This is a genomic window from Amycolatopsis sp. 2-15 (assembly GCF_030285625.1).
Lineage (GTDB): Bacteria > Actinomycetota > Actinomycetes > Mycobacteriales > Pseudonocardiaceae > Amycolatopsis > Amycolatopsis carbonis.
In genome coordinates this window covers 8,202,547-8,256,796 of record NZ_CP127294.1, presented here as the reverse complement: position 1 = coordinate 8,256,796, position 54,250 = coordinate 8,202,547, and the positions used below count along the sequence as shown (strand labels likewise).

The 54,250-nt window shown below is 70.9% G+C and carries 58 protein-coding genes, 1 tRNA gene and 2 pseudogenes (2 of these 61 running past the window's edge); 26 read left to right on the top strand and 35 right to left on the bottom strand.

Translation table 11 applies throughout. The features are described 5' to 3' along the window. Both QRX50_RS40870 and QRX50_RS40865 read right to left on the bottom strand, forming a co-directional pair. Nucleotides 1-151, bottom strand: partial view of a MarR family winged helix-turn-helix transcriptional regulator gene (locus tag QRX50_RS40870; protein WP_285968434.1) — the start only. 401 nt of this gene lie to the left of the window's left edge; only the first 151 of its 552 coding nucleotides appear in the window; its start codon is at nt 149-151; the stop codon falls past the left edge of the window. Between the two features lie 68 nt (nt 152-219). Then, nucleotides 220-756, bottom strand: a complete 537-nt coding sequence (locus QRX50_RS40865) for a MarR family winged helix-turn-helix transcriptional regulator (protein ID WP_285968433.1) — start codon at nt 754-756, stop codon at nt 220-222. A gap of 147 nt (nt 757-903) precedes the next feature. Here QRX50_RS40865 and QRX50_RS40860 point away from each other — a divergent pair, with 147 nt between their 5' ends. From QRX50_RS40860 to QRX50_RS40850, 3 genes are all read left to right on the top strand, one after another. Then, nucleotides 904-1,467 carry a flavin reductase family protein gene (locus QRX50_RS40860; protein ID WP_285968432.1) on the top strand — a complete coding sequence of 188 codons (564 nt, stop codon included), beginning with the start codon at nt 904-906 and terminating at the stop codon, nt 1,465-1,467. Next, on the top strand, nt 1,464-2,942 hold the full coding sequence (locus QRX50_RS40855; protein WP_285968431.1) for a 4-hydroxyphenylacetate 3-hydroxylase family protein: 1,479 nt from the start codon (nt 1,464-1,466) through the stop codon (nt 2,940-2,942). The genes QRX50_RS40860 and QRX50_RS40855 overlap by 4 nt, the downstream gene beginning before the upstream one ends. Nucleotides 2,943-3,167: 225 nt before the next feature. Next, nucleotides 3,168-3,983, top strand: coding sequence for a class I SAM-dependent methyltransferase (locus QRX50_RS40850; protein WP_285968430.1), 816 nt, complete (start codon nt 3,168-3,170; stop codon nt 3,981-3,983). Nucleotides 3,984-4,129: 146 nt separating this feature from the next. Here the strand turns inward: QRX50_RS40850 and QRX50_RS40845 are convergent, their stop codons facing one another. The 5 genes from QRX50_RS40845 to QRX50_RS40825 are packed head-to-tail and all read right to left on the bottom strand — an operon-like array spanning nt 4,130 to nt 8,270. Continuing rightward, nucleotides 4,130-4,477, bottom strand: a complete 348-nt coding sequence (locus QRX50_RS40845; RefSeq protein WP_220239106.1) for a cupin domain-containing protein — start codon at nt 4,475-4,477, stop codon at nt 4,130-4,132. 28 nt (nt 4,478-4,505) lie between these two features. After that, nucleotides 4,506-5,144, bottom strand: a complete 639-nt coding sequence (locus QRX50_RS40840; protein WP_285968429.1) for a DUF2848 family protein — start codon at nt 5,142-5,144, stop codon at nt 4,506-4,508. Next, nucleotides 5,141-5,950, bottom strand: coding sequence for a carbon-nitrogen family hydrolase (locus QRX50_RS40835; RefSeq protein ID WP_285968428.1), 810 nt, complete (start codon nt 5,948-5,950; stop codon nt 5,141-5,143). Before QRX50_RS40835 ends, QRX50_RS40840 begins: the two co-directional genes overlap by 4 nt. Next, nucleotides 5,947-6,864 (bottom strand): ABC transporter substrate-binding protein, encoded by a 918-nt coding sequence (locus QRX50_RS40830; RefSeq protein WP_285968427.1) that lies wholly within the window; start codon nt 6,862-6,864, stop codon nt 5,947-5,949. The genes QRX50_RS40835 and QRX50_RS40830 overlap by 4 nt, the downstream gene beginning before the upstream one ends. A 47-nt stretch (nt 6,865-6,911) precedes the next feature. After that, nucleotides 6,912-8,270, bottom strand: a complete 1,359-nt coding sequence (locus QRX50_RS40825) for an MFS transporter (protein WP_285968426.1) — start codon at nt 8,268-8,270, stop codon at nt 6,912-6,914. 355 nt (nt 8,271-8,625) lie between these two features. On the opposite strand from QRX50_RS40825, the gene QRX50_RS40820 reads away from it, so the two are divergent. Beyond that, a complete protein-coding gene (locus QRX50_RS40820) occupies nt 8,626-10,167 on the top strand; it encodes a UbiD family decarboxylase (protein ID WP_285968425.1) in 1,542 nt (513 codons plus the stop codon). A gap of 39 nt (nt 10,168-10,206) precedes the next feature. Here the strand turns inward: QRX50_RS40820 and QRX50_RS40815 are convergent, their stop codons facing one another. After that, a complete protein-coding gene (locus tag QRX50_RS40815) occupies nt 10,207-10,500 on the bottom strand; it encodes a putative quinol monooxygenase (RefSeq protein ID WP_285968424.1) in 294 nt (97 codons plus the stop codon). Between the two features lie 153 nt (nt 10,501-10,653). Here QRX50_RS40815 and QRX50_RS40810 point away from each other — a divergent pair, with 153 nt between their 5' ends. Genes QRX50_RS40810 through QRX50_RS40800 form a run of 3 tightly spaced genes read left to right on the top strand, consistent with a single transcriptional unit; the run spans nt 10,654 to nt 12,448 of the window. Next, complete coding sequence (locus tag QRX50_RS40810) at nt 10,654-11,295, top strand: TetR/AcrR family transcriptional regulator (protein WP_285968423.1); 642 nt, start codon at nt 10,654-10,656, stop codon at nt 11,293-11,295. Next, a complete protein-coding gene (locus QRX50_RS40805; RefSeq protein WP_285968422.1) occupies nt 11,292-12,083 on the top strand; it encodes a HipA family kinase in 792 nt (263 codons plus the stop codon). The genes QRX50_RS40810 and QRX50_RS40805 overlap by 4 nt, the downstream gene beginning before the upstream one ends. Continuing rightward, complete coding sequence (locus QRX50_RS40800) at nt 12,080-12,448, top strand: DUF3037 domain-containing protein (RefSeq protein WP_285968421.1); 369 nt, start codon at nt 12,080-12,082, stop codon at nt 12,446-12,448. Before QRX50_RS40805 ends, QRX50_RS40800 begins: the two co-directional genes overlap by 4 nt. An 85-nt stretch (nt 12,449-12,533) precedes the next feature. Here the strand turns inward: QRX50_RS40800 and QRX50_RS40795 are convergent, their stop codons facing one another. Beyond that, nucleotides 12,534-13,256 (bottom strand): hypothetical protein, encoded by a 723-nt coding sequence (locus QRX50_RS40795; RefSeq protein WP_285968420.1) that lies wholly within the window; start codon nt 13,254-13,256, stop codon nt 12,534-12,536. 212 nt (nt 13,257-13,468) lie between these two features. Next, nucleotides 13,469-13,882, bottom strand: a complete 414-nt coding sequence (locus QRX50_RS40790; RefSeq protein ID WP_285968419.1) for a hypothetical protein — start codon at nt 13,880-13,882, stop codon at nt 13,469-13,471. Between QRX50_RS40790 and QRX50_RS40785 the strand changes: the two genes are divergently transcribed. Beyond that, a complete protein-coding gene (locus QRX50_RS40785; RefSeq protein WP_285968418.1) occupies nt 13,881-14,210 on the top strand; it encodes a hypothetical protein in 330 nt (109 codons plus the stop codon). The genes QRX50_RS40790 and QRX50_RS40785 overlap by 2 nt on opposite strands. Nucleotides 14,211-14,390: 180 nt before the next feature. Continuing rightward, the gene (locus tag QRX50_RS40780; RefSeq protein ID WP_285974684.1) at nt 14,391-17,678 is read left to right on the top strand and encodes an error-prone DNA polymerase; all 3,288 of its coding nucleotides are present in this window, start codon (nt 14,391-14,393) and stop codon (nt 17,676-17,678) included. Nucleotides 17,679-17,802: 124 nt separating this feature from the next. On the opposite strand, the pseudogene QRX50_RS40775 reads toward QRX50_RS40780, so the two are convergent. From QRX50_RS40775 to QRX50_RS40750, 6 genes and pseudogenes are all read right to left on the bottom strand, one after another. Continuing rightward, a pseudogene (locus QRX50_RS40775) lies at nt 17,803-18,392 on the bottom strand (DUF6333 family protein); the annotation flags it as partial. Between the two features lie 237 nt (nt 18,393-18,629). Then, on the bottom strand, nt 18,630-18,908 hold the full coding sequence (locus QRX50_RS40770) for a hypothetical protein (RefSeq protein WP_285968417.1): 279 nt from the start codon (nt 18,906-18,908) through the stop codon (nt 18,630-18,632). 32 nt (nt 18,909-18,940) lie between these two features. Then, a complete protein-coding gene (locus QRX50_RS40765; RefSeq protein ID WP_285968416.1) occupies nt 18,941-19,282 on the bottom strand; it encodes a hypothetical protein in 342 nt (113 codons plus the stop codon). A 192-nt stretch (nt 19,283-19,474) separates the two neighbouring features. After that, nucleotides 19,475-20,140, bottom strand: coding sequence for a nitroreductase (locus QRX50_RS40760; RefSeq protein WP_285968415.1), 666 nt, complete (start codon nt 20,138-20,140; stop codon nt 19,475-19,477). 100 nt (nt 20,141-20,240) lie between these two features. Then, a complete protein-coding gene (locus QRX50_RS40755; RefSeq protein WP_285968414.1) occupies nt 20,241-21,365 on the bottom strand; it encodes a cysteine desulfurase family protein in 1,125 nt (374 codons plus the stop codon). Between the two features lie 51 nt (nt 21,366-21,416). Beyond that, nucleotides 21,417-22,337 (bottom strand): MmgE/PrpD family protein, encoded by a 921-nt coding sequence (locus tag QRX50_RS40750; protein ID WP_285968413.1) that lies wholly within the window; start codon nt 22,335-22,337, stop codon nt 21,417-21,419. 94 nt (nt 22,338-22,431) lie between these two features. Here QRX50_RS40750 and QRX50_RS40745 point away from each other — a divergent pair, with 94 nt between their 5' ends. From QRX50_RS40745 to QRX50_RS40735, 3 genes are read left to right on the top strand one after another with little or no spacing between them, the layout of a single operon-like run. Further along, a complete protein-coding gene (locus tag QRX50_RS40745; protein WP_285968412.1) occupies nt 22,432-22,938 on the top strand; it encodes a hydantoinase/oxoprolinase family protein in 507 nt (168 codons plus the stop codon). Then, nucleotides 22,935-24,749 (top strand): hydantoinase B/oxoprolinase family protein, encoded by a 1,815-nt coding sequence (locus tag QRX50_RS40740; protein ID WP_285968411.1) that lies wholly within the window; start codon nt 22,935-22,937, stop codon nt 24,747-24,749. The genes QRX50_RS40745 and QRX50_RS40740 overlap by 4 nt, the downstream gene beginning before the upstream one ends. Next, nucleotides 24,746-25,915, top strand: a complete 1,170-nt coding sequence (locus QRX50_RS40735) for an amidase (protein WP_285968410.1) — start codon at nt 24,746-24,748, stop codon at nt 25,913-25,915. The genes QRX50_RS40740 and QRX50_RS40735 overlap by 4 nt, the downstream gene beginning before the upstream one ends. Before the next feature lie 174 nt (nt 25,916-26,089). On the opposite strand, the gene QRX50_RS40730 is transcribed toward QRX50_RS40735, so the two are convergent. Then, nucleotides 26,090-26,347, bottom strand: a complete 258-nt coding sequence (locus QRX50_RS40730) for a hypothetical protein (protein ID WP_285968409.1) — start codon at nt 26,345-26,347, stop codon at nt 26,090-26,092. 122 nt (nt 26,348-26,469) lie between these two features. Between QRX50_RS40730 and QRX50_RS40725 the strand changes: the two genes are divergently transcribed. Continuing rightward, nucleotides 26,470-26,865, top strand: coding sequence for a hypothetical protein (locus QRX50_RS40725; RefSeq protein WP_285968408.1), 396 nt, complete (start codon nt 26,470-26,472; stop codon nt 26,863-26,865). Nucleotides 26,866-27,211: 346 nt separating this feature from the next. Here the strand turns inward: QRX50_RS40725 and QRX50_RS40720 are convergent, their stop codons facing one another. The 3 genes from QRX50_RS40720 to QRX50_RS40710 form a co-directional block, all read right to left on the bottom strand. Next, nucleotides 27,212-28,831, bottom strand: coding sequence for an ABC-F family ATP-binding cassette domain-containing protein (locus QRX50_RS40720; RefSeq protein WP_285968407.1), 1,620 nt, complete (start codon nt 28,829-28,831; stop codon nt 27,212-27,214). 87 nt (nt 28,832-28,918) lie between these two features. Beyond that, a complete protein-coding gene (locus QRX50_RS40715; protein WP_285968406.1) occupies nt 28,919-30,436 on the bottom strand; it encodes a catalase in 1,518 nt (505 codons plus the stop codon). An 89-nt stretch (nt 30,437-30,525) separates the two neighbouring features. Then, complete coding sequence (locus QRX50_RS40710) at nt 30,526-31,188, bottom strand: FadR/GntR family transcriptional regulator (RefSeq protein ID WP_285968405.1); 663 nt, start codon at nt 31,186-31,188, stop codon at nt 30,526-30,528. Between the two features lie 148 nt (nt 31,189-31,336). Between QRX50_RS40710 and QRX50_RS40705 the strand changes: the two genes are divergently transcribed. The 3 genes from QRX50_RS40705 to QRX50_RS40695 all read left to right on the top strand — a co-directional run bounded on the left by QRX50_RS40705 (nt 31,337) and on the right by QRX50_RS40695 (nt 34,282). Further along, nucleotides 31,337-32,227: a fumarylacetoacetate hydrolase family protein gene (locus QRX50_RS40705; protein ID WP_285968404.1), complete on the top strand. Its 891-nt coding sequence runs from the start codon at nt 31,337-31,339 to the stop codon at nt 32,225-32,227. Nucleotides 32,228-32,251: 24 nt separating this feature from the next. After that, nucleotides 32,252-33,013, top strand: a complete 762-nt coding sequence (locus tag QRX50_RS40700; RefSeq protein ID WP_285968403.1) for an alpha/beta fold hydrolase — start codon at nt 32,252-32,254, stop codon at nt 33,011-33,013. A gap of 318 nt (nt 33,014-33,331) precedes the next feature. Further along, nucleotides 33,332-34,282, top strand: a complete 951-nt coding sequence (locus tag QRX50_RS40695; RefSeq protein ID WP_285974683.1) for a metal-dependent hydrolase family protein — start codon at nt 33,332-33,334, stop codon at nt 34,280-34,282. 49 nt (nt 34,283-34,331) lie between these two features. On the opposite strand, the gene QRX50_RS40690 is transcribed toward QRX50_RS40695, so the two are convergent. Both QRX50_RS40690 and QRX50_RS40685 read right to left on the bottom strand, forming a co-directional pair. Continuing rightward, nucleotides 34,332-35,369, bottom strand: a complete 1,038-nt coding sequence (locus tag QRX50_RS40690) for a phenylacetaldoxime dehydratase family protein (RefSeq protein ID WP_285968402.1) — start codon at nt 35,367-35,369, stop codon at nt 34,332-34,334. Nucleotides 35,370-35,626: 257 nt separating this feature from the next. Further along, nucleotides 35,627-36,334, bottom strand: coding sequence for an SDR family oxidoreductase (locus QRX50_RS40685; protein ID WP_285968401.1), 708 nt, complete (start codon nt 36,332-36,334; stop codon nt 35,627-35,629). Nucleotides 36,335-36,416: 82 nt separating this feature from the next. Here QRX50_RS40685 and QRX50_RS40680 point away from each other — a divergent pair, with 82 nt between their 5' ends. Further along, nucleotides 36,417-36,878 (top strand): winged helix-turn-helix transcriptional regulator, encoded by a 462-nt coding sequence (locus tag QRX50_RS40680; RefSeq protein WP_285968400.1) that lies wholly within the window; start codon nt 36,417-36,419, stop codon nt 36,876-36,878. A 4-nt stretch (nt 36,879-36,882) separates the two neighbouring features. Here the strand turns inward: QRX50_RS40680 and QRX50_RS40675 are convergent, their stop codons facing one another. From QRX50_RS40675 to QRX50_RS40660, 4 genes are all read right to left on the bottom strand, one after another. Next, nucleotides 36,883-37,761 (bottom strand): SDR family oxidoreductase, encoded by an 879-nt coding sequence (locus tag QRX50_RS40675; RefSeq protein WP_285968399.1) that lies wholly within the window; start codon nt 37,759-37,761, stop codon nt 36,883-36,885. Nucleotides 37,762-37,839: 78 nt separating this feature from the next. Beyond that, nucleotides 37,840-38,337, bottom strand: coding sequence for a hypothetical protein (locus QRX50_RS40670; RefSeq protein WP_285968398.1), 498 nt, complete (start codon nt 38,335-38,337; stop codon nt 37,840-37,842). Between the two features lie 96 nt (nt 38,338-38,433). Beyond that, the gene (locus QRX50_RS40665) at nt 38,434-39,648 is read right to left on the bottom strand and encodes an alginate lyase family protein (RefSeq protein ID WP_285968397.1); all 1,215 of its coding nucleotides are present in this window, start codon (nt 39,646-39,648) and stop codon (nt 38,434-38,436) included. Nucleotides 39,649-39,786: 138 nt separating this feature from the next. Beyond that, nucleotides 39,787-40,275 carry a MarR family winged helix-turn-helix transcriptional regulator gene (locus QRX50_RS40660; protein ID WP_285968396.1) on the bottom strand — a complete coding sequence of 163 codons (489 nt, stop codon included), beginning with the start codon at nt 40,273-40,275 and terminating at the stop codon, nt 39,787-39,789. Between the two features lie 120 nt (nt 40,276-40,395). Between QRX50_RS40660 and QRX50_RS40655 the strand changes: the two genes are divergently transcribed. Then, a complete protein-coding gene (locus QRX50_RS40655; RefSeq protein WP_285968395.1) occupies nt 40,396-41,136 on the top strand; it encodes an SDR family NAD(P)-dependent oxidoreductase in 741 nt (246 codons plus the stop codon). Continuing rightward, nucleotides 41,133-42,002 carry a TIGR03620 family F420-dependent LLM class oxidoreductase gene (locus QRX50_RS40650; protein ID WP_285968394.1) on the top strand — a complete coding sequence of 290 codons (870 nt, stop codon included), beginning with the start codon at nt 41,133-41,135 and terminating at the stop codon, nt 42,000-42,002. Before QRX50_RS40655 ends, QRX50_RS40650 begins: the two co-directional genes overlap by 4 nt. Here QRX50_RS40650 and QRX50_RS40645 read toward each other — a convergent pair. Beyond that, entirely contained in the window at nt 41,987-43,042 is a 1,056-nt protein-coding gene (locus tag QRX50_RS40645) for an alkene reductase (RefSeq protein WP_285968393.1), read from the bottom strand. The genes QRX50_RS40650 and QRX50_RS40645 overlap by 16 nt on opposite strands. A gap of 118 nt (nt 43,043-43,160) precedes the next feature. Here QRX50_RS40645 and QRX50_RS40640 point away from each other — a divergent pair, with 118 nt between their 5' ends. The 4 genes and pseudogenes from QRX50_RS40640 to QRX50_RS40625 all read left to right on the top strand — a co-directional run bounded on the left by QRX50_RS40640 (nt 43,161) and on the right by QRX50_RS40625 (nt 46,896). Beyond that, a complete protein-coding gene (locus tag QRX50_RS40640; protein ID WP_285968392.1) occupies nt 43,161-43,790 on the top strand; it encodes a helix-turn-helix transcriptional regulator in 630 nt (209 codons plus the stop codon). Beyond that, complete coding sequence (locus QRX50_RS40635) at nt 43,774-44,907, top strand: aminotransferase class I/II-fold pyridoxal phosphate-dependent enzyme (protein WP_285968391.1); 1,134 nt, start codon at nt 43,774-43,776, stop codon at nt 44,905-44,907. The genes QRX50_RS40640 and QRX50_RS40635 overlap by 17 nt, the downstream gene beginning before the upstream one ends. After that, nucleotides 44,904-45,836 (top strand): ornithine cyclodeaminase family protein, encoded by a 933-nt coding sequence (locus QRX50_RS40630; RefSeq protein ID WP_285968390.1) that lies wholly within the window; start codon nt 44,904-44,906, stop codon nt 45,834-45,836. The genes QRX50_RS40635 and QRX50_RS40630 overlap by 4 nt, the downstream gene beginning before the upstream one ends. A 49-nt stretch (nt 45,837-45,885) precedes the next feature. Next, nucleotides 45,886-46,896, top strand: a pseudogene (locus QRX50_RS40625) (alpha/beta hydrolase). 635 nt (nt 46,897-47,531) lie between these two features. Here the strand turns inward: QRX50_RS40625 and QRX50_RS40620 are convergent. The 5 genes from QRX50_RS40620 to QRX50_RS40600 form a co-directional block, all read right to left on the bottom strand. Continuing rightward, complete coding sequence (locus tag QRX50_RS40620) at nt 47,532-47,756, bottom strand: hypothetical protein (protein WP_285968389.1); 225 nt, start codon at nt 47,754-47,756, stop codon at nt 47,532-47,534. Between the two features lie 53 nt (nt 47,757-47,809). Beyond that, nucleotides 47,810-48,265, bottom strand: coding sequence for an HNH endonuclease (locus tag QRX50_RS40615; protein WP_285968388.1), 456 nt, complete (start codon nt 48,263-48,265; stop codon nt 47,810-47,812). Nucleotides 48,266-48,300: 35 nt separating this feature from the next. Further along, a tRNA-Cys gene (locus QRX50_RS40610) sits at nt 48,301-48,374 on the bottom strand. A 426-nt stretch (nt 48,375-48,800) separates the two neighbouring features. Further along, nucleotides 48,801-49,172, bottom strand: a complete 372-nt coding sequence (locus QRX50_RS40605; RefSeq protein WP_285968387.1) for a hypothetical protein — start codon at nt 49,170-49,172, stop codon at nt 48,801-48,803. A gap of 114 nt (nt 49,173-49,286) precedes the next feature. Beyond that, nucleotides 49,287-50,141: a LysR family transcriptional regulator gene (locus QRX50_RS40600; protein ID WP_285968386.1), complete on the bottom strand. Its 855-nt coding sequence runs from the start codon at nt 50,139-50,141 to the stop codon at nt 49,287-49,289. A 69-nt stretch (nt 50,142-50,210) separates the two neighbouring features. On the opposite strand from QRX50_RS40600, the gene QRX50_RS40595 reads away from it, so the two are divergent. Further along, the gene (locus QRX50_RS40595; protein ID WP_285968385.1) at nt 50,211-51,212 is read left to right on the top strand and encodes an EamA family transporter; all 1,002 of its coding nucleotides are present in this window, start codon (nt 50,211-50,213) and stop codon (nt 51,210-51,212) included. Further along, on the top strand, nt 51,181-52,107 hold the full coding sequence (locus tag QRX50_RS40590; protein WP_285968384.1) for a hypothetical protein: 927 nt from the start codon (nt 51,181-51,183) through the stop codon (nt 52,105-52,107). The genes QRX50_RS40595 and QRX50_RS40590 overlap by 32 nt, the downstream gene beginning before the upstream one ends. 11 nt (nt 52,108-52,118) lie before the next feature. Here the strand turns inward: QRX50_RS40590 and QRX50_RS40585 are convergent, their stop codons facing one another. The 3 genes from QRX50_RS40585 to QRX50_RS40575 form a co-directional block, all read right to left on the bottom strand. Then, the gene (locus QRX50_RS40585) at nt 52,119-52,535 is read right to left on the bottom strand and encodes a Fur family transcriptional regulator (protein WP_285968383.1); all 417 of its coding nucleotides are present in this window, start codon (nt 52,533-52,535) and stop codon (nt 52,119-52,121) included. Nucleotides 52,536-52,611: 76 nt separating this feature from the next. Further along, a complete protein-coding gene (locus QRX50_RS40580; protein WP_285968382.1) occupies nt 52,612-52,782 on the bottom strand; it encodes a hypothetical protein in 171 nt (56 codons plus the stop codon). Then, nucleotides 52,767-53,204, bottom strand: coding sequence for an IclR family transcriptional regulator domain-containing protein (locus QRX50_RS40575; RefSeq protein ID WP_285968381.1), 438 nt, complete (start codon nt 53,202-53,204; stop codon nt 52,767-52,769). Before QRX50_RS40575 ends, QRX50_RS40580 begins: the two co-directional genes overlap by 16 nt. A 287-nt stretch (nt 53,205-53,491) precedes the next feature. Between QRX50_RS40575 and QRX50_RS40570 the strand changes: the two genes are divergently transcribed. After that, nucleotides 53,492-54,250: the 5' portion of a hypothetical protein gene (locus QRX50_RS40570; RefSeq protein ID WP_285968380.1), read on the top strand. It continues 186 nt past the right edge of the window; only the first 759 of its 945 coding nucleotides appear in the window; the start codon lies at nt 53,492-53,494; its stop codon lies beyond the right edge, outside the window.

Genomic DNA, 54,250 nt, shown 5'->3' with positions numbered 1-54,250 from the left:
CGATGGCTTGCTCGTCGAGCAGCCGCAGGATCTTGCGCAGCACGAACCGCGCGTGGGCGATCGCCTTGACATGGTTGGCGAAGTCGAGGTCGCTCGACGCGACCGCGCCCTTGCCCCACAGGGCGAGTAGCTCCGCGGTCCCGTCCTCCACCGTGTTCCCCTCCCCGATTTAAAGCATCTTCAAGTCAATGACCTGAGGACACTATATCAGGGAAGGGCTCAGGAATCGGCGGCCGCGCGGATGGCTTCGGCGATGGCCGAGTCGGGGTCGAGGCCCACGTAGAACGCGAAGATCGACAGCGCCGACAGGCGTTCGTCCTCGGTCAGCTGGTGCTGCAGGAACGCGACGCTGTGGTGCACCTCGTCGTCGATCTCCGCGAGCTTCTCCGCGCCGGCGTCGGTGGCGACGACGTTGGTCGCGCGCCGGTCGCTCTCCGACGCCTCGCGCGTCACCAGGCCCAGTTCCTCCAGGCGGCGCACCATGCGCGACGCGAACGCGGCGGCCACGTCGAGCCTGGCCGCCAGTGTGCTCACCGTGATGCCGCGGGCCTCGTTGGACCCGTACACCTGCAGGAGTGCCTGGTGCAGCAGGGGTTCCAGGCCGTGGGTCTTCGCCTGCTCGTCGACGATCCGCAGCACGCGGCGGGTCACGTAGCGCGCGTCGGCGATGTTCTTGACGTACGCCTGGAACTCGCGGCTGCGCTTGGCGTCGCCGATGTCGGCCCACTTCGTGTAAGCGCGCATTGCGTCGTTCATGGGGCTGGGCTTCCCTTCGGACGAGCACGGCCTCTCGGACGAGCGCGGCGGCGAGCGAACCCGGCGATCATACGTCGCACCATTTTAGTTGACTAAAGTCAGGTATTCTTGTTAGCCTTCTGGCGTCACCCCCCAGGAGGTCACCCGATGGCTCTGCACCCCGCGGACAGTGATCCCAGCGGATTCAAGGCGGCGCTCGGCTCTTTCGCGGCCAGTGTCAACGTCATCACCCTCAGGGACGCGGCCGGTCGCCCGCTCGGCATGACCGCCACCGCGTTCTCGTCGGTGTCGGTCGATCCGCTCATGATCCTGGTCTGTGTCAACCGTTCCACCCGCACCTACGAGCGCATCGCCGAAACCCGCCGGTTCGGCGTGAACATCCTCGGCTCGCCCGCGCGCGAGATCTCGGACCACTGCGCCCGCCCGGGCGCGGACAAGGCCCTGCCCGAGGAATGGCTCACCCGCCGCGAAGGCTGGCACAGCCCGGCCCTTTCCGGCGCCCTCGCGTTCCTGGACTGCGAAATCGACCAGGACGTCCACGCGGGCACGCACGCCGTGCTCATCGCAAAGGTCGGCGGCATCGGGCTCAGCTCGGCGCTGCCGCACCACGAACCGCTCCTGCACTTCCGGGGCAGCTACCGGCAGTTGCAAGCAGGAGTCCACCACCCGCGGCCCCGGCCGCTACCGATCGCACTGGAGGAATCGGCGTGACGCGTTCCGGCAAGGACTACGTCGAAGGACTGCGCGACAACCGGCGGGTGTTCGTCGACGGCGAATACGTCTCCGACGTCGCCGCGCACCCCGCATTCAAGGGGGCCGTCGAGTCCATCGCGCGCGTGTACGACCTCGCGCACGACCCGGCCAACGCCGCGGAGATGACGTTCCCGTCCCCGACCACCGGCGCCCCGGTGAACCTGTCGTACCTCATCCCGCGCGGCGAGGACGACCTGCGCCGCCGCCGGGTCGCGCTGCGCAAGACGGCCGAGGCGACGTTCGGTCTCATGGGCCGCGGACCCGAGCACGTCGCGGGCTTCCTGGCCGGCTGGGCGGGCCGTTCCGACGTCTTCGCGGCGGGCGAGCAGCGCTTCGCCGACAACGTCACGAAGTTCTACGAGTACGTGCGCGACAACGACCTCTACTGCTCGTACGCGATCGTGCCGCCGCAGATCGACCGCAGCAAGCCCGCGCACCAGCAGGCCGACCCGCACCTGTACGCGGGCGTCAAGGAGGAGCGTGAGGACGGCATCGTCGTCGCCGGCGCGCAGATGCTCGGCACGGGCGCGGCGATCTCCGACTACCTCGTGCTCAGCTGCATCGTGCCGCTGCAACCGGGTGACGAGGACCAGGCGATCTCCGTCGCCGTCCCGATCGGCGCCGAGGGCCTGAAGATCTACTCGCGCCGCAGCTACGCCGAAGCCGCCACGAGCGTGTACGACTACCCGCTCGCCACGCGCTTCGACGAGACCGACTCGCTCATCGTGTTCGACGACGTCTTCGTGCCGTGGGACAAGGTCTTCGTGTTCCGCGACCGTCAGATCACCAGCGACCAGTGGAGCCGCACGCCGGCGCACCTGCTGGGCAACAACCAGGCCCAGATCCGCTTCTCCGTGAAGCTGGACCTGCTGGCGGGCCTCGCGCTGCGCGTGGCGCGCATGAACGGCTCGGACAAGTTCCCGCCGGTGCGCGGCGTGCTCGGCGAGCTGGCCGCCCACGCGGCCATGGTTTCCGGCCTCGTCTACGCGCAGGAACAGAACTGCGAGCTCGACGAGAAGGGCGTGGCCTGGCCGGGGCGCGAGGAGTGCTACGCGACTATGACGCTGCAGTCGGACTTCTACCCGAAGCTGCTGCACCTGGTCCGTGACCTCGTCGGCGGCGGCGTGATCCAGCTGCCGTCCTCGGCCGCCGACTTCGAGAACCCCGAGGCCCGCGCCGACTTCGAGCGGTACGTGCAGTCGCCGGGCCACCCGACGATCGAGCGCGTGAAGCTGCTCAAGCTCGTGTGGGACCTCGTCGGCTCGGAGTTCGCGAGCCGCCACCAGCAGTACGAGATGTTCTACGCCGGCGCGCCCTTCCTGGTGAAGTCGCGCATGAGCCAGATCTACGACTTCGCCCGCGCGGAGGCCCTCGTGGACGGCGCGCTGGCCGGTTACGACCTCGGTGGCCGCACGGAGACCGTGCAGGCGTAAGTGAGGCAGACAGACCGCGGGGCGCCCGGCCGAAGGTCGGGCGCCCCGTTTCCATCCCGGACGACCTCCACGCCGCCCTCGACGAAATCCACCGCCGGTCGGGTGCGTACCAGCCCGGGCCGACTCGGGCCGGCCCGCTCCTCGACGACGGGCACGGCGCACTCGAGCGCATTCGCAGCAGCAGGCACTAACCTGGGCCGAAGCCGACAGAAAGGGCCAGGCCCGGTGAGCAACGAGGCGAACTTCGCATCAGACCTCTACCAGGGCACCGCCGAGTACTACGACCGTTACCGGCTGCCGTATCCGACATCCCTGCTCACCCATCTGGTCGCCGGCACCCACCTCTCCGGGCGCGGACGCCTGCTGGATCTGGCCTGCGGGACCGGCCAACTCGCCTTCCCGCTCAGCCCACACTTCGCAGAAGTGTGGACCGTGGACCAGGAACGGGACATGATCGAAACCGTTCGCGTCAAGGCGGCTGAGACGCGCGTGAGGGATCTTCGCCCCATCGTCTCCAGCGCCGAGACGCTTGCTGCACAGCCGGACTACTTCGAGCTGGCCGTCGTCGGCAACGCCTTCCACCGGCTGGAGCGCGACCAGGTCGCCCGCCGGATACTCCACTGGCTCGTTCCCGGCGGGTACCTCGCATTGTGCTGGTCTTCCTCGCCCTGGGCGGGCGGGGAAGACTGGCAGCGATCACTCGCGGCCACCCTGAACCGATGGCAGCGGGAGCTCGGTGCCGAGCACAGGATTCCCGAAGACGCGGACCGGGCGCGCCGGCGCCGATCCGATCCCGATGTGCTGTCCGCAGCCGGGTTCGAGGTGCTCGGCCGCCATGCCCTCACGGCCGAGCACCATTGGAGCCTGGCAGAACTCACCGGCCACATTCGCTCCACCTCGTTCCTCCCGCCCGCGGTCATCGCCGACCGGGCCGCCGCATTCGATGCCGACCTCGCAGCCACCCTCCGCCCACACAACGACGGCGGTGTCTTCACCGAGACCGTGAGCTTCGCCTACGACCTCGCCCGCAAGCCCGTCTGAGTCCGTGAGCCAAGTCGGGGCGGGGCGCCCGGCCGAAGGTCGGGCGCCCCGTTTCCACATCCACGCAACGATGGCGTACCGCGCGCGCGAGAAAGGGCGCCCGGCGGGGACCGGGCGCCCTTTCTCGCGTGTCCGCTGTGGACGGTTCAGCTCGCGCGGTAGCGCACCTCGAACGTGAGGCAGCCTTCCTCGCTCGTCCACGGGCCGTGCTCCATGCCCGGCGGGCGGCAGGCGTAGTCGCCGGCGGAGAAGGTCTTGCCGAGGCGCGTGTCGTGGAACGAGCCTTCGAGGATGTAGACCTCTTCCCAGAAGTCGTGCACCTGCACGCCGTTCGGGGTGGTGTCCGTGCCGGGCTCGAAGCGCAGGATGCGCGTCGCCACGCCGCTGTCGCCGTCGGCGGCGAGGATGCGTTCGGTCAGCTGCGGCACGACGCCCGCGCAGGGCGTGAACTCCACCGTCTTGGCGGGGAAGAACTCGTGTTCCGGTTTGGCCATGGGGGTTTCTCTCTCCAGATGCGAGGGGTCAGGACACCGAGTAGGCGTGGGTGAGCTCGGGGCCGCCGGGCAGGGCCAGCGACAGCGTCCAGGCCTTCCCGGGCACGAACTTGCCGTCGAGCAGCGTCAGGGTGCCGCAGAACATCACCAGGTCGCGCTCGGCCGAGCCGCCGAGCAGGGCCAGCACGTCGGTGGGGATGCGCAGGGCGCTGAGCGGGCCGTGCTGGTAGCGCACGCCGTCCACAGTGGATTCGGCGACGATCGCGTCCCAGTCGGGGTTCTCGACCGGGATCACGGTGGTGCCAAGCGGCTTGGGGCAGGCCGCCTTCGAGTCCTTGACGCTGGAGGTCTCGATGTCGCGGTCGGTGTGGTCGGAGCCCACCGTGAGGTAGAGCTTGCCGCCCGCGCGCACGAGCACCGGCTCCACCTCGCCGGAGGTGTTGGTGCCGTCGACGGAAATGGCGGCGGCCTGCGTCGCCAGGGCCGCGTCGAGCTCGTAGAACGCCGGGACGGAGTCGGGCGGCGGCACGCCGATGGCGGCGAGTTCGTCGATGTGGTGCTTCACGGCGGCCTCGTCGCGGCCGGTGTAGCCCGCGACCACGAGGTCGAAGTCGGCGACCGCGACGGTTTCGCCCGTCCCGGCCACGGTGAACGTGAGTGCGGTCATGCGTGCGCTCCTCGGATGGTCAGTTCGCGGTAGCTGGGGAGCCGGTCGTCGAGCACGGGGAACTGCTCGCGCGTGGCGGGGACGACGCCGGGATCGACGTCGCACCAGGTGATCCCCTCTTCGGTGCCGGCCTCGGCGAGCACGGTGCCCCAGGGGTCGACGACGCGGCTGTGCCCGCCGAGCTCGACCCCGCCCTGGGTCCCGGTGGCGTTGCACGCCACCACCAGCACCTGGTCCTCCACCGCGCGGGCGGTGGTGAACAGGCGCCAGTGGGCGAGCCGCGCCGCGGGCCAGGCGGCCGGCACGATCACGATCTCCGCGCCGGCGTCGACGAGGCAGCGCCACAGCTCGGGGAAGCGCAGGTCGTAACACGTGGTGCCGGCGACGGCGCCGAACGGCGTCGCCACCGCGGACACGTGGTCACCGGGCTTGAGCAGCTGCGCTTCCTTCGACTGGTAGCCGAACACGTGCACCTTGCTGTAGCTGTGCACGAGCTCGCCGGTCGGGTCGAACAGCACGGCGGTGTTGCGCAGGGCGCCGTCGGGCAGGCGCTCGACGAAGCTGCCGCCGTGCAGGTACGCGCCGGTCTCGCGGGCCAGCTCGCCGAGCCGCGCCAGCGACGGTCCGTCGGCCGGTTCGGCGTCACGGGCGTAGTCGTCGAAGGCGAAGTACCCGGTGGCCCACAGCTCGGGCAGCACGATCAGGTCGGCCGAGGCCGCCGAGCGGACGAGCCCGGCCACCCGGTCGAACCGGGCGGCGACAGGCTCGTCCTCAGGGCTGCCGATCTGGACGAGGGCGATCTTCACGAGGCCTGCCACAGGTCGCGGGCGCCCGCGGCGACGATGTCGTCGTAGGTGAGCTCGCGGTCGGTGAGCCCGGTCGCGCGGGCGAACCCGGCGAGCCCGGCCACGGCCTCGGGGGAGATCGCCGGCTGGTAGAACGGCCCGTCCCGCTCGATCAGGCCGGCGATGAGACCGGCCTCCATCTCCGGGAACAGCGCGGTGCCGACCTTGGTGGCCAGCGACGGGTCCCGGCGCAGCTCGCGCTGGGCCCGCAGCACGCCGCGAGTGACGGCGGCCGCCTCGTCCGGGCGTTCCGCGGCCGTGCGGTCCGTGGTCATGAGCGCGGGGAACGTGTACAGCGAGTGGGCGGACCCGTCGCGGCGGGCGTCCACCACGACCTTGCCGACGCCGCGCTGCACGGCGACCTCCGTGCCCATGCCGTTGGCCCAGAAGGCGTCGATCCGGCCTTCTTCCAGGGCCCGGGCGGCCGTGACGCCGAAGGAGACGTCGCCGGCGACGCCCGCGACCGGGGCGATGGTGACGCCGGCCCCGGTCAGGTCCACGCCTTCGGCCTCGAGCAGCCGGCGCAGGCCGAGGTCTGGGCCGGGCGCGGCACCGATGCGGACGTCGTGGAGCTTGGCGAGCGTCTCGCGGGTGATGTCGAGGTCGGGCCGCACCACGAGGAACCAGTACATGTTCTGCGCGAGCGCGGCCAGCAGCTTCTGCTCGCCCCAGGTGGAGTCGGCGTAGAGCGGAGCGTGGGCGCACCCGGCGAGGTAGTCGATCCGCCCCTCGCGAAGGGCGATTGCTGCGTCGGTGACGGGGAACAGGAGTTCCCACTCCACGTCGAGACCCTCGTCGCGAAGGTACCCGAGCTCCACGGCCGCGATGGCGGGGAAATAGGAGTTCGAGACGAGGTCGGGCACGGCAAGGCGCATGGTGGCCTTCCTAGTCAAATTAACAGTACTCAAGTAATGTACTTAGCTTAGTATTTCGGGTCAAGCTGGCGCGCCAGGGGCGCCGGCTGCGGCGTCTTGACGGCCCGCAGGATCACCACGGTGATCGAACACAGCACCGCCGGCACCGCGAAGACCAGGAAGTACACCGGGAAGGGCAGCGAAGCGGCGAGCAGGTAGCCGCCGATGAGCGGGCCGAGCAGTCCGCCGAGGCGGCCGATGCCCAGTGCCCAGCCCAGGCCCGTCGCGCGGGCTTCCGGACCGTAGGTGGCCATCACCAGCGTATGCACCACGTTCTGGCCGCCGATGATGAACGCGCCGGCCAGCGCGTTGAGGATGTACAGCGCGATCACCGACGACGCGAACCCGAAGAGCACGAGGCACACGCCGCCCGCGGCGAACGCGATGGAGAGCGCCACGTACTGGTTCATACGGTCGAGCACCCAGCCGAGGATGAACCCGCCGATCGTGGCCGCGGCGGCCTGCTCGATCGCATACGAGTAGCTGCCGACCAGCGACAGGCCGTGCTTCACGAGCAGCGACACCATCCAGAAGTCGAGCGCGTAGACCACGAACTGCAGGAACAGGTAGAGCAGCGAGAGCGTGAGGGTGGAGTTGCGGTAGCGCGGCGCCCACAGCGTGCGCAGCTGGATCTTGCCGTTCTCGGTGCGCGGGCCGGTGAAGAACGTGGCCGGGTCGGCGGCCTGCGCCGTCGGCCAGATCGCCGGGAAGACCTTCTTCACGGTCGCGAGCGCTTCGTCGTACCGGCTGCGCGTCGCGAGGAACTGCGGCGTTTCGGGCACGAACCAGGCGATCAGCACCGCGACGATCAGCGCCGCGTAGGAGATGTGGAACAGCGGCCGCCAGCCGAAGTCGGGCACCAGCAGCGTGGCAGCGACGGCGGCGAGCACGAAGCCGAACGTGAAGCAGCCCGCCGACACGGCCGTCATCCGGCCGCGCCGGCGCAGGGGCACGTACTCGCCCAGCATGGCGATCGTCGCGGGCAGCACACCGCCCATGCCGATGGCGGCGCAGAACCGCAGGATCGCGAACTGCGTGTAGTCGCCGGCGAACCCGGCCGTGCCCATGAAAACGGCGAACACGGACACGCCGAGCACGAGCATGCGCTTGCGCCCGAAGCGGTCGCCGAGCGCGCCGAGGCCGACAGCCCCGAGGAACAGGCCGATGAAGGTGAACGACGCCAGCCACCCCGCCTGCACGGGCGAGATGTGCCACTCGGCGACGATCTTGGGGAGTGCGTAGGACAGGGACTGCAGGTCGTAGCCGTCGAAGATCACCGCGCTGCCGCCGATCGCGGCTATCGCGAGGACCCGGCGGGGCATCGGGGTTTCGGTGAGGATCTGGTCGAACGTGGCAGCGGGTCGCATCCGCGCTCCTCGGCCCGGGCGGCACCCAGCACCACGACACTCACCGGCGAGTGCGGGCGGGGGACGGGTGCCGCGGGTTGATGGGGGGATTTATTTAACTTTAGTACCTGACTTGACAGCCATAAATGATGCGGGAGACGATAGGTCGTGCCCAGGGATGTGTCAACGCCGAACGAGAGGGGTTCCGCGGACGATGTGGACTCTCACCGGCGCGGGAATCCTTCCTGGCAAGGAGAATCGTGATCGTGCCGTGTCCGGCCCCGTGCGGTTTCGTGGCGCGGCACGCGTTTGTTAACGGCCTCTGTAACAAGGAGTCCGTGAGTTCTTCCCGTCGACGAAAGAGGAACCGACAGCCGTGAACGACTATCCCTACGGTGACCTCCGGGAGTACCTGGCCGAGCTGGACCGCCGCGGGCTGCTGGTGCGGGTGAGCCGGCCCGTCGACAAGGACACCGAGCTGGTTCCGTTGGTGCGCCTGCAGTTCCGCGGGCTGCCGGAGGCCGAGCGCAAGGCGTTCCTCTTCGAGAACGTCACCGACGGGTCCGGGCGCCGCTACGACGGCACCGTGGTGATGGGAGCGTTCGCGTCCTCGCGCGCGGTCTACACCACCGCGCTGGCCGCGAAGCCCGACGAGGTGGCCGGGCGCTGGGCCGCGGCGCTCTCGAACCCCGTGGAGCCGGTGGTGGTCGAGACCGGGCCGTGCAAGGAGAACGTCCTCACGGGACAGTCCCTCCTGGACGCCGGCGGCGTCGACGGGTTCCCGCACCCGATCTCGACGCCCGGCTTCGACCCGGCGCCGTTCCTCACCGCGCCGTACTGGGTCACGAAGGACCCGGAGGACGGCACGTACAACGTCGGCATCTACCGCGGCATGGTGAAGGGCCCGGACCGGATCGGGCTGCAGATGGACACCCCCACGCAGCACATCGCGATCCACCTCGCCAAGGCCCGCCGCCTCGGCAAGAAGCTCGAGGCCGCGATCGTGCTCGGCGCGGTGCCCGCGGTCGGGTTCGCCGGCGCGCAGAAGATCCCGTTCGGCGTCAGCGAGTACGCCGTGGCCGGTGGCCTGATGGGCCGCCCGCTCGAGGTGGTGCGCTGCGAGACCGTGGACCTCGAGGTGCCCGCGCACGCGGAGATCGTGCTCGAGGGCGAGATCGACCCGGAGCACCTCGAGTCGGAGGGTCCCTTCGGCGAGGCGAGCGGCTACATGGGCGCGAAGACGACGTCGCCCGTGTTCCGGGTCCGCTGCATCACCCACCGCACGGCGCCGGTGGTGCAGGCGTTCATCAGCGAGTTCCCGCCGAGTGAGTCGACGCTGATGCGCAAGATCGCGTTCGAGAACGTGTACCTGCGGTTCCTGAAGCAGGCGTGCAACATCAACGCGGTGCAGCGCTTCGTCACGCACGAGAGCGGCACGTGCAACATGTTCTTCGTGATCCAGCTGAAGGACCCGACGCCCGGTCAGGCGCGCCAGGCCCTGTACGCCGCGTCCGGGTACGAGGCCTCGATGGGCAAGACGATCATCGCCGTGGACGACGACGTCGACCCCGAGGACCTCAGCGCCGTGGTGTGGGCGATGAGCTTCCGCATGCAGCCGGCCCGCGACGTCACCATCCTGCCGGGCAAGCTGCCGCGCCTCGACCCGTCGGCCGCCGAGGACGGCAGCCTGTCCTCGGCACTGCTGATCGACGCCACGCGCAAGCGCCCGTACCCGCCGACCTCGTTGCCGGCCAAGGAGTTCATGGACCGGGCGCAGGACCTGTGGCAGGAGCTCGGCCTGCCGGAGCTGTCGCTCGCCGAGCCGTGGCACGGTTATGAACTGGGTGAGTGGTCCGACGCCGACCGGCACCGGGCGGCCGAAGCGGTGCAGGGGCGGTACGCCTCGACCGAGGAGTGACGCTGTGTCCACAGTGGGCCTTCGAGGTCCACTGTGGACTTACTCGGCGACGTCGAGGAGCTCCACGGTCCGGTCGTCGAGCAGTGGCACGATGCCGTCGAGGACGAGCCGCTTGAAGTGCTCCGTCTCGCGGTGCTCGGCGAACGCCTCCCTCGATACGTAGCGCTCCAGCAGGAGGATCGAGCGCGGGTCGTCGAACGAGCGGTAGACGTCGAACGCCAGGTTGCCCGGCTCGGTGCGCGCCGCCTTCGCCAGCTGCGGCACCAGCGCGGCGACCTCGTCCTCCTTGCCGGCGGTCACGGTGTAACGAGCGATCACCTGGAGCTGGGGCATGTGCGGTCTCCTCGCGGTCTGGTGTCGTGATGGCTTCAGTCCCGCGGCGGACTGTAGTCGAGGTGCGGGTCGTGCGGCCCGGTTCTGTGGCCTGCCTCGCGTCGGTTGATATTGAAGTCGACTCCAAATTTGAAGCGTGCCATAATCGGGCCCGTGACCGGGCTGAGGGAACGCAAGAAGCAGCAGACCGCGCGGCGGATCTCCGACGTCGCGATCGGGCTGTTCGTCGAGCGCGGCTTCGGCGAGGTGACGATCGCCGAGGTGGCCGAGGCGGCGGACGTTTCGGAAGGCACCGTCTACAACTACTTCCGCACCAAGGAAGACCTGGTGCTGCCGCCCGACGAGGCGTCGCCGAAGCGGCTGGCCGACATCGTGGCCGGGCGCGCCGCCGGCCAGTCGGCCGCCCACGCGGTGCTCGCGCGTTTGCGCGAAGAGATCCGTGGTCGCGAACGGACCGTCGGGCTCACGCCCGGGTTCGGGCGCGTGCTGGCGCTGATGCTTGCGACGCCGTCGCTGGCCGCGCGGCTCGGGGACCTCGCGGGGCAGATGGTCGACGAGCTCGCCGCGCTGCTCGCGGCGGAGACCGGCGCGGCGGCGGGGGATCCGGTGCCGCGGCTGGTCGCGAGCCAGATCGGCTGGCTGCACTCGCTCGTGTTCGGAGAGATCGGTGCGCGCACCGTGGCGGGCGAGGCGCCCGACGTCATCGCCGGGGTGGTCGAGGAGCTGCTGGACACCGTCGAAGACCTGCTCGGCGAGCGGGTGCTGAGCTACGCGGTCCGTGAGGAGGACGCATGATCGAGCGGGTGCGGCTCACGCGCTACATCTCGCCGTTCCGCGAGGGTGGTTCGCTGCCCGGCTTGATGGAGGCCGACGACGAAGGCACCTACGTGGTCAAGTTCCGCGGCGCCGGGCAGGGGCCGAAGGTGCTGGTGGCCGAGGTGCTGTGCGCCGGGATCGCCCGGCTGCTCGGGCTGGCCGTGCCGCGGCTGGTCGAGGCCGAGCTGGACGCGGCGTTCGGCCGGCTCGAGGGCGACCAGGAGGTGCAGGAGCTGCTGCGCGCGAGCACCGGGCCGAACCTGGGCGTCGACTTCCTGCCGGGCGCGTTCGACTATTCGGTGCGCGCGTTCCCGGTCGACGCCGAGTTCGCGAGCCGCGTGCTGTGGTTCGACGCGCTGATCAACAACGTCGACCGGTCGTGGCACAACCCGAACCTGCTGTGGTGGCACCGCGAACCCGTGCTCATCGACCACGGCGCCGCGCTCACGTTCCACCACAACTGGGCGGGCGCGAGCGCCTACCCGGCACGGCCGTACGCTGCGAGCGAGCACGTGCTGCTCGGCTTCGCCTCCGAAGTGGACGCGGCCGACGCGGCGCTGGCTCCGTTGCTGGACGAGGACGCGCTGCGCGCGGTCACCGCCGCGGTGCCCGACGCCTGGCTCGTCCCGGAACCGGGGTTCGGCAGCGCCGCGGAGCTTCGGGAGGCATACGTGACCCAGCTGTCGCATCGGCTGTGCGCCCGCGACGCGTGGCTCCCGCCGCTGCGCGAAGCGGCGCTGTCCGCCGACCTGGCGGCGCGCCCGTGAGCGAGGAGTACGAATACGCGGCCCTTCGCGTCGTCCCCCGGGCCGACCGCGAGGAGTCCATGAACGGCGGAGTGCTCCTCTACTGCCGCGCCCGCAAGTTCCTCGCCGCCGCCGTCGACCTCGATGCCCGGCGCCTGCACGCCCTCGACCCCACCGCCGACGTGGACACCGTGCGCGCCCTGCTCATCGCCATCGCGGCCGGTTGCGCCGACGCCCCCGACGCCGGCCGGCACTTTCGCTGGCTCACCGCGCCGCGCAGCACGGTCGTCCGCGCGGGTCCCGTCCACACCGGCTTCGCCGACGACCCGGCCGCGGAGCTGGACCGGCTGCTGACCGCGCTGGTCCGCCCGCTCGGGAACCACTGAGATCCAGGCAGACCGCTCATACCGGCGCCGGTGATGCTGAACCACGGGTACTTCCCGGGCGAGCGTCAGGTACCGGCCCGGCCGGCTAGACCCGTGGCAGGGCCCTGCTGTCGAGGCAGACCCGGCGGCGGTCAGCCGGGTCGAGTCGGACCGGGACCTGTGCCCCGACGTGGCCGATCTGCGTCCGCCGCGCCGCGGTGCGGAAACCGAAGCGCGCCGTGGTGGTGTCCTCGCTGCCGTCGGCGCGCCGCACCCGCACGGCCACGTTCGCCAGCGTCGCTTCGGGCTCGGGCAACGCGTCCGCCGGCACGGTCAGGAAATCGATGCCGGTGATGGTGGCCGTGGCCGCTTCGCCGGTCGCCACGAACGGGGCGGCCTCCTCCACCCTGACCGGGAGATTGCCGTCCGGCAGCGGGTGCCGGGCGTACCGCTGCCCCAGCGCGAGCGCCGCCATCTCCCGCAAGCCCGGCACCCGGCCGATCGGCGCGGGCACGACCGACGGATCGAGGCCCAGTCGGACGACGGCGGCCACCTGCTCGGCGTGTGCCTTGTCCCGCGACGCTTTGGCCCCCGAGCCCACCCGGGGCGGCCACGCGATCTCGAACCGCTCCGGCTTCGCCCGGTCGATCGTCGCCGGCAGTTCGTCGCCCTCCACCGGCGGCGTCTCGCCGACCGCGAACGCCCGGCTCGCCTGCCCCGCCGTCCCCGGCACGCCGGGGCCGCGCAGTACTCCCGAGAACCGGATGTGCCGGCTGCCGTCCTCACCCCCGGTGACCGCCGTGCCCGTCACGGTGAAGGTGCCTTCCACCGGGTCCTTGAAGGGCCGATCCCCAGCCGCCGCATCAGGCTCACGGTGAGGCAGTCTGCCACCCGGCGGCCGCCGGAGCCCTGTGACGGTGCACGCCAGTTGTCACCCGACCCCGGCCGCGCGGGGTGTTCGGAGGGCCGACGGGCAACAGGGGTGGTGGCGCGGCACCGGCCACGGCGATGAGTCTTCTGGCCACCGTGTGTTCTGATTCCTCACAGCCGGTCCGAGAGGGTTTTCACGATGGTGGTGTAGGCGTCCGGGTGCGCGAAATCGGGCGGCGGCCCCGCGGTCACCATCGCGGTCCGCATCTGGCCGTGGCTGATCCTGGTGACCACCAGGAAGGTGTTCTTGAACTGGTCATCTTTTTCGGTGCAGTAGAACGCGTTGTCACTGAGGTACTTCGGCTTTTCCAAGCAGGACTCGGCCGAGATCTTGAGCGAAGCCTTCACGGACGTCTCCCCGGGCGAAGCGAAGACGAGCAGGTTGCCGGACTTCGTCTGGTAGCTGCTGGTGAAGATGTAGTCGCACGTGTACCAGGTAATGCCGTTCCTGTTGTCCGGCGGTCCTTCACTCGTGACCAACTCTTGGCTCACGAGGAACGCCCGCTTGTACTCCGCGATGTCCATGAACGGACACGCGGAACTCAGCTTCGCCGGCGACGCCGCCGGCACGAACGTCGACACCGTCGACGGCGGTGCGCTGGTTTTCGTTGTCGCCTTCGTCGTGGCCGGCGCGCTCACCGTGCTCGGCGTGACAACGGGTCCCTTCGCCGCGGTGGCCGAACACCCCGCGGCAGCCGCCACCACAAAGGCGACGGCGATGAGTCTTCTGGGCAAGAGCATGCCCCGAATCCTGCCCGACCTTCGGGGAGATCTCGGCCTCGGAGATCCACTCGTGATCATCCGCCCTGCGACCTCCTCGCGGCCTGCGGCAACTACCTTCGACAGCGCGTAAGTGACAGATGGCGTGCCTTGCCACGAGCCCACCGGGTGCCGCCGGCGGGGCGCCGAGTTATGCTGAGTGTTCGAACACCTGTTCCCCTGTTCGGGGCAGGCCGGAAACGCTGTCTTCCCCGCGGCGGCTTCACGCGAGGACGGTGCGGTGGATCAGCGAGGCGGCTTCAACAACCCCCTCATGCGGTGGTCGGAGCTGGAGCGGATCGCGGCGGGGCGGGCGCCCGTGCAGGGCGACGGCGGGGACTCGCCCGCGTGGTCGCGCAAGCGGGAGGGGTACCGGGCGCCCGAGCGGTTGCGGCCGTGGGCGGACGTGGAGGCCGACGTGCGGCGGGTGCCGTACGCGGAGCTGCACCTGCATTCGTACTTCTCGTTCCTCGACGGCGTCGCGTCGCCGGAGGCGCTGGTCGAGGAGGCCGTGCGGCTGGGGCTTGACGCGCTGGTGCTCACCGACCGCGACGGGATGTACGGCGCCGTCCGGTTCGCCGAGGCCGCGCGCGAGATCGGGGTGCGCACGGGCTACGGCGCGGAGCTGTCGCTCGGCCTGCCGGCGCCGCAGGGCGGGGTGGCCGACCCCGTCGGCACGCACCTGCAGGTCATCGCCCGCGATCTCGAGGGGTACCGGCGCCTGTGCTCGGTGATCTCGCGCGGGCAGCTGGCGGGGGAGAAGGGCCGTCCGGTGCTCGCGCTCGACGACGTGGCCGACGAGCTGCGCGGCCACGTCCTCGTGCTCAGCGGCTGCCGCAAGGGCGCGGTCCGCAGCGCGCTCGCGCGGGGTGATGACGCGGGCGCGGCCGTGGCGCTGCGGACGCTGGCCGGGCGGTTCGGCCGCGAGAACGTGGCCGTCGAGCTGCTGGAAGAGGGCCTGCCGTTCGACGCCGTGCACAACGACCGGCTGGACGAGCTGGCGCGGGAGCTGCGGCTGCCGACGGTGGCGTCGAACAACGTCCACTACGCGCGGCCCGAGCAGGCCCGCCACGCCGCGGCCGTCGCGGCGATCCGGGCGCGGCGGTCCGTCGACGAGCTGGAGGGCTGGCTGCCCGCCGACGGCACGGCGTTCCTGCGCAGCGGCGCGGAACAGGCCGGTCGCTTCGCGCGGTACCCGGGCGCGGTGCAGCGGGCCGCGCTGCTCGGGGTGGAGTGCGCGTTCGATCTCGCTTTGGTGGCCCCGAAACTGCCGCCGTTCGCCGTGCCCGCGGGGTTCGCCGACGAGGACGACTACCTGCGCCACCTGACGTTCGAGGGCGCCGCGGCGCGCTACGGCGGCCGCGCGGACAACCCGAAGGCCTACGCCCAGCTCGACCACGAGCTCACGGTGATCCGGCAGCTCGGGTTCCCCGGCTACTTCCTCGTGGTGTGGGACATTGTCAGATTCTGCCGGGAAACGAACATCCTCGCGCAGGGCCGGGGTTCGGCCGCGAACTCTGCAGTGTGCTTCGCGTTGCAAATCAGTCACGCCGACCCCGTGAAGTGGGGGTTGTTGTTCGAACGTTTTCTCGCCCCCGAACGCGACGGCCCGCCGGACATCGACGTCGACATCGAGTCCGACCGGCGCGAGGAGGTGATCCAGTACGTCTACGCGAAACATGGTCGTTTTCACGCAGCACAGGTTGCGAATGTCATCACTTATCGTTCGCGTTCCGCCATCCGCGACGCCGCCAAGGCGCTCGGCTACTCCACCGGCCAGCAGGACGCGTTCGGCAAGCGGGTGGACCGCTGGTCGTCGGTCGCCAGCGGTTCGACGCCTGGGGAGCAGGGGCACGAGATCCCCGACGACGTGCTGGAGTGCGCCGCCTGGCTGGAGGACACGCCACGGCACCTGGGTGTGCACTCGGGTGGCATGGTGATCGCGAAGACGCCGGTGTCGGAGATCGTCCCGGTGGAGTGGGCGACGGCGGCCGACCGCAGCGTGCTGCAGTGGGACAAGGACGACTGCGCCGCGATCGGGCTCACGAAGTTCGACCTGCTGGGCCTGGGCATGTTGTCGGCGCTGCACTACATGATCGACCTCGTCGCCGAGCACCACGACGTCCACATCGGACTGCACGACCTCGACCTCGCCGACCCGGCCGTGTACGACATGCTGTGCGAGGCCGACGCGGTCGGGGTGTTCCAAGTGGAGTCCCGCGCGCAGCTCGGCACGCTGCCCCGCCTGCGGCCGCGGAAGTTCTACGACCTCGTGGTGGAGGTCGCGCTCATCCGGCCGGGGCCGATCCAGGGCGGTTCGGTGCACCCCTACATCCGGCGCCGCCGCGGCGAGGAGGAGTGGTCGCACGCGCATCCGTTGCTGGCGCCCGCGTTGGAGCGAACCCTCGGCGTGCCCCTGTTCCAGGAACAGGTGATGCAGATGGCGCGCGACGTCGCGTCGTTCACCGCGGCGGAGGCCGACCAGCTGCGCCGGGCCATGGGCGCCAAGCGCTCCAGCGAGAAGATGCGGCGGCTGGCGGGCCGGTTCTTCGAAGGCGCCGCGGCCAACGGCCTGCCGCCGGATCTGGCGGCCCGGATCTTCGAGCAAATCCACGCCTTCTCCGGCTACGGTTTCCCCGAGGCGCACTCGATGTCGTTCGCGCTGCTCGTGTACGCGTCAGCGTGGTTCAAGCGTTACTACCCGGCCGCGTTCTGCGCCGGCCTGCTGCGCGCGCAACCCATGGGCTTCTACAGCCCGCAGTCCCTGGTCGCCGACGCGCGCCACCACGGCGTCATCACGCGCTCGCCGGACCTCAACCTCTCCCTGCCGCACGCGACGCTGGAGTCCTGTTCGGACGGTACCGGCGGCGTCGCGATCCGGCTGGGACTCGCCGATGTCCGCTCGGTGGGCCAGGACGTCGCCGATCGCATCGTCGCCGAACGCGATGCCGGCGGGCCGTTCGCGTCGATCGGCGACCTGACCGAACGAGTCCAGCTGGCCCGCCCGGTCGTCGAATCCCTGGCCACGGCAGGCGTTTTCGGCGACCGTCGCTCGGCGTTGTGGGCCGCCGGCCCCGCCTCCGCCACGCGGCCCGACCACCTGCCCGGCCTGTCGCTCGGCCACCACGCGCCCCCGCTGCCCGGCATGACGGCGTTCGAGCTGGCCACCGCCGACCTGTGGGCCACGGGCATCACGCCGGACCGCCACCCCGTCTCGTTCCTGCGCACCCACCTCGACGCCCTGGGCGCCCTCCCGGCCGCTTCGCTCCTGTCGGTCCCCGACGGCACCCGCATCCGCGTCGGCGGCGCCGTCACCCACAAACAACGCCCCGCCACCGCCGGCGGCATCACGTTCCTCAACCTGGAAGACGAAACGGGCATGACCAACGTCATCGTGTCCGTCGGCGTGTGGCGCCGCAACCGGCGCCTGCTGCAGAACCACTCGGTGATCCTGGTACGCGGCATCGCCCAGGTGGGCCAGGGCACGGTCTCGGTGGTGGCGGACCGGATGGCGGCCCTGGACTTGAAGGGACTGGCCGCGAAATCGCGGGACTTCAGGTGAGGCCGGGTGTTCCCGCTCGAGCTGTCGGGCCTCGCGGCTGATGTCGTGATCTCACGCGCCGTTCGTACGGATGTCCTTTGCGACAGTGCTGTGAGATTTGGCTCGACGCAAGTTGATGTCGGGACTACTCGGCGCCGGCCAGCCAGATGTCTTCCATGTGGAGCGTGGCTTCTTCGGTGTGGCGCACCCGGAAAGGGGACATCTGGAGTTCTGCGAAGCCCCACGGGTCGTACGGATCCAGCAGCTGGCGGCCGAACTGCTCCCAGGGAACGGTCGAAGGCTCCTCGTCGAGGTCGATGTAGGCCGAAGCGAGGACGTCAGCACTTATGCCGAGTGCGCGCACGATGGCGTGCGGGTCACCGTCGATGGAGAACTGATCGGCGGCGGACCAGCCTTCGTGTGCAGCGTCAGTCCACAGGGCAGGTGGATGGCGGTCTCGTCGTGGTTTTCGCCGCGGTCGATGTTTGCCGCCCCGATGATCCTGGCCTCGGGGTAGCGTTCGGCCAGGGCGCTGGTCACGTTCAACAGCGTGCATTCGAGGCCGTCGTCCGCGAGGGCGAAGTCGGAGGTGGCGATGATGCCGCCCCAGCAACCGACAGCGACGAGGTCCAGGTCGGCTCGTGTGTGCGGAGACGCGGAGACGGCGTCGGTGTGGGGAAGCTCTTCGAGGACGGCCTCGATGGTGGGGAAGGACTCGGCGAAGGCTCGGGCCCGTGCCGGGTCGTGCGGAGCGAAGTTTGCGGGAGAGCTGCGCGAGTGCGGGTGGAACGGGGGAGGACGACGGTGATGGTGGACTCGCCGTGGCCGTTGACTTCTTGGTCGTCGATCACACCACCACCGTAGTCACGCACGTCAAGCAAGATCGGCATGTCACGCGTCGCGAGACCCCGCACTTCCCGCGGAGCGCCACCGGGCAGCGATCCGCGGGAAGGAACGCAGGTGCGCCAAGGGTCAGCAGAACCAGCCGGCCTGCACCCAGCCGCGCTTGTTGACGTGGCCCATCGCGTAGCCTTCGGCCCAGCCGCCGCTGGGGGAGTAGCGCGAGAGCTCGAAGTGGTCGCCGCTGTAGAGGGTGCCGATGATGACTCCGGCGGGTTCGTTGCGGACGTAGAGATCGGTCGCGCAGATCTCGTACACCGTGCCGGCCGACGCGGCCGGGGCGAGGCCGACCGCGGCCGCCGCGACGAGCGCGGTGGCGGCCAGGACCTGGACGGGGCGGGGAATGGTCATGGTTCTCCTGTTCCGGGTTCGCCGACGACGGTTCAGTCGAGGCTGAAGCAGCTGCGCAGCAGGAATCCCCACTTGCTCTCGCCGTGCCAGAAGACGTCGGCCGAGTAGTGGTCGGCGGTGATGTAGCGGACGCCGATGTAGTTGCCCTGCACCAGAGTGTCGATCGGGTCCGAGTGCCCCTGGCCCGAGGTGTAGTTGCCGAACAGCGTGGCGGTCGCGCACGTGATGTGCGCCGGCCGGGTGGGCACCCACGGGTCGGACAGTGTCCCGCTGCCGCTCTGCGCAGCCGCCTGCGCCGGCACCACACCCAGCCCGGCGGCTCCCAGCACCAGCACGGCCACCGCCAGGGCACGACGAGGAATGAACCGCATCATCCGTTCCTTTTCGGCCGGGACCACACCGGCCGCGAAAAGAAGTACCAAACCCCTGCAGCGAAAAGGAAGACATCCGGTGGACCTCGCGTGCACAACCGGCCGGTCGCCGGACGTTCGGCCGCGGCTCGATACTGCGAACGGGCGATTGTCGGCCGCACGCAACGAGCCGGGACGGCACCGCGCCACCTTCCGCTAGCCCCCGACGAACGTCACCGTCTCCTCCAGTGGCGCCCGCCCCGTGCGGCCGAGGTCGACGGTGATGTCTTCGTGGCCGAGGGACATGCCGCAGAACAGGATGAGGTCCGCCGGCGGCGAGACGATCTCGGCGACGGTCTTGTGGAACTTCGCCCACGCCATCTGCGGGCAGCTGTGCAGGCCTTCGGCGCGCAGCAGCAGCATGACGGTCTGCAGGAGCATCCCGGCGTCGGACCACTGGGGCCGGCCCATGGTGGGGTCGAGGTAACAGAACAAGGCGGCCGGGGCGCCGAAGCAGTCCCAGTTCGCGGCCGCGGCGCGCTGGCTCGCCTCGACGTCCTCGCGGGAGATGCCGAGCGCGCCGTAGCGCTGCTTGCCGAAGGCGGCACGGCGCTCGGCATACGGCGGCTTCAGCGTGGCCGGGTACTGCTCGTACTGAGCCTCGTCCCACGGGTCCCCGGTCGCGATCCGCTCGCCCGCGCGCTTCTTCAGCTCCGCCAGCGGCGCCCCCGTCACCACGAACACATGCCACGGCTGCAGGTTCGACCCGGACGGCGCCGCAGCGGCCGCCGCCAGCACCCGCCGAAGCACCTCCGGTGCCACCGGCTCGTCCGTGAACCCGCGCACCGCCCGTCGGCTCGTGACTGCCTGGTAGACGTCCATGGCCGTGCCTCCGGTTCACGCCCAGGTTGGTGTCTGGTGAAACAGTATCAGTCAACACTATCTCGGAGGCAGCCTCTCACGGTGTAGGAGGCTTGCGCGATCACGCGGCGCGGACGAGCGCCTTCACGGCAACGTCGACGTCACCCGAGCCACTGAAGCGGCCCAGGGAAAGCCGGATCGCCGAGAGCGCTCGCTCCGGCGCGACGCCCATCGCGGCGAGCACGGGCGAAGGGGAGTGGACCCCGCTGTGGCAGGCCGACCCGGTCGATGCCGCGAGCTGCGGGCAGGCGGCCAGCAGTTCGTGACCTCGGACGCCGTCGATGCTCACGTTGAGCGTGTTCGGCAGCCGCCGCACGGGGCCGTTCACCTGCACGCGACCGGGCAGTGCGGCCGCCAGCCGATCGTGCAGCGAATCCCGCAGGCCGGTGACGCGGGCACCTTCCGCCGCGACGTCGGCCGCCAGCCGCGCAGCGGTGCCGAGCGCGACCGCGAGGGCGACGTTCTCGGTGCCGGCTCGCAGGCCACGCTCCTGACCGCCGCCGTAGACGACCGGTTCCAGCTCGATGCCGCGGCGCACGTACAGTGCCGCTGCCCCACGCGGCGCGTACATCTTGTGCCCGACGATCGTGAGCAGGTCCACTCCCAGCCGCGACACGTCGACCGGGATCTTCGCGCACGCCTGCGCCGCGTCGCAGTGCACGAGGGCGCCGTGCTCGTGCGCGATCGCCGCGAGCTCGGGGATCGGTTGCAGAGCACCGGTTTCGTTGTTGGCCGCCATGACCGACACCACGGTTTTCGCCGCGGGAGTGCGCACGGCGGCTTCGAGGGAAGCCTCCTCGACGAGTCCATTGTGGTCGACCGGCAGCACCGTCACGCGGGTGCCGTGCAGCCGCGCCAGCGCTCGCGCCGTCTCCAACACGGACGGGTGCTCGGTCGCCTGGACGACCAGGTGCGCGTCCGAGCCGGCCACCGCGCCGCGCAGCGCCAGCAGGTTCGCCTCCGACCCCGACGCGGTGAACACCACCTCGTCCGACCGCGCCCCGACGAACTCTGCCACCTGCTCACGCGCCTCCCCCAGCGCCCGCCGCGGCACGGCTGCGTACGCGTGGTCGCTGGAGGGATTGCCGAACCACTCGGCCCAGAACGGCAGCGCCGCCTCCACTACCCGCGGGTCGACGGGCGTCGTCGCGTTGTAGTCCAGGTACACCGGCGCGGGCTGATTCACGAAGTCCTCCACGGGTCGAAGGAGGAGCCTATCGAGGAAGGCCGGCCGCCCTCACTCCGCGCGCGAGCAAGCCTCCCCGAACTCCCGTGCCGGGGTCGTGTCGTCGGTGCCCAGAGCCAAAACTGCGGAGCGAACCCGCTTCGCAGTGGCGTCGTCCACGACGAGGGCCATGTTCGCCGCGTACTTGGCTGAAATGTCCTCAACGGACAGTGGCCGTTCGGCATGGCCGCGGTTCACCTGTTCCCGCCGGAACAACCGGCGCCCGTCCCGCAGCGTGACCTCCACCGCGGCCGAATACGCCTCCGGAAACCGCGATTCCGGGTCGTCCGCGAAATCCACCCGGTCGGCGACCGTGTGGATGGCCGGATCGTCGAGCGAGGCCGGCGTGAACTCCGCCAACGTGAGCCGGCCACGGGTCAGGCAGGCGCCCGCGATGTAGGGCACGCTGAACTTCGCGTCGTACAGGTCGCGTGGGCGGCGTTTGCGCTCGGCGGGCTCGAAGACGGCCGCCGCGGCGGTGGGGTGGATGAGGCAGCGGATGTGCTCGACATCGTCGGCCGTGAAGCCCTCGTCTGCGCGCAGGGCGAGCAACGCGTCGGCGAAGCCGTGGCTGAAGTGGCAGCTCGGGTAGGGCTTCACGCCCGTCGTGAGCAGTTCCCAGCGGGAGCCGAGGTCGGCGGTCAGCGCGTCGGGGTCCCAGGAGCGACCGCCCAGGTGTGTGGCATAGAGACCGTATCGGCCCTCGTACACCCGGCCCGGGCCCGGCCAGCCCGCGCGGGCGAACGCCGCCGCGGTCAGGCCCGACGCCGCGGCCCAGCCCGGGTGCAGGCGTTTCGTCCACGCGCCGTCCTCCAGGAACTCCAGGATTCCCGACGCCATCGAGCCCACGATCTCCTGCGCGCCCGCGATCCCGGCGGCGTCGAGACCGCCGAGCTTCGCTGCCGCCACGGCGGAGCCGAACGCGCCGGCCACACCGGTCGGGTGGAAGCCCGCGTCGTGGAAACCGCCGTGTGCCGCCAGCCCGACGCGGGCGCTCGGCGCCGACGGTCTCGCGCCCGAGGACGTGGTGATCGAACGCAGCCTCGACTGCCGCTACATCGGCCAGGGTTACGAGCTGCGCGTGCCCGCGCCGTCCGGCGAGATCGACGCCGGCTGGGTGGCTCGCGCGGCCGCGGCGTTCCACGATGTTCACGAACGAACATATCTGCAGCGGTTCGACGACAAACCCGTTCACCTGGTGAACGTGCGGGTGACCGCCGTGGGCAAGGTCGGGCACGTGCCGCTGGCCGACGTCGAGGCGGGCGGCACCGACCCGTCGGCCGCGGTGAAGACCACCACCGACGCGGTGTTCTGGTCCGGCGCCGGTGAGGCCACACCGTTCCCCACCTTGGTCTACGACCGCGCGCTGCTCAAGGCGGGCAACGTGCTCGAAGGTCCCGCGATCGTCGAGCAGTTCGACTCCACGACCATCATCGGCCCCGGTCAGCGCGCCACCGTCGACCGCGTGGGCCACCTTGTCATCGACACCGCCGCGGCCCAGCCCGGCCGAGCCATCGAAGGAGGCCAGCCGTGACCGCTCTCGACCCCGCCGGCGTTTCGCTCGCCGGAGTCGCCCCCGGCGACTTCACGACCGTCGACGTCGACCCGATCACCCTGCGCGTGATCGGCGGCGCGCTCAACTCCATCGCCAAGGAGATGGCCCAGATCCTCTACCGGATGGCGTATTCCAGCCTCATCCGCGAATCGGAGGACCTCGGCGCCGGCATCTTCGACGCCAACGGGCGCGAGCTGTGCGAATCGGACTCCACGCCGATGCACTGCGGCTCGATCCCGGCCTACATCCGTGGCATCAACCGCAAGCTCGCCGGCACCTACCGGCCCGGTGACGTGGTGCTGCACAACCACCCGTACCACGGCGCGGCGCACTCGCCGGACTACGGGATCATGATCCCGATCTTCTTCGGCGGCAAGCACATCGGCTTCGCCGGCTGCACCGGGCACGTGTCCGACATCGGCGGCAACTTCCCCGGCCTGTGCATGGACGTGGTCGACGTCTGGGCCGAGGGCAAGCTCATGGACGCGGTGAAGATCTACGACGGCGGCGTGCGCAACGAAGCCCTCATCCAGCACATCCTCGACAACGTGCGCACCCCCGAGCAGAACGCGGGCGACCTCGAAGCGCTCATCGCGTGCGCGCGGCTGGGGGAGAAGCGGTTCCTCGAACTGCTGGAGCGCTACGGCCTCGACGTGGTGATGTCCGCGGCGGACAAGTGGATGGACTACTCCGAGGACATGCTGCGCCGCCGGATCCAGGAGATCCCCGACGGCAGCTACGAAGCCCCGCTGTCCTTTTTGGACGACGACGGCAAGAACCGCGACATCCCGCTCAAGGTTGCGGTGACGGTGAAGGTCGAGGGCAGCGACATCGTCGTCGACCTCACCGGTTCCCACGGGCAGGTGCCGACCGCGTTCAACGTGCCGTTCGAGGGTTCGGTGCTGCCGACCGTCGCGTCCGCCGTGCGCACGCTGCTGCTCGACGAGGCGCTCACCGAGGAGTTCGTGCCGCAGAACGACGGCTGCTTCCGCCCGGCGAAGGCGTACGCGCCGGAGGGCACGCTGTTCAACCCGGACTTCCCGGCGTCGTGCTTCGCGCGGTTCTCGCAGATCAACCGGATCTTCGACTCGATCAACCTGGCGCTGGCCGACGTGCTGCCGGACCGGGCCGTCGCGGGTTCGTCGGCCGCGCTGTGCGCGATCGCGTACTCCGGCCTGGCCGCCGACGGGCAGTCGTACTGGGTCTACATCGAGATCAACGAGGGCTCCTACGGCGCGCGCAACGGCAAGGACGGCCTCGACTGCGTCGACGCGCTGATGGCCAACACCCGCAACAACCCCATCGAGGAGCTCGAGCTCAACCACGCGATGCTCGCGGAGCGTTACGAGCTGCGCGACGAGCCGCCCGCGCCCGGCCGGTACCGCGGGGGCATCGGCAGCATCCGCAAGTGGAAGATGCTCACCGACACCTTCATCGGCTCGGAGGCGGACAACCGCACCGACCCGCCGCGGGGTCTCGCGGGCGGGCACGACGGCGTCGCGGGGTCGTTCGTGCGCAACGCGGGCACCGAGCGTGAGGAGCTGCTGTACTCGAAGGTGACGCAGGAGAAGTGCGCCGCGGGTGACACGCTGGAGATCAAGCTGCCCTCCGGCGGCGGCTACGGCGACCCGTTCGAGCGGGACGCGCGCGACGTGCGCGAGGACGTGCTCGACGACTACCTCTCGGCCGCCGACGCCCGCGAGCACTACGGCGTGGTGCTCGACGCGCGGACGCTGGCGCTCGACGAGGAGGCGACGGCCCGCGTGCGCGGGGCGCGGACAGGCGGATGACGGTGGAGACGCGGCGGTTGCGGGCGCTCATCACCGAGCTCCCAGGCCCGGCTGATGGCCCGACCGCGACGGTGAAGGACAACATCGATGTCGCGGGTGTGCCGACGACCGCCGGTTCCGCGTCCTTCGCCACCGGTCCGGCCGAGGCCGATGCCGACGTCGTGCGGTCGCTGCGCGAAGCCGGGTACGCGGTGGTGGGCAAGACCAACCTGGCGGAGTTCGCCATGGGCGCGACCGGCCGCAACGCCGCGTTCGGCGATTGCCTCAACGCGTGGGACCCGGCGCGCATCGCCGGCGGATCCAGCAGCGGCTCGGCGGTGGCCGTCGCGGCGGGGCTGTCGGACGTGTCGCTGGGCACCGACACCGGCGGTTCGGGCCGGATCCCCGCGTCGGTGAACGGCGTCGTGGGCGTGCGGCCGACGCTCGGCCGGGTTTCCAACCGCGGCGTGCTGCCGGTGAGCTCGTCGTTCGACACGGTGACGCCGATGGCGCGCGACGTCCGCACGGCCGCGGCGGCGCTGGCGGCGCTCACCGGGGAGGAGCCGGTGCTCGGGTCGGGTGTCCTGCCGCGGATCGGTGTGGCGGGCGGGTTCTTCGCCGTCGGCGTCGATCCCGGCGTGGCTTCGGTGCTGCTCGCGGCCGTGGAGGTGTTCCGTGGGCTCGGCGCGCAGGTGGTGCCGGTCGAGGTGCCGTCGGCCGCGGAGGCGCAGGGGCGGATGCTCGACGTGATGTACCCGGAGGCGGCGGCCGTGCACGCGGCCCGGCTGCGCGACGCGCCGGAGCGCATCGATCCCGACGTCCGGCGGCGGCTCCTGCTCGGGCTCGAGGTGCCTCCGGCGCGGACGGCGGCGGCGCGGACGTGGCTCACCGGGTTCCGGACGCGGGTGGACTCGGTGTTCACCGAGGTCGACGTGGTCCTGACCCCGACGATCCCGGTGGACGTGCCGCTGCGCGAGGGGCTGGACCTCGCGGCGTCGACGCGGGAGATCGCCCGGTTCACCTACGCGTGGTCGGCGTACGGCGGGCCGTCGCTGAGTGTGCCGGGCGGAGTGCATCCGGCGTCCGGGATGCCGGTGGGCGTGCAGCTCAGCGCGGCGCCGTGGCGGGAAAACGTGCTGCTGCGGGCGGCGGACGCCTTCGAACGGGCGCGCGGCCCGCTGCGGTGACGCGGGAGTCCACTGTGGCCGGTGGTGGACTTTTCGCGGACCCGATGTTTACGGGCTGGTAATGGCGTCTATCCGGTTCCCATGGCATCGGCGGCAGGGCCCGGCTGTCGAGCCCCAGGTCTCGCCGGTTGAGTAATACAGCCGGCGGGACCGCGCCTCCGGCGTCGGTGCGGTTCAGCGCACGCGGGTCCGCCTACGCCTGCGATGGGCGGCGAGCACCCGCGTCAGCCCGCGCCTGCGCACGACGAAGCTCACGGACTCGGCCTGCCTGGACGCGGGCTGCCTGGCGGGTTTGTCCACCTGGTGGAACCGCGCCAGCCCCTCCCGGAACGCCTCCGCATCACCGCCCGCGTCGGGGTGGTGGGTGCGCACGAACTCCCGGTAAGCGGCCTTTTCCGCGGCTGACCAGGTGCTTCGTGGCTTGTCGGGCACCTGCTCACCTCCGGTCGTCCGTTCCAGCATATGGCCGCGTCTTAACTCGGACGGTTGAACCCTGGAGGCTCTGGGTACCTGCACTGCGCTCGATCATCGCCCGACAGGGGAGGGGCACCACCATGACGGAGGACTCACGGCCGCCCGGCGCCGCCACGGCCGTGTTCAACGGCCCGGACACCGCGGAAGCCGCGCGGGTCACGCTGAGGGCCATGCTGGCCCACGTGCCCGCCCCTGTGGTCGGCGACGCCGTGCAGCTCATGGACGAGCTCGTCACCGACGCCACCCGCGACGGCGCCTCCTTCCGCGCCCTGCGCCTCGGCCTGGCCGCCCACCCGCCCCGCCTGCGCATCGACGTCGAACGCGACGAACCCGACGAACCCCACACCACCGCGATGTCCCCGGACCGCGTCGAAGGCCGCTTCCTCCTGGAGGAACTCGCGTCGACCTGGTGGTCCCACACGCTGGGCTCGATCTCGGTGACGCGCGCTGAGCTGGCTCTGCCGCTGCCACGCTGATCAGGGCCCGTTGCACTCGCCGTAGCGCGGGTGTGGCCGGAGCCGCGGGCCTGGGCCTCGGTGCCGCGCCCTCGGTTCGGTCTCGCGACCAGCGAAGCTCGGTCTACCCTGCCCGGCGGTCGCCTTTTGCGACGCTGATCAGCGGGCCCGTTCCACCCGCCGTTCGTCCGGTCGGCGAGCTGGCTGCCGGTGCGCCGCGCCTGGTTCGGTCTCGTGCCTCGCGCAACTGGCGCTGCCCCCGCCCGGCGATCGCCTTTGCCCCCGCGGTTCGGCAGGACCGCACCACGGGTCGCTGCCGCGTCGGCCGCTTGGCCTCGGCGCCGGACCCGCGCCGCTGCCACGCTGATCAGCGGGCCCGTTCCACCCGCCGTTCGTCCCAGACCGGTTCCGGGGTTTCGCGCACCACGCCGTCGGAGCCGAACACCAGGTAGCGGTCGAAAGTGCGCGCGAACCAGCGGTCGTGGGTGACCGCGAGGACGGTGCCTTCGTAGACTTCCAAGCCGGCCTGGAGGGCTTCGGCCGATTCGAGGTCCAGGTTGTCCGTCGGCTCGTCCAGGAGCAGGGCGGTGGCGCCGCCGAGTTCCAGGAGCAGGATCTGGAAGCGGGCCTGCTGGCCGCCCGACAGGCGGTCGAAGGGCTGGTCACCCTGGCGTTCGAGCTCGTAGCGCCGCAGCACGGCCATGGCGCCGCCGCGGTCCTTGGCATGGGTGGTCCAGAGGATGTCGACCAGGGTGCGGCCGGTGAGCTCGGGGTGGGCGTGCGTCTGGGCGAAGTGGCCGGGCACCACGCGGGCGCCGGTCTTCCACAGGCCGGTGTGCGCGACGTCGCCGCCGGCGAGCAGGCGGAGGAAGTGCGACTTGCCGGAGCCGTTGGAGCCGAGCACGGCCACGCGTTCGCCGAAGAAGATCTCCAGCGAGAACGGTTTCATCAGGCCGGTGAGTTCCAGGTTCTCGCACGTCACGGCGCGCAGGCCGGTGCGTCCGCCGCGCAGCCGCATGCGGATGTCCTGCCGGCGCGGCGGCTCCGGCGGCGGGCCGGCCTCCTCGAACTTGCGCAGCCGGGTCTTCGCGGCCTTGTAGCGGGACGCCATCTCGTCGCTGCGGGCGGCGTACTGCTGCATGTCGAGCACGAGCTTCTTGAGCTGCGCGTACTTCTCGGCCCAACGCCGCGTCAGCTCTTCGTAGCGGGCGAAGCGATCGTCGCGCGCCGCGTGGTAGGTGGCGAACCCGCCGCCGTGCACCCAGGCGTCGCTGCCGCCCGGGCCGGGTTCCACGCTCACGATCTTCTTCGCCGCCCGCGCGAGCAGCTCGCGGTCGTGCGAGACGAACAGCACCGTCTTGCGCGTCTCCGCCAAGCGCGCCTCGAGCCAGCGTTTGCCGGGCACGTCGAGGTAATTGTCGGGCTCGTCGAGCAGCAACACCTCGTCCGGGCCGCGCAGCAGCGCCTCCAGCACGAGCCGCTTCTGCTCGCCACCGCTCAACGTGCGCACCAGCCGCCACTGCGCTTTCTCGTACGGCACGCCGAGCGCCGCCGTGGTGCACACGTCCCAGGTCGTCTCCGACTCGTAGCCGCGCACCTCCGCCCAGTCGCTCAGCGCCTGCGCGTACTTCATCTGCGCGGCCTCGTCGTCGACGGTCAGCAGCCGTTCCTCGGTCGCGTCCACCGCCGCCGCGGCCGTGCGGATGCGCTCGGGCGACACCGACACGAGCAGGTCGCGCACGGTGCGCTCGTCGCGGACCGAGCCGACGAACTGACCCATCACGCCCAGCCCGCCGGACACCGTCACCGTGCCGCCGTGTGGCTTCAGCTCACCGGAGAGCAGGCGCAGCAGCGTCGTCTTCCCGGCGCCGTTGGGGCCGACCAGCGCGACGACGGCACCGTCGGAGACCCGGAACGACACATCACCGAGCAGCGGCCGCCCGTCGGGCAGTGAGTAGTCGAGGTGCGCGACCTCCAGGTGACCCATGGACGCGCACTCTACCGGCGGGCCCGGCGGACACCGTCCGATTTACCGCCGGGCCCTGTGGCTGCCGAAAGTCCGAAGTGGACGGACTCACGCCTTCCGCTGCATATCGGTGCGTGCCGGGTTGCCCTGCTCCGCCGCCTTCGGGTCCTTCTCGTCGGCCTTCGCGCGTACGCCGGACTCGATGCGGTCACCGAGGTCCTTGTCCACGTTGTGCCAATATTCGAACGCCCGCTGCAGCACCGGCTCACTCACCCCGTTCAGCAAGTGACCGACGATGTTGGAAACCAGACGTTCCCGCGCCGCGTCGTCGAGGACCTCGCGCACCATCGTGCCCGCCTGGCCCCAGTCGTCGTCCTCGGAGTGGTCGACGTAGGCCGCGCGCGTGATCTCGCCGTCGGCGTACCAGCCGGCCGGGGTGCCGTAGCGCTCGACGTCGGCGCTCGGGCCGCCCTTCGAGTTCGGCGCGTACACCGGGTCGGACACCTTGGTGTAGCGCATCGCGCCGTCCTTGCTGTAGCTATGCACCGGCGACTTCGACGCGTTCACCGGCAGCTGCTTGTAGTTCGGCCCGATGCGGTAGCGGTGCGCGTCGGCGTAGGCGAACAGCCGGCCCAGCAGCATCCGGTCCGGGCTCGGCCCGATGCCGGGCACGAGGTTGTTGGGCTCGAACGCCGCCTGTTCGATCTCGGCGTGGTGGTCGGTGGGGTTGTGGTCGAGCGTCATGCGGCCGACCTCGATCAGCGGGTAGTCGCCGTGCGGCCACACCTTGGTGAGGTCGAACGGGTTGAACCGGTAGTCCGCGGCGTCGTCGAACGGCATCACCTGCACGTAGAGCGTCCAGCTCGGGTGGTCGCCGCGCGCGATGGCCTCGAACAGGTCGCGCGTGTGGTAGTCGGTGTCCGCCGAGGCCATCTGATCGGCCTCGTCCTGTGTGAAGAACTCCAGGCCCTGGTCGGTTTTGAAGTGGTACTTCACCCAGAACCGTTCGCCTTGTGCGTTCACCCACAGATACGTGTGTGAACTGTAACCGTTCATGTGCCGCCACGTGCGCGGAACACCGCGGTCGCCCATCAGCCACGTCACCTGATGCGCCGACTCGGGGGACAGCGTCCAGAAGTCCCACTGCATGTCGTGGTCGCGCAGGTTGTTGTCCGCCCGGCGTTTCTGCGAACGGATGAAGTGCTGGAACTTCAACGGGTCCTTCACGAAGAACACCGGCGTGTTGTTGCCGACCATGTCGTACACGCCTTCGCTCGTGTAGAACTTCAGCGCGAACCCGCGCGGATCGCGCCACGTGTCGGGGCTGCCGCGCTCGCCGGCGACCGTCGAGAACCGCGCCACCATCTCCGTTTTCGTGCCCGGCTGGAACACCGCGGCCTTCGTGTACGGGCTGACGTCGGCCGTCACCTCGAACCGGCCGAACGCGCCGCTGCCCTTGGCGTGCGGCTGGCGCTCGGGCACGCGTTCGCGGTTGAACTGCGCCATCTGCTCGATGAGGTAGTGGTCCTGCAGCAGGATCGGTCCGCCCGGGCCCACGGTGAGCGAATGTTCGTCGCTTTCCACCGGAATGCCGGCGTCGGTGGTCGTCCGTTCCGTCTGCGTCATTTCGCCATCTCCTCGTGGTGGGATTCGAACACGAGGCGGGTACCCGACGCACAACGACTCACACGTGAGAACTCAAGTCAGGTGAGAACTCAGTCGCGCCCCAGCAGGGTGTCGGCCACGTGGTGGAGATGGCGCCGCATGTGTTCGCCGGCGCTCACCGGGTCCCGGTCGCACAGGGCTTCGACGATCGACGTATGTTCGTCGTGGTAACACGACCGCAGCTCCGGCGTGGACGTGCGCCGTTTGAGGCTGCCCCACACCGGCAGTGAGCGCGCGGTGTTCATCACGTCGAACATGTTCATCAGCAACCCGTTGTGGGCCGCGACGGCGATCGCGCGATGCAGCCCGGCGTCCGCGCGTTCGAAGCCTTCGAAGTCCCCGGCCGCCGCGCCCGCGCCGAGCGCGGCCCCGATCCGGTCGAGGTCCGCCTGCGTCGCCACCCGCGCGGCCAGCGTCGCGACCTGCGGTTCCAGCAGCTGGCGCACCTGCATGATCTCGGCCGGGCTCGTGTCCGCGGGAGCGGGCTCGACGTGCTGTGCCGCGACGTCGGTGAGGAACGTGCCCCGCCCGACGTGTCGGATCACGAGCCCGTCGCGCTCCAGCGAATCCAGCGCGCGCCGCACGGCACTGCGGGGCGCGGAAAGCCGCTGCACGAGGTCGCGCTCGGTGGGCAGCTTGGCGCCCGGGCCGAGGCTGCCGTCGGCCGCGCCTTCGTCGAGCAGCGCGCGCAGGGCGTGTTCCACCGTGGTCATGGGCGTACTCTACCGGACGACTTGAGACCAATCGAGACCAATCAGCGTAGCCGTGACCAGAATAAATCCTGCATATCGACAACGGGTATCGAGACGCGTACGGTCGATCACGTCCGTATTGGTTCATATTGGTTCAGATTGGTCTCACATGAAGCTGGTGACCTTCTCCACCGGGAACTCCACCGGGAACGCCGACCGCGTCGGGGTCGTGACCGGCGACAGCGCGGTCCAGGACGTCACCGATCTCGTGCCGGGCGGAACGCTCCTCGGCGCCGTCGAACGCTGGGGCGAGGTCGGGGCCATCCTCACCGACCAGGCCGCGGACCGCACGCCGGTACCCCTCGCCGACGTGCGGCTCCGCGCGCCGTTCCCCGCGCCGCGGCGCAACATCTTCTGCGTCGGCAAGAACTACCGCGAGCACGCCGCGGAGTTCGGCCGCAGCGGCTACGACAGCCCGGACCGCTCGGAAGACCTGCCGGACCGGCCGATCCTGTTCTCCAAGGCCACCACGGCCGTGATCGGCCCCGGCGACGACATCGACCCGCATGCCGGCCTCACCTCCGAGCTCGACTACGAGGGCGAGCTCGCCGTGATCATCGGCCGCGGTGGCCGCGGCATCACCCGGGAGGCCGCGGCGGCGCACGTCTGGGGCTACACGATCCTCGACGACGTCACCGCCCGCGACCTGCAGCGCGACCACCGCCAGTGGCTGCTCGGCAAATCGCTCGACACACATTGCCCGATGGGCCCGTACGCGGTGACCGCCGACGAGATCCCCGACGTCACCGCGCTGGAGCTCGAAACCGCCGTCAACGGCGAACGCCGCCAGCACGCCCTGGTCAAGGACCTCATCTTCGACATCCCCGAGCTGATCGCCACCCTCTCGGCCGGCCTCACGCTGCTGCCCGGCGACGTGATCGCCACCGGCACGCCCGCGGGCGTCGGCATCGGCTTCGACCCGCCGAAGTTCCTGGCGAGCGGCGACGTCGTCGAGGTGGCCATCACCGGTCTCGGCGTGCTGCGCAACCAGGTCGCCTGAACCCCCGCACCGAAAGGAACCCGCATGAAGATCAACGGAACGGACCTCGCGGTCGAGGTCGAAGGCAGCGGTCCCGCCGTGCTGCTGGTGCACGGCCTCGGCGGCACCGGCAACTTCTACCAGGTCCAGGCCGACGCGCTGGCCTCGAGCCACCAGGTGATCCGCGTCGACTCCGCGGGCGCCGGGCGCTCCGGCCTGCGTGAAGGCATCGGCATCGAGTCGCACGCCGATGACCTGGCCGCCGTGCTCGACCAGGTCGGCGTCGCGTCCGCGGCCGTGGTCGGGCACTCGATGGGCACGCTCGTCGCCCGCAGTTTCGCGGCCCGTCACCGGGACAAGGTGACCGCGCTCGCGCTGCTCGGTGCCGTCGCGGAGCCGCCCGAGGCCGGGCGCAAGGCCCAGCACGACCGCGCGGCCCTGCTGCGCGCGGAAGGCACCGCGGCCGTGGCCCCGGGCGTGGTCGCCAACGCGTTGTCCGAAGCAACCCGCCGCGACAAGCCCGAGGTGGCGGCGTTCGTGCGAGAGCTCGTGATGCGCCAGGACGCCGAGGGTTACGCGCGCAACTGCGAGGCGCTCGCGGCCGCGACCGACCCCGGGCCCGTCGACCCCGCGCTGCCGCTGCTGCTGATCACCGGCGCCGAAGACAGGGTCGGCCCGCCCGCCGTGAGCGAGGCGCTCGCCGCCGCCCACGGGAGCGCGAACGTGGAGGTGCTGCCGGGCGTCGGGCACTGGACCGCGCTCGAAGCCGCCGCCGACGTCACCTCGATGCTGCTGAAGTTCCTGTAACCACACCGTTTTCGCGCCTCAAGGACGAGGAGGAACCACCGTGCCGCTCACCGCCGACAAGACCCTGTTCCGCGACGTGTCCATTCTGGACTCCACGGGCGCGCTGCCCTATCGGGGCGACGTGCTCGTGGACCACGACCGCATCACCGCCGTCGGCACCGTCGAACCGGCCGCCACCGAGGGCTCCCGGGTGGTCGAGGGCCGCGGCCGCACGCTGATGTCCGGGCTGTGCGACGCCCACACCCACTTCACCTGGAACAACAGCGCCGACCTCGACGGGCTGGCCGCCTTGCCGGTGGAGGAGACCTGTTGTTCGCCGTGGAGTCGGCCAAGTCCTATCTGGACTCCGGCTACACGATGTGCCTGGGCGCCGCGTCGGCGAAGGACCGGCTCGACGTCGTGTGCCGCGACGCGATCAACGCCGGGCGGATCCCCGGCCCGCGCTACCTGGCCAACGGGCCCGAGATCGCCGTGACGGGCGGGGAGCTCGTGAAGGGCATCACCTGGTTCGCCGACGGCCCCGACGAGATGCGCAAGGCCGTGCGGCGCCTCATCGAGATCGGCGTCGACCAGATCAAGCTGTCGATGACCGGCGAGGAGATCACCGGCACGCAGCGCGCCGAGGACACCTACATGTCCGACGAGGAGGTGGCGATGGCCGTCACCGAGGCGCACCGGCGGGGCAAGCGGGTGTGCGCCCACGCGCGCAGCGCCGAGAGCGTGAAGATGTGCGTGCGCCACGGCGTCGACATCGTCTACCACGCCAGCTTCACCGACCCCGAGGGCATGGATCTGCTGGAACAGGCCAAAGACTGGGTCTTCGTGGCACCAGGCGTCAACTGGCTCATCGCGACGCTCTACGAAGCCGCGGACTTCGGGTTCCCGCAGGAAGCGGCCGAAGCCGTCGGCTACAAGCGCGAGCTGGAGAAGGCGACGGCGGCGATGATCGAGATGCACCGGCGCGGCATCCGCGTGCTGCCCGGCGGTGACTACGGCTTCGCCTGGACCCCGCACGGCACCTACGCGCGCGACCTGCAGCACTTCGTCGAGCGCTTCGAGTTCACCCCCATGGAGGCCATTCTCGCCGCCACCGCGCAGGGCGGCGAGATCATGCTGCGCGGCGACGAGCTCGGCAAGGTCCAGCCCGGGTACCTCGCCGACCTGCTGCTCGTGGACGGCGACCCGCTCGCCGACATCACCGTGTTGCAGGACAAGGAAAAGCTCCACGCCATCATGAAGGACGGCCGGTTCCACAAAGACCCGGCCTGACGCCGTCCGCGGTGCGCCGCCCGGGCCGGGGGCGGCGCACCGGGGACCCTCACCGGACCGCGCGCAGCAGGCCGGTGCGGTCGTGGCAGCCGAGGTAGCGGAACTCCTGCTCGTCGGCGTCGGTCACGGTGACCTCGTGGTAGAGCCGCAGCCGCGCCGCCGGCGCGTGCGTGGACAGGTACTTCATGGCGGCGCGGAAGATCGCGACGTGGGTCGGGTGCGATTCGGCCCATGCCTCGAGGTCGGCGAGGCTGTGCCACCAGCTCATCCCGCAGCTCTTGTCCGTCTCGGCACCGGTTTCGTCGGTGACGCGCACGTACCGGTTGGCGTAGCAGCCGATGCCGAGCCCGTCGTCGCGCAGGAACTCCATGCCCGCGCGCAGCACGGGTTCCACGTCGCCGAGGTACATTTCGCGTTCGTCGCCCTCGGTTTCGGTCCACTCCTGCCCGGAGCGGATGAGGCACAGGTTTCCCTGCGGCCGCACCGTGACGACGCCGGTCTCCGCATCGGTCTCCGCGGTCGGCCGGGTGCCGGGTTCGAGCCGGTCGGTCTGCGCGACCGGCAGCCGGTCGCGGGCCCCGCCCCAGTAGCCGTGTTCGTGGATCTCGCCGCTGAGCTCGCCGGCGGCCACGGACACGCCTTCGGTGCGGTCGCTGGAGAACAGCGTCTCGAACCGCCGCACGGTGGGGCGCACGACCTCGCTGAAGAACCCGGCGTCGGGGGACCGGTGCTGCGGGCCGGTCCACGCTTCGCGGGCCTTCGTCCAGCGGTCGTACCCGGCGGGGTCGGTCCAGTAGAAGGTGGTGAGCACGGTCGCGTAGCCGGCTTCGTCCACGAACCGCGCCCGGTCGTGGTGGTCGGGCGCGTGTTCGCCCGAGTGTGCGGTGTCGAGCTCCGCGAGTGCGGCGAGCACCACCGGCGGTGGCTCCGGTGTTCGGTACTGAACACCGAGGTAGGCCATCACCACCTGGTCGACGGCGGGGTCGAAGCGCGCGGAGAACGACGGGTAGGGCGGGTGGAAGCTGTCCGGCTTGCGGCGCGGGTGGACCCGCTCGACGCGCAAGTGCTCGGCGATCGAGGATTCCACGGCGTCACCCCGCCGTTTCGTGGTGGGTCATGGTGGCCTCCGGGGAACGTGGTGCCGGTTGTTGCCGACCGAACGTAGGCACGGGGGCCACCTGTGACGTGCTTCACAGCGCACTGAGAGTTGCTGCACAGCGCACGTGCGATTCCGAACGTTCGATTCTTAACACCTCGAACACGTCGCACACCACACGATCCACAGTGGACGTAAAGCGCGGGACTCAGGGCGTGGATTCAGAGCGCGGAATCACACCCGCCGGCTCACACCGTCGCGGTCAGTTCCGGGTACAACGCCTCCACCGGGCCGGACAGGTTTTCCTTGATGTCCCGCGACGTCTTGTCCGCCAGCACCTCGAGCGCGCCCGCCTCCAGACCGTCGTAGATCGCCGCCACGATGTCGCGCGGGTCTTCCTTCTCGACGGTCAGGGCCTGGGTCATCGGCGTGTCGGTGTAGCCGAGGTGAGCGCCGAGCACCTGGGTCTTCTGGCCGGCGAGGTCGAGCCGCAGCGAGTTGGTGATCTGCCACAGTGCCGCTTTGCTCGACGAGTACGCGCCCGACGTGGCCAGCCAGCTCAGCGCCGAGTGGATGTCGACGAGCGCGCCGCCGCCGTTGGCCGCCAGCACGGGCGCGAACGCCTGCGCGACGGCCAGCGCGCCGAAGACGTTCGTCTCGTACACCGCGCGCACGTCGGCCAGCGGCACGGTGAGCAGGCTCTGCCGTCCGCTGACGCCCGCGTTGTTCACGACCACCGTGGTGTCCGAGGCAGCCGCGGCCGCTGCTGCGACCGAGGCCTCGTCGGTGACGTCGAGGGCGAGCGGCACCACGCGCTCGTCGTCCCAGCGGCGCGGGGTGCGCGCCGTGGCGTACACGCGCCGGGCCCCGCGCTCCAGCGCCTGGTCGACGAACTCGAGGCCGAGCCCGCCGTTGGCCCCGGTGACCAGGACAACGGCATCCTGCAGACGTGTCATGACTTCCTCCGGCTCTCTTACTTGGTAATTCCAAGCTAGCAAGCTGACTCCGAAATGCCAAGTGTGACGTACGATGGGGGTCATGAAGGCCATGGCGATCCCGACCAACAGCCGCTGCTCGATCGCGCGCAGCTTGGAGGTGCTCGGGCAGAAGTGGAGCCTGCTGATCGTCCGCGAGGCGTTCCACGGGCGGACCCGCTTCGCCGAGTTCCAGAAGATCGGCGTGCCGACTGATCTCCTCGCGTCGCGGCTGGAGTCCCTGGTCGAGGCCGGAATCCTCGCTCGGCGGCCGTATCAGGAGCCGGGGCAGCGGGCCCGCGTCGAGTACGTGCTCACGCCTGTCGGCGAGGACCTGTTGCCGGTGCTGGCCGCGCTGTCGGAGTGGGGCGACGAGTACCTCCCGACCGGCCACGGCCCGGCGACGATCTACGTCGACACGACCGACGACCGGCCCGTGCACCTGGCTTTTGTCGACGAAGACGGCCACGTCGTCGACCCGGCGAAGGTCGCCTACCGCCGCGGGCCGGGGGCTCTCGAAGACTGACGCGTCAGGCGCGGTCGGCGAGCACGTCGTCGGCGTCGGAGCTCAGGGCCAGGTCGCGCTGGGCGGTGAGCGCTTCGAGGCGCTGCTGCCACGCCGTCGTGATGGCCTCGTAGGCCGCGGCGCCGAAGACGAGCCGCCGGGGCGCGGGTGTGGTGCTCGCGGAGGTGATGATCGCGCGCGCGATCTTCGCCGGATCGCCCGCGACGGCGTGGCGCAGCGCGGTTTCGTCCATCCCGCCCGCGAGTGCGCCGCGCACCTGGCCGAGCGCGCCGTCCTCGTAGGCGGGCAGCGGTTCGGCCTGCGCGATGTTGGCGTTGAACGCCGTGCGCGTGCCGCCCGGGGCGATCAGCGTCACCGAGATTTCGAACGCCGCCAGCTCCACCGCCGCCGACTCGAAGAAGCCCTCGACGCCGAACTTCGACGCGTTGTACAAGCTCATGCCCGGGTCGGGCACGTGGCCGCCGGAGCTGGACATCTGGATGATCCGTCCGCCACCCTGCGCGCGCAGCCACGGCGTGACCGCGCGTGTGAGGTGGATGGGACCGAGCAGGTTCACGGCGAGCTGCCGGTTCAGCAGCTCGTCCGACAGCTCTTCGGCCGCACCCAGCACGCCGAAGCCGGCACTGGAGAACACGACGTCGATACGGCCGAGCTCGGCGAAGGCCTGCCCGATCGTCGTGTGGACGGTCTGGGGATCGGTGACGTCGAGCTCCGCGGTCCACAGCCGGGCACCGTGCTGCTGCGCGAGTTCTTTCAACGCCGGGCTCAGGTCGCGGCTCGTGGCGGCGACGCGGTGGCCGCCGGCCAGCAGCTGGGCGGTGACCTCGAGCCCGAAGCCGGAACCGGCGCCGGTGATGAACCAGGTCTGGGTGGAAGGAAACACGGCGGAGTCCTTTCGGTAGGCGTCCGCCAATGTAGACGTCGACAACAATCTAGTCAACGACTACATGAGTCGAGATGCTCAGTCGAACCGCGAGTCGTCACCCCAGATCTTGTCCTCGGACGACTCACTCGACGGCGACACACGGATCACGGCCCCGGTGGCGTCGATGTCGAGCACGGTGACGGTGATCCGGTTGGCCAGGCTCACGTAGCCCTCGCCGCGGAAGTGGCCCTTGGTGTCGGGTAGTTCGGTGCGGTCGATGGCGAAGTCCAGCCGGTCCGGCGGCGACTGCGTGAGCGTCAGCCGGCGCGTGCCGAACCGTGCGTCCAGCGGCACGGTCACCGAACCGTGGATGAGCACGTCACACGAACCGTCGCGGCACGCGGTGAGGTCGGACCCGTCTTTGGCGGCCAGTGAAGACGCCGTGGTCGTGGTGGGCCGGGCCGGCACCGTCGAGACGGACGGCGTCACGACCGGTGACGTCACGATCGGGTCGGGCGGCGGCGGGGGTGGCTGCGGCGGCGTCGAACAGCCCGCCGCGAGCAGCAAGAACGAGCAGGCGAGCGCTTTTCTCATGCGCTCTTGGTAACACCTCGCCGGGGCCGGCGGGAGGAGGTTTCGCGGATTCCGGGGCCGCCGCGCTCGGCGAGGCGGCCCCGGAACCGAACCCGGTCAGGCGGGGTTGTCGCCGTGGGTGAGGGTTTCCCAGGAGACGAAGAGGTTGTTGCTGCCCTGGGGGCGGTGGCCGGTGGTGTAGGCCTGGGTGTTGGTCATGGCGATGCCGAGGCGGTTGTGCAGGGCGTTGTAGCCCACTTCGGTAACGGGGCCGAGGCCGCGCTTCACCGTGCCGCCGCAGAGCCAGGACGGGGGAGCGGTGAGCTCGTATTTGGTCTGGAAGCCCAGGGCCTGGCGCAGCCGCTCGCCGATGTCGGTGCCGTAGAGGTCCTGGCCCTGGATGCGGGAGGTCTCGGCCACTTCGGCGATCGCGGCGATGCCGTAGCCGGTGTGGACGAAGTCGCGGCAGGTTTCCTGGGTGAGGCCGTCGGCGAAGGTGGACTGGCCCTGCCAGTAACCGATGATCTGGTCGCGGGTGGTCAGGCCGCTGCCGGGCACGGTCTTGGGCAGCGCGCCGTCGGAGCTGAGGTAGATGAACGCGGGCACGCGGTTGCGGTAAATCGACATGCCGCGGTCGTAGATCGTCTTGTCCTCGAGGAACACGCCGATGCCGACGATGGCCTCGGCGATGCTGAGCTCCCAGTTGCCGGTGCGCCCGTCGCTGCCCTGGATCTCGTTGTAGTAGACCGAGCGCAGCATCGTGGCGAAGCGCCCGGAGTTCGGCCAGGTGCCGTAGGCGTATTTGATGATCTCCGCCGCGCGCGGCCAGGTCGAGGCCGACCACGCCGTCTGCAGGTGCGCGTTGTCGCTGGTGTGGTCTTTGATGGTCGCTGACCACGCGTCCATGATCTGGATCGCCTTGGTCGCGTAACGCGCGTCGCGGGTCACGTACCAGGCCAGGGACTGCGTGTACGCGGCGATCGCGTCTTCCCGTTCGTCGGTGCAGCCGTTGTTGGGCATCGAGCTGGGCCCGCAGTCGACCACGGCCCGCGGGTGCGGCGTGTAGGACAGCGACGCGTACTTCGAGCCCATCATCGAGTCGTACGCCTGTTTCTGCGGCTGCGTGCCGGCCTGCACGCGCTGGCGCATGGTGTCCAGCTGGGCCCGGCTCACCAGCACACCGGGGTGGGTGAAGGTGGCCGGCGCGGTCGGCGCCGCGGGCGCGGCCGGCTGGGCGGCGGCCGCCGGGCCGGTGGCGATCACCACGGCGGTGGCGGCCGCGGCCGCCAGGCAACGAACGAACTTCCGGTGCATGAGCTGCCCTTCGTCCACGACTTTGAGAACAGGGGCGCAGGCCGGCGGACCGTGCGTGAAAAGTGAATTTACTTCACCCCGGATGGTCTGGTCCACCGGGCGCGAAAACCCGTGTGCCACTGGCAGGGACGGCTTTTCCTTGCGGCAGCGGCAGTCTCACGGCGGGGGCAGCGTGCCGCGCTCCAGGATGTTGGCGTAGATGTTCTCCATCGCCTCGGTCAGCGGGGTGAGCAGCTCCGCGGGCAGGCCGTCGAAGAAGAGGTTGCGCACGAGCTCGACGTGGCCCGGTGCCGCCTTCTCCAGGAGCTCCCGGCCCGGCGTGGTCAAGCTGACCTCGGTGGCGCGCCGGTCGCTGCTCGACGTGCGCGCGTCGACGAGTCCCCGCGTCGCCATGCGGCGCACGTGGTGGCCGGTGCGGCTGCGTTCCCAGCCGATCTGGTTGGCCAGTGCGGTCATCTGCATCCGCTCGCCGGGGGCGTTCGCGAGCGCGGTGAGCACGTCGTAGTCCGGCATGGACAGCTCGCTGTCGGTCTGCAGCTGCCGGTTGATCTCGTAGCTCAGCCGCAGCTGGACGCGGATGTAGGCGAGCCAGGCGCGCTGCTGCCGTGCGTCGAGCCAGGGGTCGTCTTTGCTTTTAGGTGACATGTCCCGTAATCTGTCGTAGTGGTCGGCGGTGGAGCGAAGGGGCCCCATTGTCCCGCGGAGACCGGCCGAGCGGAACGACCACGCCTGGGCCGGGTGATTACACGGACGGGAAACACGGCAATGAACGCACTACAGGGGAAGACCGCCGTCGTCACAGGTGGCACGAGCGGGATCGGGCTGGCGACGGCCCGGCTGTTCGCGGCCGAGGGCGCGCGCGTCTTCGTGACCGGGCGGCGCAAGGACGTCCTGGACGCCGCCGTCGCGGAGATCGGCGGCGACGTGACCGGGGTCCAGGTGGACAGCTCCGACCTGGCCGACCTCGAGCGGCTGTACGAAACCGTCGGCGGGCCGATCGACGTGCTGTTCGCCAACGCGGGCGGCGGCGAGTTCTTGACGTTGGAGCAGGTCACCGAGAAGCACTTCGACGACACCTTCGGCACCAACGTGAAGGGCACGCTGTTCACGGTCAAGAAAGCGCTTCCTCTACTGGTGGACGGCGCTTCGGTGATCCTGACCGCTTCCACCGCGGGTACCAAGGGCAACGAGGCTTTCGGTGTGTACGGCGCGTCGAAGGCGGCCGTGCGCTCGTTCGCCCGCACGTGGGCGCAGGAGCTGAGCGGGCGCGGGATCCGCGTCAACTCGATCAGCCCCGGCCCGGTCGACACGCCGGGGATCTCGGGGCTCGTGGGCGGCGGCGAAGCGGCCGTGCAGCTCACTTCCGCGCTCGCGTCGACCGTCCCCTTGGGACGGATGGGCCGGCCGGAGGAGATCGCTTCGGTGGCGCTGTTCCTGGCGACCGACGCGAGCAGCTTCGTCACCGGCGCCGAGCTCTTCGCCGACGGCGGGGCGAACCAGGTATGACTGCCGACATCGGCCGGGTCGGGGTCTGGAGCGTCGAGCTGCGCACGGCCGCGCCGGGTGAGATCGCCGACGCCGCGGCGGAGCTCGACGAGCTGGGCTTGGGCGCGCTGTGGATCCCCGGTCTGGGTGGCGGTGACATCGTGGGAGACCTCGAACGGCTGCTCAAGGCGACCCGCGGGCTCACGGTCGCGCCGGCGGTGTCGAGCATCTGGCGCCACCCGGCGAAGGAGCTGGCCGCGGGCCACGCGCGGCTCACGCGCGCCTACGGCGACCGGGTGCTGCTCGGTCTCGGCGTGAGCGACCCGGGCACCGCCGCCGAGCACGGCCACGAGTACCGGCCGTTGCACGACATGGCCGCGTACCTCGACGAGCTCGACGCCGAGCCGGAGCCGGTGGCGGCGCAGCGGCTGATCCTCGCGGCGATGGGGCCGAAGATGGTCGGTCTGGCGCGGCGGCGGGCCGGCGGGACGCACCCGTTCCTCGTCACACCGGACTACTCGGCGACGGCGCGTGAACTGCTCGGTACCGGGCCGCTGCTCGCGCCGTATCAGGCCGTGACTCTGGAGCGGGACCCCGCGAAGGCACGGGCAGCCGGCCGGGGTTTCCTCACCGGGTTCTTCGGGGCGCCCGCCTACCGCAAGAGCCTGCTGGCGCAGGGGTTCACGGAAGCCGATCTTGCCGACGGCGGCAGCGACCGGCTCGTGGACAGCGTCCTGGCCTGGGGCGACCTCGACGCGATCGGCAAGCGCGTGGCGGAGCACCTCCAGGCGGGCGCGGACCACGTGGCCCTTCACGTGCTGGGCGTCGACGGATTGTCGTTGCCGCAGTGGCGTGAGCTCGCCGGGCTGGCTCAGAGCGCCGGGTAGTCGGTGTAGCCCTCGGCCCCGCCGCCGTAGAACGTGGCGGGGTCGGGGGTATTGAGGGCGGCGCCGGTCCGCAGGCGCGTGACGACGTCGGGGTTGGCCAGCGCCAGGCGGCCGAGGGTGACGAGGTCGGCGAGTCCGGTTTCGACGTCGGCGGCGCGTTCTTCGATGGTGGCGCCCGGGCGGGTCAGCAGCAGCGGGCCGGGGAACACGGTGCGCAGCTCGGTCAGGAGCGCTTCGTCGCCGTGGTGGGTGAGGTGGAGGAAGGCGAGGTCGAGGCCGGCGAGGGCGCGGACCAGGTGGGTGTAGGTCGCCGGCCCGGTCTCGCCCTCGTCGATGCCGAAGCCGCGCAGGCCGGGGGAGAGGCGCACGGCCGTGCGGTCGGCGCCGATCTCCGCGGCGACGGCCTCCGTCACCTCCAGGGCGAACCGCGTGCGGCCGGCGACGGACCCGCCGTATGCGTCGGTGCGGTGGTTGGCGTTGGCGGAGAGGAACTGCTGCACGAGAAAACCGTTGGCGCCGTGGACTTCCACACCGTCGGCACCGGCCTCGATCGCGGCGGCGGCCGCGCGGCGGAAATCCTCGACGGTCGCGCAGACCTCTTCCGTGGACAGTTCCCGCGGCGGCGGGACCTGCTGGTTGCCGCTCGGAGTGTGGATGCCGACGCCCGCCGCGACGGCCGACGGCGCGACCGGCGCCCGGCCGTGCGGCGTGTTGTCGGGGTGCGCGACGCGGCCGGCGTGCATGAGCTGGACGAACAGGTGCCCGCCCGCGTCGTGCACCGCCTTGGTGACCTGCTGCCAGCCGGCGATGTGCGCGTCGGTGTGGCAGCCGTGGCTGAGCAGGAAGCCCTGCCCGTCGGCCGAGGGCTGTGTGCCGCCGGTGATCAGCAGCCCGAGTGACGCTCGTTGCGCGAAGTACTCGGCGTCGAGCGGGGTGGGCGATCCGTCGGGCAGTGCGCGGTTGCGCATCATCGGCGACAGCGCCAGCCGGTGGCGCAAACGCATGCGGCCGACGTCGACGGGACTCCAGAGATCGGGCACGCGGGTTCCTTCCGTCGACTGTCTGAGTGTCTGTACTGGATCGTACAGAACGAAGTGTACTGTTTGGTACAGTGGATGGCTGGACTCTTCGTCCATGTTGGATGTAGTGTCCAGGACCATGGATGGGAGGACGGCGCGCTGGGCGCCGGTGTGCGAGGCGATCGTGCGCCTGCTATCGCCGCACGCGGAGGTGGTGCTGCACGACCCGCGCACGGACTGCGTGCTCGGCATCTGGAACGCGTTCTCCGGGCGGGAACCCGGGGACCCGTCGCTGCTCGGCGAGCTCGACGGCCTGCGCCCCGCCGGGAAAGACGTCTACGGTCCGTACCCGAAGTCGCTGCCCGACGGGCGGCGGCTGTCGAGTGTGAGTGCGGTGGTGAGAGACGAACACGGCAACGCCGAAGTGGTGTTGTGCGTGAACGTCGACCGCACCGCGTTCGACCAGGCCGCGCAGCTGTTGTCCGGGTTCGCGGCTCCGGTGACCGGACAGCCTCAGGCGTTGTTCGAGCGCGACTGGACCGAGACGCTCAACGACGTGGTGGGCGAGTTCGTTCGCGATCAAGCGACCCCGGTCGAGGTGTTGACCCGCGAACAGCGTTTGGTGCTTCTCGCACGTCTGGACGCGGCCGGCGTGTTCGCGCAGCGACGATCCGTGCCCGTGGTCGCGCGCGCGTTGCGCATCTCCCGTTCGGCCACCTACCAACTGCTCGCCGAGATGCGCAAGGAGCCCGATGCCGACGCTTCCTGACTTCCGCCTGGAGACGTACTTCTCCCGCTGGGAGTTCACCGCCCGCCACCACCTCACGGCGTCCGACGTACAGACCATGACCGTCGCCGAACTGCTGGCGCTGGCCGACGACGACGGCCGCGAACGCTGGGAGACCCTCGCGCTGGGCTACACCGAGACCTACGGCCTGCCCGCGCTGCGCGAGGAGATCGCCGCGACCTACACCGACGTCGGACCTGAGCACGTGCTGTGCTTCGCCGGTGCCGAAGAAGGTCTCTACCTGGCGATGCGGACGTTGCTCGAACCGGGCGACCACACCGTGGTGATCACGCCGAACTACCAGGCGGCCGAGACGATCCCGCTCTCGATCGGCGAGGTGTCCGGCGTCGCGTTGCGGCCCGAGGACGGCTGGGCCCTCGACGTCGACGAGATCGAGCGGCAGCTGCGGCCCGCCACGCGCCTGGTGTCGGTGAACTTCCCGAACAACCCGACCGGCGCCGTGCCGGACGTCGAGACCTGGACGCGGCTCGTGCGCCTGTGCGAGGAGCGCGGCGTGCTGCTGTTCAGCGACGAGGTCTACCGCGGGCTGGAGCTCGACCCGTCGGCGACGCTGCCGCAGGCCGCCGACCTGTCCGCGTCGGCGCTTTCGCTCAACGTGATGTCCAAGGCCTACGGGCTGCCGGGCCTGCGCGTGGGCTGGATCGCCTGCCGTGACCCGGAAATCCTGCGGCGGCTCGAACGGGCCAAGCACTACACGTCGATCTGCAACTCTGCGCCGAGCGAGGTGCTCGCGCTGATCGGGCTGCGCGCGCGGGACGCGATCCTGGCGCGCAACCGCGCGGTGATCGCGGAGAACGTGCCGAAGTTCGACGCGTTTTTCGAGAATTACCAAGATCTGTTCGATTGGGCACCTCCGCAGGGTGGCTGCGTGTGCTTTCCGCGTTACCTCGGCGCCGACGGCGTCGAGGCGATGTGCACCGAGCTCGTCGAGCAGCGTGGCGTGCTGCTGCTGCCGGCGAGCATCTACCGATCCGACCTCACGACGACGCCGGGCGACCGGTTCCGCGTCGGCGTGGGCCGTCGTGGTCCGGACGAAGGGCTGGCCGCGTGGGCGGAGTTCCTGGAGGAGCGGCGATGACGCTGGACGTGGTGGGGCTGCCCGAGATCGAGGCCGTGGCGACGCGGGGGCTGGTGTTCGACGCCGTGCGCGGTGCGTTGATCGCGCACGCCGAGGGGCGTGCGCAGATGCCCGCGCCGATCGCGATGTGGTTCCCCGAGGCCGAGGGTGACTGCCACGTGAAGGCCGGCTACCTCGAAGGTGCCTCGCACTTCGGCGTGAAGGTGGCCTCGGGCTTCTACCGCAACGCCGAGCGCGGCCTGCCGACCAACAGCGGCCTCATGCTGGTCTTCGACGCGGGGACCGGCGTGCCCGCCGCGGTGCTCGCCGACGAGGGCTGGCTCACGGCGTGGCGGACGGCCGCTGCCGGCGCCCTGATCACCCACGCGCTGACCCCGCCGGACGTCGACGAGGTGGCCGTGTTCGGCACGGGACTGCAGGCGCGGCTGCAGGGCGAGTGGCTCGCGGACCTGCGGCCGCTGACCCGGGTGCGGGTGTGCGGCCGGCGGCCGGAGGCCGTTCGGAAGCTGTGCGCTGAGCTGGGCGAAGCCGGGCTGACAGCGGTGCCCGCGACGGCGGAGGAGGCGGCGGCCGCGCCGTGCGTGATCACGGCGACGGCTTCGACGAGCCCGGTGGCGCCGACGGAGGCGTTCGCCGCGGTGCACGTGACCGGGATCGGCACCGACCTGCCGGGCAAGGCGGAGCTGCCGGCCGGGCTGTTCGCCCGCGCCACGACGATCGCGACCGACGACCACGCGCAGTGCCTCGCGCACGGCGACTTCGGCAACGCAGTGCGGGCCGGGACGGTCGCCGACGATGCGGACGTCGCCGCCGGCCTCGTCCTGCGCGACGGCGTGCCGAACCGCGCGGGCCTGACGATCGCGGACCTCACCGGCGTCGGGGTGGCCGACGCCGCGGTGGCGACGGCGGTGTTCCGGCACCTGGGCTGAGCTCCGCCGCGTGGCGGGCCCGGGGCCGCGGGTCGGCGACGCTTGGCGGATGAACGCGGGTGCGGGAACCGGGAGGATGGCGGGAACCGCACTCCTGGGGGCCCGCATGGACTACGCGTTCGATCCCGAGCTCGCCGCCGCTCTCCCGATGCTCCCCGACCTCGGCGACCTGAAGGACGTCGTGGCGGCGCGGGACAGGATGAAGGAGATAATGCTCGAACTGCTCGGCGACGTCGACGAGACCGGCGTGACCGTGCGCGACACGACCGTGCCCGGCCCGAAGGGCGCGCCCGACGTGGCTGTTCGGATTTACACACCGGACAACATCACGTCTCCCGCGTTGTTGTTCAACGTCCACGGCGGCGGCTTCATCGTCGGCGACCTCGACACCGATCACGCGGTCGTGCTCGACCTCGCGCGGGACCTCGGGGTCGTCGTGGTGTCGGTGGACTACCGGCTGGCGCCCGAGGCGCCGTACCCGGCGGGGCTGGAGGACTGCTACGCGGCGCTCGTGTGGTCGGTCAAGCACGCCGACGAGCTCGGCATCGACCCCGAGCGCGTGGTCATCCACGGCGTCAGCGCGGGCGGCGGCCTGTGCGCCGCGCTCGCCTTGCCGGCCCGCGACCGCGGCGGTCCGGCCATCGTGTTCCAGTTCCTCGGCGTCCCGGAGGTCGACGACCGCCTGCAGACGCCCAGCATGCGCCGGTTCGACGACACTCCACTGTGGAACCTCCCCAACGCCGAGTTCAGCTGGGACTCCTACCTCGGCCCGGGCATCCGCGGCACCGGCGGCGTGGCCGTCTAGGCCGCGCTCTCCCGCGCGACCGACCTGGCGGGCCTGCCGCCGGCGTACATCTCGGTCATGGAGTTCGACCCGCTGCGCGACGAGGGCATCGCCTACGCGCAGGCCCTGCTCGCCGCCGGCGTACCCACCGAACTGCACCTGTTCCCCGGCACCTTCCACGGCTCCGCCATGGTCCGCCACGCGACGATCACCCGCCGCGAGGCCGCGGAGTCCCGCGCGGTACTGGCGCGGGCGCTGGGTGTGGAGCTGAGCTGACGGCCTTGTCGGTGACGCGGCGTCCGGGTGCTGGCCTGGGCGCCGCGTTTTCGTTGTGTGGCTTGGGTTTTGATGTCGGCGGTGGGTGGCCGGGTGCGGTGCGCGAGGCGGTGTGCCGGCAGGGTGTGGTGGGTCGGGCTGGTGTGCGAACGGGGTGAGCCGGCTGTGGCTGGTTGGGGTGCGGTGCGCGAGGCGAGGTGCCACCAGGGTGAGTCGGGCGCGGCGGGTCAGGTGCGGTGCGAGAGTCGGTGTGCGAACAAATGCGAGCCGGGCGCGGCGAGTGAGGACCCCGCGAGGGCCCCGGTAGCGCGCCCGCTCGCTTGGGCGGGGGCCTCGGTGAGGGTCTCGCTGTCGGGCCCGCTGCCGAGGTCGGTTGCCATGGCGCGTGGTGTTGCCTGTGGCTTGCCGCCGACGTCGCTCGCCGGGGTGCGTGCTTCGGTGATGTCGCTGTCGGGCCCGCTGCCGAGGTCGGTTGCCGTGGCGCGTGGTGTTGTCTGCGTGTTGCTGCCAATGTCGCTCGCCGGGGTGCGCGCTTCGGCAGGGGTCGCTGTCGGGCCCGCCGCCGAGGTCGGTTGCCTTGTGCCGAGGTTCGGCCGGCGGCCCGCCGTCGCGCGCTGGCGCGGAGACCGGAGTCGTCACCGGCTCCGGTCCGGTCGCGCGGGTGCCCTCGGGGCGCAAGCGCAGAGCCGGTTCGGCGCCGCGTTGGAGGCCGGCGACGCATTGGCCAGGGAGGCCGTGGCGCGGACCAGGTCGGCGATCGTGGCGTGGTGGGCGACGAGCTCGTCGAAGTACGCGATCACCCGTACCGCGGCCTCGGCGTCGGAGTCGACGGCCGAGAGGCGCAACAGCAGCCCCTTCATGGAGCCAGCCTAGCGCCGCCCGGCCGTCGCCGGCAGGTGTCGCATGTGGACGGTCAGCGCAGCAGGTGCAGCTGGTCCCACGTGGGCACGTGCGGGGTGATCCGCAGCGTCAGCCCGGTCTCGGCGAGGGTGCGGTCGGCCTTGCGGGCGTTGCAGCTGCGCGCGGTGCCGCCACACGCGGCGACGGTGTTGAGCCAGCTGGTGCGCTCGCCGCCGCGGGACGTCGGGACGATGTGGTCGACCGTGGTCGCGTGGCGGCCGCAGTAGGCGCACGTGTAGCCGTCGCGCTGGAGCACGCCGCGGCGCGACCACCGGGGCGGGCCGGAGTAGCGCCACTTCATCACCACGTACCGCAGCAGCCGCACGACCTTCGGACGCGGGAAGATGCCCAGGTCGGCGCCGTCGCTCTCGTGGACGACCGCGACGTGGCGTACGAGCATCCGGATCGCATGGGGGACGGAGACGGTGTGCAGGGGCTCGTAGCCGGCGTTGAGGACCAGGACAGCCATGGCGGCGGGCACCTCCTTTTCGGTTTTCGCTCGGGTGGAGACCGCGACCGGAGTCGAACCGGTTTGATCCGCTTTGCAGGCGGTTCCCTGGCCGTTCGGGCACGTGGTCGGAAAGAGGATCGGAAATCGAGGCCGAAAATGTCACGAAATAGTCACGGAGAACGAAAAAGCCGCCCTGATCGGTCTCCCGACGGGCGGCTCCCTGCTGCGACGCGTTTCTGGGTGCGTCACGGCGTGGAGCCTGGTGTCTCGGCAGCGTAAGGCAGGCGCCGAGCATCGCCCGCGATGCCGAAGCACCCCGGACAGGCCATGCGCTCTTCGCCGCCGAACATTCTCGTCACTCCTCGGTCGATGGTGTACCACCACATCATGACCGACTTCGCGCGACGGCGTCAACGGTGATAATTCGCCCGGCGAACGACCTCGCCGGCCCCCGGAAATGTTTCGCGGGGCCGTCCACGCGTCCACAGTGGACGGGACGGCCCCGCACCGCCCCGGCCGGCGGGTACTCGTCACCCCGACGGCCGGAGGGAACCTACTTGCAGCGCTTGCCACCCTCGACCGACGGCCACCACGTGCCCAGGGGCGGCGCCGGGGTCTTGGTCCAGGTGATCTTCGCGCACTTGCCCTCGCTGCGGGCCTTCTTCGCGGTCACGACCAGCGCCGCGATGGCGACGCCGCACGCCAGGTTTCCCGGCTTCGGGATGTTCTTGCAGACGCGGGTCGCGGGCGCGCCCTCGGCGATCAGCTTCGTGGCGCTCTTGCTGAACACCCAGCTGCACGCGAAGAACCCGCAGTCGAGATCGGTGACGGCGGGCGCCGCGGAGGCCGGGGCCGGCGCGACGAGCAGGCTCGCGGCCACCAGCGGCGTCGCCAGCACGGCGGCGCGGAAGCGGAGATTCCTCATGAAACGCCCCCTCCTGTTCGCGATTGTCCGAAATGGAGCATCCCGCCCGCAGCCGATTATGTCTGCCCCCGCGCGGTCCTTACGCCCGAAGGGGTGACCGTCCACAGTGGTGGTTCAGCGGGCCCGGTAGAGCTCGCTCAGCAGCGCCACCGCGGCGTGCGTGGCCGGATGGGGGTCGCGGCCGTGCCAGATCAGCCGCACCGGAACGGGGGCCGCGTCGCGCACGCGGCGGTAGGCGATGCCGTCGCGGCGGTACTGGGTCACGGTGGAGTGCGGCGTGACGCCGACGCAGCGGCCGGTGACGATGGCGGCCAGCCAGTCGTCGATCTCGTGGGTGGGCTCCATACGCGGGCGCTCGGCCGGCGGCCACAGGTCGGCGGTCGTGGTGCCGGTGCGGCGGTCGATCACCAGGACGCGCGGGCTGAGATCGGCGAGCGTGACGGTGCGGCGGCGCGCCAGCGGGTCGTCGGTGGCCATGGCGCAGTAGCGGGCTTCGTGGCCGACGGTCGCGTGCGCGTACTTGCGGGTGTCCACGGCGGTGCGCACCACGGCGAGGTCGCACAGTCCCTCGGCCAGCCCGCCGGTCGCGGTGTTGGTGCGGACCAGCAGGAGCTCGACGTCGGGGTGGCGATCGGCCCAGCGGCGCTGGAACTCGGCCGTGTGGCGGCCCATCGCGGACCAGGCGTGGCCGACGCGCAGCCGGGTGTGCCCCGTCGTGGCCTCGCGCACGAGGTCTTCGGCCTCGGCCAGCAGGTGCCGGGCGCGGGCGAGCACCTGCACGCCGGCCGTCGTGGGGGTGACGCTGCGGCTCGTGCGGTGGAGAAGTCGCACGCCGAGTGCGGATTCCAACGAAACAAGGGTGCGCGACACCGCGGCTTGGGAGACGCCGAGCTCGATTGCCGCGTCCGTGAACGTACCCGTGTCCACGATCGCCACCAGGCACCGCAGGTGCCGCAGCTCCAGATCCATGACTTCAGCGTATGCGTGGCGCGGTGAATGCATTTTGCGCATGCATGGCCGTGCCGCAGGCTCGGCCCCATGACCCAGGACAACCGCACCGGCGTGGCGTTGATGTTCGGCGGCGCGGCCGCGAACCAGCTCGGCGCAGCGGCGGCGGCGCTGGCGTTTCCCGTGCTCGGGCCGGTCGGCGTGGTGGCCATGCGCCAGTGGGTGGCCGCGGTGCTGCTGCTCGCCGTAGGACGCCCGCGGCTCCGGTCGTTCACCGCCCGCCAGTGGCGTCCGGTCCTCGCGCTCGCGGTGGTGTTCGCGACGATGAACCTCTCGCTCTACTCCGCCATCGACCGCATCGGGCTCGGACTGGCCGTGACGCTGGAGTTCCTCGGCCCGCTCACTGTCGCGCTGGCCGGTTCGCGTCGCCGAACGGACCTGATGTGTGCGTTCGCGGCCGCCGCGGCTGTCGGAATCCTCGCACGGCCCCGCCCCAGCACCGACTACCTCGGCGTCGCGCTCGCGCTGGTCGCCGCCGGCTGCTGGGCCTGCTACATCCTGCTCAACCGCACCGTCGGCCGCCGGCTGCCGGGCGCGCAGGGCTCCGCCGCGGCGGCGGCGGGAGTCTCCGGGCTGCTGTACCTGCCCGTGGGAATCGTGGTGTTTTTCCACCACCGCCCCACACCGGCCGCGCTCGGCGCCGCGCTCGCCGCGGGGGTGCTGTCGTCGGCGCTGCCGTTCCTGGCCGACCTGCTGGCGCTGCGCCGGGTGCCGGCGCGGTTCTTCGGGGTCTTCATGAGCGTGAACCCGGTGCTGGCCGCGCTGGTCGGCGAAGTGGTGCTCCACCAGCGGCTCGACGCCCTGTCTTTGGCCGCGATCGGGGTGATCGTGGCGGCCGACACGGTGGCGGCGTGTCGGGTGAAGGGCGCGAACGCGGGCGCCGTACCGTCGGTGCAGGAGGTGTCGGATGGTGCGGATGTCGGACCGCGCGTGGCCGTCGACGGTGATCCCGAGCGACGAGCACGAACGCGCGCAGGCGACCGGTGTCCTGTTCCGGCGCATGGGCTGGGTGACGGAGACGCTGACGCGTGACGAGCGCGAGGACGTCGAGCGCCAGCTCGAGTTCTGGTACAGCAGCGGCTACTGCCCCGACGCGCTGCTGATCGCGCTCAGCACTCTGCCCGACGGCACCCGCCAGCGGCCCCGCCAGTCCGGTGAACGTCCCGGCGGCTTCCTGCGCTCGCGGCTGGAAGGCTGGTTCAACGACGCGGCCCAGGCCGCGATGACCGAGGTCCACGAGCCGCCGCGGCGCGGGCAGTCGTTCGAGGCGTGGTTCGAGAACAACCGCCGCCAGGCCGCGGCCGAGGGCACGGGCCGGCGGCGCCCGCGGGTCACCGAGGCGGGGCAACGCGCGCGTGATGAAGCTCGAACATTCGCGGCTTCCCGGCGTAAAGATCCGCTCGCACGGCTGCGCGAAAGTGAACAACGCCGGGCCGCGGCGCTCGACAGCCTGCGTGTGGAAGGTGCCGCCGCACCCGTGATCCCCGCGTCCCCGCAGGAGACGCGCTCGACCCCGCGGATGGTGGCGTCGTTCGCGGCCCGCCAGTCCGTGGCGGCGAGGTCACCTCAGGTGGTGCGAATCGTGCAAAGGTTGCGCGAAGAGAAACGTGGACCGTCGCCGGCCGAACTCGCCGTGCTGCGCAACGCCGTCCGCGACGCGCACCACAACGCCGGCCTCGGCACCCTCGAAGCGGCGAGCGCGCAGGTCGGCGACGACACCTCGGCGCTCACGCCGGAGGGGTTGCGCGTGTTGTCGTTTCTCGATCACGCGGACGAGAGCAAGCTGCCGGTGGAGGCGATGATCCGCCTGCTCACCCTGACCGTCGACGAGACGGCGACTCCCGACACCACAACCCGCGAGACGGCCGTCCCGGAGACTGCGGCTCCCGAGCCGAACCCGAGCGGGACTGACGCCGCGCCGGACTGACCCGAGCAGGTCTAGGCTCGCGCCGCACATTCGGCGCACAGCCCCCACCACGTCACCTCGGCCTCGTCGATCGTGAACCCCGGCGCCGACGACGGGTGCAGGCACGGCGCCGAGCCCACGGCACACGGCACGTCCTCGATCCGGTCACAACCGCGGCACACCAGGTGGTGATGGTTGTCGTGCCGGTCGAGCTCGAAGCGCGCGGGTGAGCCGGCCGGTTCGAGCGTGCGCAGCAGGCCGATGCCGACGAGGTCGTCCAGCACGTTGTAGAGCCCTTGCCGCGACAGCCCGCCCGTGCCGGCCTCGACGGCCGCCGCGATCTCGGCGGCCGTGGTGTGCGGGTGGTCGCGCACGGCACCGAGCACCGCCCGGCGCTGGGCCGTGTTCCGCAGTCCCCTCCGCTTCAGCTGGACCGCGAAGTCATCCATGACCCGATGGTAACTTCGCACCACCCACTACCACCGATCGAGGGGCCCGGGTCACACCCGGCCGAGGACGGCCTGCTCAGGCCCCGTCCTCGTCGCCGACGCCGAACGACTGGCGCCGCCGCGCGATGGCGCGCAGGTCTGCTTCGATCTCGCCGGCGGTGCGGCGCAGCGGTTCGAGCAGCTGCGCGCGCATCTCTTCTTTCGAGCGCCGGGTGGAGTGCATCGAGACGTTCAGCGACGCGTACACCTGTCCGTCTGGCGTGAACGCTGCAGCTCGACGCGCTTGAGGTACTCCGCCCGCCACTGTTCGGGCTGGAACGCGAGCAACACCCGGCCCATCGACGATGGGCGCGCCGGGATCCGGCTGCCGATCGTCACGTTCAGCGCCATGATCCGCCGCGCCGGGGTGCGGACCAGTCCGACGTAGACGATCTCGTCGTCTGCCAGCACGCACAGCGCGGCCGAGTCGTCGACCTCCGCCACCAGCTTGTCCAGGTGCGGGCGTGCGACCTCCGCGAGCGCCTGGCTCGACAGGAACGCGTTGCCGAGTTCGAGGATCCGCGGCCGCAGCCAGAACCGCTTGCCGTCGGTGTGCACGTAGCCGACCTCGGCCAGCGTGAGGAGGAAGCGGCGGGCGGCCGCGCGCGTGACGCCGGCGAGCTCGGCCACCTCGGTCAGTGATGCACGAGCCTGGCCGGCGCCCTCGAACCGAGGACCGGTGGGCGCCGGCCATTAGTCCACAAAGGACAAACATGAGGAGATCCGTCTCGCACGAGCCCAGCACAGACCCGTGGCGGGACCGGTCGCACCGAGCTCGGTGAGCGGGACGTGGTGCCGCACGCGGAAAACCGACGATCAGCAAGGGAACCTCAGAGCCGTTCACCCGATCCGGTGGCCTTCGCGTGTCGAACGGCTGAGCGGGCCCGCAACCACCGCGTGTCCACCAGACTCGCGCGGTGATGAACACCTCCCTCGACGACGCCGGCCGCTGCCTTCTCTCGGTGGCCTGGAACATCCGCACCGGCGTCCCGCGGGCGGGGGCCCGCAAGGAGGAGATCCGGGCCCGGCTGCAGGCCGTCTGCCGCAGCATGGGACACGCCGCCTGCGCCCGCGCGGCGGCGGCCGGCTCGCTGCCGGACCACGTGCCGTTCCTGAAACTCGCCGACCTCGTCTACGAGATCGACACCCTCCTGCTGCTCGTCGACACCGCGCTGGCGCCCGACGCCGACCGCGACCGCCGCCGGTGGGCCGAGATCGAGACCCTCGTCGCCGGGGTGGACGACCTCGTGGACCAGGCCGCGCACATTCTCGGGGACAGCTCGCGGCCAGCCGCTGAGCCTTCCCCCTCAACGGGGTGTCCGAATCCTCACAGGGTCGGTGCCTTTGCCGTCGCCACGACGCCAGAGCGGACACATTTTCCGGCCGGAGACATCGAGCGACAGCCAGCGAACAGGATGGAAGCGCTGACGTTCTCCTCGGTGGCCCCCATTTCGTGGACAGCCGACGAGCCTGGTTCCCTGCGCGGGCGCCCGACCGCGTGGCGCCGCAAGCGGGGACGACTGGACCGCGTCCCGCGACATCACGGTCGGGATGCTGCCGGACGCCGGCGTCGGGAAGCCCGAAGAGCAGCGCTTCGGTCAGGTGACGCGGTGGTGGGGCTGGTCGTCGCGGCGGTGCTTCCGCCGCCGGTGGTGGTGTGGCTGTCTCAAGATGGC

Coding starts and splice junctions, on each gene's coding strand:
- QRX50_RS40590 (WP_285968384.1), top strand. CDS start 51,181: ATGGGCTGGGTGACGGAGACGCTGACGCGTGACGAGCGCGAGGACGTC.
- QRX50_RS40585 (WP_285968383.1), bottom strand. CDS start 52,535: ATGGATGACTTCGCGGTCCAGCTGAAGCGGAGGGGACTGCGGAACACG.
- QRX50_RS40660 (WP_285968396.1), bottom strand. CDS start 40,275: ATGTCACCTAAAAGCAAAGACGACCCCTGGCTCGACGCACGGCAGCAG.
- QRX50_RS40720 (WP_285968407.1), bottom strand. CDS start 28,831: ATGGGTCACCTGGAGGTCGCGCACCTCGACTACTCACTGCCCGACGGG.
- QRX50_RS40760 (WP_285968415.1), bottom strand. CDS start 20,140: ATGGACGTCTACCAGGCAGTCACGAGCCGACGGGCGGTGCGCGGGTTC.
- QRX50_RS40725 (WP_285968408.1), top strand. CDS start 26,470: ATGACGGAGGACTCACGGCCGCCCGGCGCCGCCACGGCCGTGTTCAAC.
- QRX50_RS40595 (WP_285968385.1), top strand. CDS start 50,211: ATGACCCAGGACAACCGCACCGGCGTGGCGTTGATGTTCGGCGGCGCG.
- QRX50_RS40825 (WP_285968426.1), bottom strand. CDS start 8,270: ATGCGACCCGCTGCCACGTTCGACCAGATCCTCACCGAAACCCCGATG.
- QRX50_RS40640 (WP_285968392.1), top strand. CDS start 43,161: ATGGATGGGAGGACGGCGCGCTGGGCGCCGGTGTGCGAGGCGATCGTG.
- QRX50_RS40635 (WP_285968391.1), top strand. CDS start 43,774: ATGCCGACGCTTCCTGACTTCCGCCTGGAGACGTACTTCTCCCGCTGG.
- QRX50_RS40650 (WP_285968394.1), top strand. CDS start 41,133: ATGACTGCCGACATCGGCCGGGTCGGGGTCTGGAGCGTCGAGCTGCGC.
- QRX50_RS40830 (WP_285968427.1), bottom strand. CDS start 6,864: ATGCGCCTTGCCGTGCCCGACCTCGTCTCGAACTCCTATTTCCCCGCC.
- QRX50_RS40815 (WP_285968424.1), bottom strand. CDS start 10,500: ATGCCCCAGCTCCAGGTGATCGCTCGTTACACCGTGACCGCCGGCAAG.
- QRX50_RS40685 (WP_285968401.1), bottom strand. CDS start 36,334: ATGACACGTCTGCAGGATGCCGTTGTCCTGGTCACCGGGGCCAACGGC.
- QRX50_RS40770 (WP_285968417.1), bottom strand. CDS start 18,908: ATGACCATTCCCCGCCCCGTCCAGGTCCTGGCCGCCACCGCGCTCGTC.
- QRX50_RS40765 (WP_285968416.1), bottom strand. CDS start 19,282: ATGATGCGGTTCATTCCTCGTCGTGCCCTGGCGGTGGCCGTGCTGGTG.
- QRX50_RS40780 (WP_285974684.1), top strand. CDS start 14,391: ATGCGGTGGTCGGAGCTGGAGCGGATCGCGGCGGGGCGGGCGCCCGTG.
- QRX50_RS40710 (WP_285968405.1), bottom strand. CDS start 31,188: ATGACCACGGTGGAACACGCCCTGCGCGCGCTGCTCGACGAAGGCGCG.
- QRX50_RS40785 (WP_285968418.1), top strand. CDS start 13,881: ATGAACGGACACGCGGAACTCAGCTTCGCCGGCGACGCCGCCGGCACG.
- QRX50_RS40670 (WP_285968398.1), bottom strand. CDS start 38,337: ATGAGAAAAGCGCTCGCCTGCTCGTTCTTGCTGCTCGCGGCGGGCTGT.
- QRX50_RS40620 (WP_285968389.1), bottom strand. CDS start 47,756: ATGAAGGGGCTGCTGTTGCGCCTCTCGGCCGTCGACTCCGACGCCGAG.
- QRX50_RS40805 (WP_285968422.1), top strand. CDS start 11,292: ATGATCGAGCGGGTGCGGCTCACGCGCTACATCTCGCCGTTCCGCGAG.
- QRX50_RS40735 (WP_285968410.1), top strand. CDS start 24,746: ATGACGGTGGAGACGCGGCGGTTGCGGGCGCTCATCACCGAGCTCCCA.
- QRX50_RS40715 (WP_285968406.1), bottom strand. CDS start 30,436: ATGACGCAGACGGAACGGACGACCACCGACGCCGGCATTCCGGTGGAA.
- QRX50_RS40600 (WP_285968386.1), bottom strand. CDS start 50,141: ATGGATCTGGAGCTGCGGCACCTGCGGTGCCTGGTGGCGATCGTGGAC.
- QRX50_RS40700 (WP_285968403.1), top strand. CDS start 32,252: ATGAAGATCAACGGAACGGACCTCGCGGTCGAGGTCGAAGGCAGCGGT.
- QRX50_RS40790 (WP_285968419.1), bottom strand. CDS start 13,882: ATGGACATCGCGGAGTACAAGCGGGCGTTCCTCGTGAGCCAAGAGTTG.
- QRX50_RS40845 (WP_220239106.1), bottom strand. CDS start 4,477: ATGGCCAAACCGGAACACGAGTTCTTCCCCGCCAAGACGGTGGAGTTC.
- QRX50_RS40680 (WP_285968400.1), top strand. CDS start 36,417: ATGAAGGCCATGGCGATCCCGACCAACAGCCGCTGCTCGATCGCGCGC.
- QRX50_RS40865 (WP_285968433.1), bottom strand. CDS start 756: ATGAACGACGCAATGCGCGCTTACACGAAGTGGGCCGACATCGGCGAC.
- QRX50_RS40705 (WP_285968404.1), top strand. CDS start 31,337: ATGAAGCTGGTGACCTTCTCCACCGGGAACTCCACCGGGAACGCCGAC.
- QRX50_RS40605 (WP_285968387.1), bottom strand. CDS start 49,172: ATGAGGAATCTCCGCTTCCGCGCCGCCGTGCTGGCGACGCCGCTGGTG.
- QRX50_RS40615 (WP_285968388.1), bottom strand. CDS start 48,265: ATGGCTGTCCTGGTCCTCAACGCCGGCTACGAGCCCCTGCACACCGTC.
- QRX50_RS40860 (WP_285968432.1), top strand. CDS start 904: ATGGCTCTGCACCCCGCGGACAGTGATCCCAGCGGATTCAAGGCGGCG.
- QRX50_RS40630 (WP_285968390.1), top strand. CDS start 44,904: ATGACGCTGGACGTGGTGGGGCTGCCCGAGATCGAGGCCGTGGCGACG.
- QRX50_RS40655 (WP_285968395.1), top strand. CDS start 40,396: ATGAACGCACTACAGGGGAAGACCGCCGTCGTCACAGGTGGCACGAGC.
- QRX50_RS40840 (WP_285968429.1), bottom strand. CDS start 5,144: ATGACCGCACTCACGTTCACCGTGGCCGGGACGGGCGAAACCGTCGCG.